This window comes from Pseudomonas gozinkensis (assembly GCF_014863585.1).
Lineage (GTDB): Bacteria > Pseudomonadota > Gammaproteobacteria > Pseudomonadales > Pseudomonadaceae > Aquipseudomonas > Aquipseudomonas gozinkensis.
Map to the genome: position 1 here is coordinate 5,652,394 of NZ_CP062253.1, position 55,332 is coordinate 5,707,725.

At 62.1% G+C, this 55,332-nt stretch carries 56 protein-coding genes (2 of these 56 cut by a window edge); 24 read left to right on the forward strand and 32 right to left on the reverse strand.

Translation table 11 applies throughout. The features are described from left to right. Positions 1-502: the 3' portion of a methyltransferase gene (locus IHQ43_RS25175; protein ID WP_192562472.1), read on the forward strand. 623 nt of this gene lie to the left of the window's left edge; only the last 502 of its 1,125 coding nucleotides appear in the window; its start codon lies off the left edge, out of view; the stop codon is at positions 500-502. Positions 503-571: 69 nt separating this feature from the next. Here the strand turns inward: IHQ43_RS25175 and IHQ43_RS25180 are convergent, their stop codons facing one another. From IHQ43_RS25180 to IHQ43_RS25190, 3 genes are all read right to left on the reverse strand, one after another. Then, positions 572-739: a DUF2474 domain-containing protein gene (locus IHQ43_RS25180; RefSeq protein WP_007950992.1), complete on the reverse strand. Its 168-nt coding sequence runs from the start codon at positions 737-739 to the stop codon at positions 572-574. A 77-nt stretch (positions 740-816) separates the two neighbouring features. After that, a complete protein-coding gene (cydB, locus tag IHQ43_RS25185; RefSeq protein WP_192562473.1) occupies positions 817-1,824 on the reverse strand; it encodes a cytochrome d ubiquinol oxidase subunit II in 1,008 nt (335 codons plus the stop codon). A 3-nt stretch (positions 1,825-1,827) separates the two neighbouring features. Next, positions 1,828-3,264: a cytochrome ubiquinol oxidase subunit I gene (locus tag IHQ43_RS25190; protein WP_192562474.1), complete on the reverse strand. Its 1,437-nt coding sequence runs from the start codon at positions 3,262-3,264 to the stop codon at positions 1,828-1,830. A 400-nt stretch (positions 3,265-3,664) separates the two neighbouring features. Between IHQ43_RS25190 and IHQ43_RS25195 the strand changes: the two genes are divergently transcribed. From IHQ43_RS25195 to IHQ43_RS25205, 3 genes are all read left to right on the forward strand, one after another. Then, positions 3,665-4,903 (forward strand): MFS transporter, encoded by a 1,239-nt coding sequence (locus IHQ43_RS25195; protein ID WP_192562475.1) that lies wholly within the window; start codon positions 3,665-3,667, stop codon positions 4,901-4,903. 106 nt (positions 4,904-5,009) lie between these two features. After that, entirely contained in the window at positions 5,010-5,288 is a 279-nt protein-coding gene (locus IHQ43_RS25200) for a type II toxin-antitoxin system RelE/ParE family toxin (RefSeq protein ID WP_192562476.1), read from the forward strand. A gap of 14 nt (positions 5,289-5,302) precedes the next feature. Then, on the forward strand, positions 5,303-5,590 hold the full coding sequence (locus IHQ43_RS25205; RefSeq protein ID WP_045121630.1) for a HigA family addiction module antitoxin: 288 nt from the start codon (positions 5,303-5,305) through the stop codon (positions 5,588-5,590). Positions 5,591-5,595: 5 nt separating this feature from the next. Here IHQ43_RS25205 and IHQ43_RS25210 read toward each other — a convergent pair whose 3' ends face one another. Both IHQ43_RS25210 and IHQ43_RS25215 read right to left on the reverse strand, forming a co-directional pair. Next, a complete protein-coding gene (locus IHQ43_RS25210) occupies positions 5,596-6,147 on the reverse strand; it encodes a DJ-1 family glyoxalase III (RefSeq protein ID WP_192562477.1) in 552 nt (183 codons plus the stop codon). Positions 6,148-6,214: 67 nt separating this feature from the next. After that, positions 6,215-6,664: a DUF4879 domain-containing protein gene (locus IHQ43_RS25215; protein WP_192562478.1), complete on the reverse strand. Its 450-nt coding sequence runs from the start codon at positions 6,662-6,664 to the stop codon at positions 6,215-6,217. Between the two features lie 220 nt (positions 6,665-6,884). Between IHQ43_RS25215 and IHQ43_RS25220 the strand changes: the two genes are divergently transcribed. Continuing rightward, a complete protein-coding gene (locus IHQ43_RS25220; RefSeq protein WP_064599583.1) occupies positions 6,885-8,180 on the forward strand; it encodes an NCS2 family permease in 1,296 nt (431 codons plus the stop codon). Continuing rightward, entirely contained in the window at positions 8,177-9,256 is a 1,080-nt protein-coding gene (gene trmA, locus IHQ43_RS25225; protein ID WP_192562479.1) for a tRNA (uridine(54)-C5)-methyltransferase TrmA, read from the forward strand. The genes IHQ43_RS25220 and trmA overlap by 4 nt, the downstream gene beginning before the upstream one ends. A 55-nt stretch (positions 9,257-9,311) precedes the next feature. Here the strand turns inward: trmA and IHQ43_RS25230 are convergent, their stop codons facing one another. Then, entirely contained in the window at positions 9,312-9,758 is a 447-nt protein-coding gene (locus tag IHQ43_RS25230) for a hypothetical protein (RefSeq protein WP_192562480.1), read from the reverse strand. Then, a complete protein-coding gene (locus tag IHQ43_RS25235) occupies positions 9,755-10,183 on the reverse strand; it encodes a DUF4160 domain-containing protein (protein ID WP_192565060.1) in 429 nt (142 codons plus the stop codon). The genes IHQ43_RS25230 and IHQ43_RS25235 overlap by 4 nt, the downstream gene beginning before the upstream one ends. 203 nt (positions 10,184-10,386) lie before the next feature. Between IHQ43_RS25235 and IHQ43_RS25240 the strand changes: the two genes are divergently transcribed. From IHQ43_RS25240 to IHQ43_RS25250, 3 genes are all read left to right on the forward strand, one after another. Further along, positions 10,387-11,298, forward strand: coding sequence for a LysR family transcriptional regulator (locus IHQ43_RS25240; RefSeq protein WP_192562481.1), 912 nt, complete (start codon positions 10,387-10,389; stop codon positions 11,296-11,298). 140 nt (positions 11,299-11,438) lie between these two features. Continuing rightward, positions 11,439-11,879: a type II 3-dehydroquinate dehydratase gene (gene aroQ / locus IHQ43_RS25245; RefSeq protein WP_011336043.1), complete on the forward strand. Its 441-nt coding sequence runs from the start codon at positions 11,439-11,441 to the stop codon at positions 11,877-11,879. A 5-nt stretch (positions 11,880-11,884) separates the two neighbouring features. Next, positions 11,885-12,739, forward strand: coding sequence for a shikimate dehydrogenase (locus tag IHQ43_RS25250; protein WP_192562482.1), 855 nt, complete (start codon positions 11,885-11,887; stop codon positions 12,737-12,739). A gap of 117 nt (positions 12,740-12,856) precedes the next feature. Here IHQ43_RS25250 and IHQ43_RS25255 read toward each other — a convergent pair whose 3' ends face one another. Both IHQ43_RS25255 and quiC read right to left on the reverse strand, forming a co-directional pair. Further along, positions 12,857-13,534: a TetR/AcrR family transcriptional regulator gene (locus IHQ43_RS25255; protein ID WP_192562483.1), complete on the reverse strand. Its 678-nt coding sequence runs from the start codon at positions 13,532-13,534 to the stop codon at positions 12,857-12,859. A gap of 102 nt (positions 13,535-13,636) precedes the next feature. Next, the gene (quiC, locus tag IHQ43_RS25260; protein ID WP_192562484.1) at positions 13,637-15,538 is read right to left on the reverse strand and encodes a 3-dehydroshikimate dehydratase QuiC; all 1,902 of its coding nucleotides are present in this window, start codon (positions 15,536-15,538) and stop codon (positions 13,637-13,639) included. Positions 15,539-15,811: 273 nt separating this feature from the next. Here quiC and IHQ43_RS25265 point away from each other — a divergent pair, with 273 nt between their 5' ends. Further along, positions 15,812-17,149, forward strand: coding sequence for an MFS transporter (locus IHQ43_RS25265; protein ID WP_192562485.1), 1,338 nt, complete (start codon positions 15,812-15,814; stop codon positions 17,147-17,149). Positions 17,150-17,258: 109 nt separating this feature from the next. Here the strand turns inward: IHQ43_RS25265 and IHQ43_RS25270 are convergent, their stop codons facing one another. From IHQ43_RS25270 to IHQ43_RS25285, 4 genes are all read right to left on the reverse strand, one after another. Beyond that, positions 17,259-18,137 (reverse strand): DMT family transporter, encoded by an 879-nt coding sequence (locus IHQ43_RS25270; protein ID WP_007958785.1) that lies wholly within the window; start codon positions 18,135-18,137, stop codon positions 17,259-17,261. A 66-nt stretch (positions 18,138-18,203) separates the two neighbouring features. Continuing rightward, positions 18,204-19,019 carry a sugar phosphate isomerase/epimerase family protein gene (locus IHQ43_RS25275; RefSeq protein ID WP_192562486.1) on the reverse strand — a complete coding sequence of 272 codons (816 nt, stop codon included), beginning with the start codon at positions 19,017-19,019 and terminating at the stop codon, positions 18,204-18,206. A gap of 2 nt (positions 19,020-19,021) precedes the next feature. Continuing rightward, the gene (locus IHQ43_RS25280) at positions 19,022-20,083 is read right to left on the reverse strand and encodes a Gfo/Idh/MocA family protein (RefSeq protein ID WP_192562487.1); all 1,062 of its coding nucleotides are present in this window, start codon (positions 20,081-20,083) and stop codon (positions 19,022-19,024) included. Positions 20,084-20,199: 116 nt separating this feature from the next. Beyond that, on the reverse strand, positions 20,200-20,976 hold the full coding sequence (locus tag IHQ43_RS25285; protein ID WP_192562488.1) for an IclR family transcriptional regulator: 777 nt from the start codon (positions 20,974-20,976) through the stop codon (positions 20,200-20,202). 177 nt (positions 20,977-21,153) lie between these two features. Here IHQ43_RS25285 and IHQ43_RS25290 point away from each other — a divergent pair, with 177 nt between their 5' ends. The 4 genes from IHQ43_RS25290 to IHQ43_RS25305 all read left to right on the forward strand — a co-directional run bounded on the left by IHQ43_RS25290 (position 21,154) and on the right by IHQ43_RS25305 (position 25,753). Continuing rightward, positions 21,154-22,890 carry an FAD-dependent oxidoreductase gene (locus IHQ43_RS25290; protein WP_192562489.1) on the forward strand — a complete coding sequence of 579 codons (1,737 nt, stop codon included), beginning with the start codon at positions 21,154-21,156 and terminating at the stop codon, positions 22,888-22,890. Then, positions 22,874-23,707, forward strand: a complete 834-nt coding sequence (locus IHQ43_RS25295) for an aldo/keto reductase (RefSeq protein WP_192562490.1) — start codon at positions 22,874-22,876, stop codon at positions 23,705-23,707. The genes IHQ43_RS25290 and IHQ43_RS25295 overlap by 17 nt, the downstream gene beginning before the upstream one ends. 204 nt (positions 23,708-23,911) lie before the next feature. Beyond that, positions 23,912-24,799, forward strand: coding sequence for a KPN_02809 family neutral zinc metallopeptidase (gene ypfJ / locus IHQ43_RS25300; protein ID WP_039771788.1), 888 nt, complete (start codon positions 23,912-23,914; stop codon positions 24,797-24,799). Beyond that, on the forward strand, positions 24,800-25,753 hold the full coding sequence (locus IHQ43_RS25305) for an alpha/beta fold hydrolase (RefSeq protein WP_192562491.1): 954 nt from the start codon (positions 24,800-24,802) through the stop codon (positions 25,751-25,753). A gap of 136 nt (positions 25,754-25,889) precedes the next feature. Here IHQ43_RS25305 and IHQ43_RS25310 read toward each other — a convergent pair whose 3' ends face one another. The 3 genes from IHQ43_RS25310 to IHQ43_RS25320 all read right to left on the reverse strand — a co-directional run bounded on the left by IHQ43_RS25310 (position 25,890) and on the right by IHQ43_RS25320 (position 28,028). After that, positions 25,890-26,483, reverse strand: coding sequence for an HAD family hydrolase (locus IHQ43_RS25310; protein ID WP_192562492.1), 594 nt, complete (start codon positions 26,481-26,483; stop codon positions 25,890-25,892). Then, entirely contained in the window at positions 26,480-27,349 is an 870-nt protein-coding gene (gene tesB / locus IHQ43_RS25315) for an acyl-CoA thioesterase II (protein ID WP_085712241.1), read from the reverse strand. The genes IHQ43_RS25310 and tesB overlap by 4 nt, the downstream gene beginning before the upstream one ends. 109 nt (positions 27,350-27,458) lie before the next feature. After that, a complete protein-coding gene (locus IHQ43_RS25320; protein ID WP_192562493.1) occupies positions 27,459-28,028 on the reverse strand; it encodes a GNAT family N-acetyltransferase in 570 nt (189 codons plus the stop codon). A gap of 82 nt (positions 28,029-28,110) precedes the next feature. On the opposite strand from IHQ43_RS25320, the gene IHQ43_RS25325 reads away from it, so the two are divergent. Then, complete coding sequence (locus IHQ43_RS25325) at positions 28,111-29,031, forward strand: histone deacetylase family protein (RefSeq protein WP_011336057.1); 921 nt, start codon at positions 28,111-28,113, stop codon at positions 29,029-29,031. Between the two features lie 280 nt (positions 29,032-29,311). Next, positions 29,312-30,553 carry a TIGR03862 family flavoprotein gene (locus IHQ43_RS25330; RefSeq protein ID WP_192565061.1) on the forward strand — a complete coding sequence of 414 codons (1,242 nt, stop codon included), beginning with the start codon at positions 29,312-29,314 and terminating at the stop codon, positions 30,551-30,553. A 116-nt stretch (positions 30,554-30,669) separates the two neighbouring features. Here the strand turns inward: IHQ43_RS25330 and rhlE1 are convergent, their stop codons facing one another. Together rhlE1 and yedA are read right to left on the reverse strand one after the other, a co-directional pair. Beyond that, a complete protein-coding gene (rhlE1, locus tag IHQ43_RS25335; RefSeq protein WP_179693649.1) occupies positions 30,670-32,010 on the reverse strand; it encodes an RNA helicase RhlE1 in 1,341 nt (446 codons plus the stop codon). A gap of 52 nt (positions 32,011-32,062) precedes the next feature. After that, positions 32,063-33,001, reverse strand: coding sequence for a drug/metabolite exporter YedA (gene yedA / locus IHQ43_RS25340; protein WP_192562494.1), 939 nt, complete (start codon positions 32,999-33,001; stop codon positions 32,063-32,065). A gap of 163 nt (positions 33,002-33,164) precedes the next feature. On the opposite strand from yedA, the gene IHQ43_RS25345 reads away from it, so the two are divergent. After that, positions 33,165-33,620, forward strand: coding sequence for an Lrp/AsnC family transcriptional regulator (locus tag IHQ43_RS25345; RefSeq protein WP_192562495.1), 456 nt, complete (start codon positions 33,165-33,167; stop codon positions 33,618-33,620). A 127-nt stretch (positions 33,621-33,747) separates the two neighbouring features. Here IHQ43_RS25345 and IHQ43_RS25350 read toward each other — a convergent pair whose 3' ends face one another. The 3 genes from IHQ43_RS25350 to IHQ43_RS25360 form a co-directional block, all read right to left on the reverse strand. Beyond that, positions 33,748-34,353 carry a 3'-5' exonuclease gene (locus tag IHQ43_RS25350; protein WP_179693646.1) on the reverse strand — a complete coding sequence of 202 codons (606 nt, stop codon included), beginning with the start codon at positions 34,351-34,353 and terminating at the stop codon, positions 33,748-33,750. Positions 34,354-34,393: 40 nt separating this feature from the next. Beyond that, positions 34,394-34,873, reverse strand: coding sequence for an NYN domain-containing protein (locus IHQ43_RS25355; protein ID WP_007958730.1), 480 nt, complete (start codon positions 34,871-34,873; stop codon positions 34,394-34,396). A gap of 137 nt (positions 34,874-35,010) precedes the next feature. Continuing rightward, complete coding sequence (locus IHQ43_RS25360) at positions 35,011-35,769, reverse strand: DUF2076 domain-containing protein (protein ID WP_192562496.1); 759 nt, start codon at positions 35,767-35,769, stop codon at positions 35,011-35,013. A 178-nt stretch (positions 35,770-35,947) separates the two neighbouring features. Between IHQ43_RS25360 and IHQ43_RS25365 the strand changes: the two genes are divergently transcribed. Continuing rightward, positions 35,948-36,622: a YciC family protein gene (locus tag IHQ43_RS25365; protein WP_085688088.1), complete on the forward strand. Its 675-nt coding sequence runs from the start codon at positions 35,948-35,950 to the stop codon at positions 36,620-36,622. A 74-nt stretch (positions 36,623-36,696) separates the two neighbouring features. Further along, a complete protein-coding gene (locus IHQ43_RS25370) occupies positions 36,697-37,773 on the forward strand; it encodes an endonuclease/exonuclease/phosphatase family protein (protein ID WP_192562498.1) in 1,077 nt (358 codons plus the stop codon). A gap of 2 nt (positions 37,774-37,775) precedes the next feature. On the opposite strand, the gene IHQ43_RS25375 is transcribed toward IHQ43_RS25370, so the two are convergent. The 5 genes from IHQ43_RS25375 to IHQ43_RS25395 form a co-directional block, all read right to left on the reverse strand. Continuing rightward, positions 37,776-38,612, reverse strand: a complete 837-nt coding sequence (locus IHQ43_RS25375) for an ABC transporter ATP-binding protein (RefSeq protein WP_192562499.1) — start codon at positions 38,610-38,612, stop codon at positions 37,776-37,778. Further along, positions 38,600-39,403, reverse strand: coding sequence for an ABC transporter permease (locus IHQ43_RS25380; RefSeq protein ID WP_007958721.1), 804 nt, complete (start codon positions 39,401-39,403; stop codon positions 38,600-38,602). The genes IHQ43_RS25375 and IHQ43_RS25380 overlap by 13 nt, the downstream gene beginning before the upstream one ends. 10 nt (positions 39,404-39,413) lie before the next feature. Next, positions 39,414-40,391, reverse strand: a complete 978-nt coding sequence (locus IHQ43_RS25385; protein ID WP_192562500.1) for an ABC transporter substrate-binding protein — start codon at positions 40,389-40,391, stop codon at positions 39,414-39,416. A 388-nt stretch (positions 40,392-40,779) separates the two neighbouring features. Continuing rightward, on the reverse strand, positions 40,780-42,150 hold the full coding sequence (locus IHQ43_RS25390) for an aspartate aminotransferase family protein (RefSeq protein WP_192562501.1): 1,371 nt from the start codon (positions 42,148-42,150) through the stop codon (positions 40,780-40,782). Between the two features lie 32 nt (positions 42,151-42,182). Continuing rightward, the gene (locus IHQ43_RS25395; protein WP_192562502.1) at positions 42,183-43,676 is read right to left on the reverse strand and encodes an aldehyde dehydrogenase; all 1,494 of its coding nucleotides are present in this window, start codon (positions 43,674-43,676) and stop codon (positions 42,183-42,185) included. 239 nt (positions 43,677-43,915) lie between these two features. Here IHQ43_RS25395 and IHQ43_RS25400 point away from each other — a divergent pair, with 239 nt between their 5' ends. Then, positions 43,916-44,830: a LysR family transcriptional regulator gene (locus tag IHQ43_RS25400; protein ID WP_007958716.1), complete on the forward strand. Its 915-nt coding sequence runs from the start codon at positions 43,916-43,918 to the stop codon at positions 44,828-44,830. Positions 44,831-44,833: 3 nt separating this feature from the next. On the opposite strand, the gene hrpB is transcribed toward IHQ43_RS25400, so the two are convergent. After that, positions 44,834-47,353: an ATP-dependent helicase HrpB gene (gene hrpB / locus IHQ43_RS25405; RefSeq protein WP_192562503.1), complete on the reverse strand. Its 2,520-nt coding sequence runs from the start codon at positions 47,351-47,353 to the stop codon at positions 44,834-44,836. 108 nt (positions 47,354-47,461) lie between these two features. On the opposite strand from hrpB, the gene IHQ43_RS25410 reads away from it, so the two are divergent. Then, positions 47,462-47,881, forward strand: coding sequence for a hypothetical protein (locus IHQ43_RS25410; RefSeq protein ID WP_039771823.1), 420 nt, complete (start codon positions 47,462-47,464; stop codon positions 47,879-47,881). A gap of 15 nt (positions 47,882-47,896) precedes the next feature. Continuing rightward, entirely contained in the window at positions 47,897-48,793 is an 897-nt protein-coding gene (locus IHQ43_RS25415; protein ID WP_192562504.1) for a cation diffusion facilitator family transporter, read from the forward strand. Here IHQ43_RS25415 and IHQ43_RS25420 read toward each other — a convergent pair. Further along, positions 48,787-49,836, reverse strand: coding sequence for a DUF6515 family protein (locus IHQ43_RS25420; RefSeq protein ID WP_192562505.1), 1,050 nt, complete (start codon positions 49,834-49,836; stop codon positions 48,787-48,789). The two genes, IHQ43_RS25415 and IHQ43_RS25420, sit on opposite strands and share 7 nt — an antisense overlap. 455 nt (positions 49,837-50,291) lie before the next feature. Here IHQ43_RS25420 and IHQ43_RS25425 point away from each other — a divergent pair, with 455 nt between their 5' ends. Together IHQ43_RS25425 and IHQ43_RS25430 are read left to right on the forward strand one after the other, a co-directional pair. Beyond that, positions 50,292-50,771 (forward strand): Lrp/AsnC family transcriptional regulator, encoded by a 480-nt coding sequence (locus tag IHQ43_RS25425; protein WP_007909658.1) that lies wholly within the window; start codon positions 50,292-50,294, stop codon positions 50,769-50,771. Positions 50,772-50,960: 189 nt separating this feature from the next. Beyond that, positions 50,961-51,170, forward strand: coding sequence for a DUF2788 domain-containing protein (locus IHQ43_RS25430; protein ID WP_003228500.1), 210 nt, complete (start codon positions 50,961-50,963; stop codon positions 51,168-51,170). On the opposite strand, the gene IHQ43_RS25435 is transcribed toward IHQ43_RS25430, so the two are convergent. The 4 genes from IHQ43_RS25435 to IHQ43_RS25450 form a co-directional block, all read right to left on the reverse strand. After that, a complete protein-coding gene (locus IHQ43_RS25435) occupies positions 51,165-51,800 on the reverse strand; it encodes a pseudouridine synthase (protein ID WP_244142227.1) in 636 nt (211 codons plus the stop codon). The genes IHQ43_RS25430 and IHQ43_RS25435 overlap by 6 nt on opposite strands. 71 nt (positions 51,801-51,871) lie before the next feature. Next, the gene (amn, locus tag IHQ43_RS25440; protein ID WP_192562506.1) at positions 51,872-53,371 is read right to left on the reverse strand and encodes an AMP nucleosidase; all 1,500 of its coding nucleotides are present in this window, start codon (positions 53,369-53,371) and stop codon (positions 51,872-51,874) included. Positions 53,372-53,563: 192 nt separating this feature from the next. Then, on the reverse strand, positions 53,564-55,213 hold the full coding sequence (locus tag IHQ43_RS25445; protein WP_192562507.1) for an acyl-CoA dehydrogenase family protein: 1,650 nt from the start codon (positions 55,211-55,213) through the stop codon (positions 53,564-53,566). A gap of 71 nt (positions 55,214-55,284) precedes the next feature. Continuing rightward, positions 55,285-55,332 carry the 3' portion of a hybrid sensor histidine kinase/response regulator gene (locus IHQ43_RS25450; RefSeq protein ID WP_192562508.1) on the reverse strand. 2,325 nt of this gene lie beyond the right edge of the window, so the window shows 48 of its 2,373 coding nt (coding positions 2,326-2,373); its start codon lies beyond the right edge, outside the window — the gene reads right to left on this strand; it ends in the stop codon at positions 55,285-55,287.

Below are 55,332 nucleotides of genomic sequence, written 5' to 3' on the forward strand. Positions count from 1 at the left end.
CGTGTTCTGCCGTGAGGGACTGGACATCGGCACCCGCGCCTTTCTTCCGCACTTGCCGAAAAATCTCGGCGCAGCACGGGTCGCGGATCTTGGCTGCGGCAACGGCGTACTGGCCATCGCCAGCGCCCTGCAAAACCCCGATGCGCATTACACGCTGGTGGACGAATCGTTCATGGCCGTGCAATCGGCAGCCGAGAACTGGCGCGCGGCGCTGGGTGAACGTGAAGTGACCGTGCGCGCCGGCGACGGCCTGGCCGGGCAGGAAGCGCAGTCGCTGGACGTGGTGCTGTGCAACCCGCCGTTCCACCAGCAACAGGTGGTCGGCGACTTCCTCGCCTGGCGCATGTTCCAGCAGGCTCGCGAAGCGCTGGTCGTCGGTGGTGCGCTGTACATCGTCGGCAACCGTCACCTGGGTTATCACAGCAAACTGGCGCGGTTGTTCCGGGGTGTCGAGCAAGTCGCGGCCACGCCGAAATTCGTGATTCTCAAGGCGCGCAAATAATCCGGGCAAAAAAAACCCTCCGGTCGGAGGGTCAAAAATCCGTGCCGCAAGGCAGCGGGATGGGAAGTCTCAATGCGTGGTCAGACCTGCGGCGTTCATGAACATGCGCATCAGGCTGGCGACGATAAACAGTGCTCCGACGCTGCCGACCCAGATCATGGCCAACCAGCCGAGCCGCTGCCACAGCGGCTTTTTTTCGGCTTCTTCAATGTCGTGCAGGGAATGTTTGCCGGTCATTTTCTTTAAACCTCTTCAAGATTGATGGCGCCGCTACCGACGCCATCGCGAGCAAGCTCGCTCCCACAGGGTTTTGCTTAGTGATAACCGTCTTCATGGGTGACCTTGCCGCGGAACACGTAGTAGCTCCAGAAGGTGTAACCCAGGATGAACGGGATGATGAACAGCGTGCCCACCAGCATGAAGCCCTGGCTTTGCGGTGGTGCGGCGGCGTCCCAGATCGAGATCGACGGCGGCACGATGTTCGGCCACAGGCTGATGCCCAGACCGCTGTAGCCGAGGAAGATCAGCACCAGGGTCAACAGGAATGGCATGTAGTTGGCATTGCGTGCCACTGCGCGAATCAGACCGTACATCGTCACCAGCACCAGAATCGGCACCGGCATGAACCAGAACAGATTCGGCATACTGAACCAGCGCGTCGCGATTTCCGGGTGAGCCAACGGCGTCCACAGACTGACGACACCGATCACCGCCAGCAGCACGAAGGCCAGCGGACGCGCCAGATTGTGCATCTGCTCCTGAAGCTTGCCTTCGGTCTTCATGATCAGCCAGGTGCAGCCGAGCAACGCATACGCCACCACCAGCGCGGCGCCGCAGAACAGCGTGAACGGCGTCAGCCAGTCCAGTGACCCGCCGGCATATTGCCGATTGACCACGGGCAGACCATCAATGAACGCGCCAAGCGCCACGCCCTGGAAGAACGTCGCGGCAATCGAGCCGCCAATGAACGCCTTGTCCCACAGGTGACGCTTGTCGTCCTTGGCCTTGAAGCGGAACTCGAACGCCACGCCGCGGAAAATCAGCCCGATCAGCATGAAGATCAGCGGCAGGTACAGCGCCGACAACACCACCGAATAGGCCAGCGGGAACGCACCGAATAACGCCGCGCCCCCCAGTACCAGCCAGGTTTCATTGCCGTCCCACACCGGGGCGACGGTGTTCATCATTACGTCGCGGTCGGTCTTGCCGGGGATGAACGGGAAGAGAATCCCGATCCCCAGGTCGAAACCGTCCATGACCACGTACATCATGATGCCGAAGATGATGATCACGGCCCAGATCAGCGGAAGATCAATACCCATGACTCAAATCTCCTTGGTCAGGCTGCGGTCGTGTTCGGCGCCATCGTCGTCGGCAGCGGACAACGGACGGGCCGGCGTGCGTTTCTGGCCAGGACCACCGTCGTTGGTTTCCTTGCCCTCGTCGGTCTTCGGCCCTTTGCGCACCAGACGCATCATGTAGCCCAGACCCGCACCGAACAGCGCGAAATACACCACCACGAACATGATCAGCGTGATGCTCATCTGCATGAAGCTGTGGTTGGAAGACGCATCCGCCGTACGCATCAGCCCGTAGACCACCCACGGCTGACGACCGATTTCAGTGGTGAACCAGCCCGCCAGGATCGCGATCAGACCGGACGGCCCCATCCAAAGCGCCAGGTACAGGAACGGCCGCGACGTGTAGAGCGTGTCGCGCTTGCGCAGCCACAGGCTCCAGAGGCCAGTGAAGATCATCAGGAAACCGAGGCCGACCATGATCCGGAACGACCAGAACACGATGGTCGAGTTCGGCCGGTCTTCCGGCGGGAATTCCTTGAGTGCCGGGACTTGCTTGTCCAGCGAGTGCGTCAGGATCAGGCTGCCGAGGTACGGGATCTCGAGCGCATATTTGGTTTTCTCCTCCTTCATGTCCGGCCAGCCGAACAGGATCAGCGGCGTCGCTTCGTCGCCGTGATTTTCCCAGTGACCTTCGATCGCGGCGATTTTCGCCGGTTGGTGCTTGAGGGTGTTGAGGCCGTGGAAGTCGCCGATGACCGCCTGGATCGGCGCGACGATCAATGCCATCCACATCGCCATCGACAGCATGGTGCGGATCGCCGGGTTGTCCTTGCCGCGCAGCAGGTGCCAGGCCGCCGATGAACCGACGAAGAAGGCCGTTGCCACGAACGCGGCAGTCGCCATGTGCATCAGTCGATACGGGAACGACGGGTTGAAGATGATTGCCAGCCAGTCGGTCGGGATCACTTGGCCATTGACGATTTCGAAGCCCTGCGGGGTCTGCATCCAACTGTTGGAGGCGAGAATCCAGAAGGTCGAAATCAGCGTGCCGATGGCCACCATCACCGTGGAGAAAAAGTGCAGCTTGCGCCCGACCTTGTTCCAGCCAAATAGCATGACGCCCAGGAAGCCGGCCTCGAGGAAGAACGCCGTGAGCACTTCATACGTCAGCAACGGGCCGGTAACGGAACCGGCGAAGTCCGAGAAGCGGCTCCAGTTGGTGCCGAACTGGTAGGCCATGACCAGCCCCGAGACCACGCCCATGCCGAAGTTGACGGCAAAGATCTTCGACCAGAAATGGTAGAGGTCACGGTAGGTGTCGTTGCCGGTTTTCAGCCACAGGCCTTCAAGAACCGCGAGGTAGCTCGCAAGACCGATGGTGATCGCCGGGAACAGGATGTGGAACGAGATGGTGAACGCGAACTGAATTCGGGCGAGATCTAGTGCCTCTAAACCGAACATAAGCTTTCCTCTATCAGATAACGGTTCCAAGACTGGCGGCCTTGGACCACTGCCCCCACGGGTATGGAGTGCGGCGAACTCGGATTCGTTCTTCTTTTTACAGGCATCGCGACGCAGGGAGTCTGCCGACGGGTCCCTGATCAGTTCCGCGAAGGGTCTTGATCTGGATCAATCAACGTTGAAAGAGTAGTCCCATTTCCGACGGGGAACCGCGTGGTCTTTTGCCGCGTGACAAGTTGCCTCACAGCCTTGGCAACGCCCTGAAATACATCGGTGGCCAGGTTCGGTGTCCGGGTACGGAAAAATCGATGTCTGGCTAACTAAATTTTTTGTCATAGCAACTTCCTGTTACAGACTGGTGATAATCTCGCGGTTCCCCTCGATCAAGACCGGCCCGCAAATGCCCAGCCAAGAGCCCTTGCTGTTACGTCACCACCGTCCCTTTCTTGCGTTCTGGTTTGCCCGGATCTTCACCGCCAGCGGTTTCCAGATGCTCACCGTGGCGATCGGCTGGAATCTCTATCAACTGACCGGCAACGTGCTCGACCTGGGTCTGGTCGGACTGGTGGAATTCGCCCCACGCGTGCTGTTCATGCTGCACACCGGCCACGTTGCCGACCGCTACGACCGGCGCAAGGTCGCGGCGATCTGCCAGTCGTTGCAGGCCCTGATCGCTCTGGCACTGGCCATCGGCAGCGCCACCGACCATGTCACCCGGGAAATGATCTTTATCCTGGCGTTCCTGCTCGGCGCCGCGCGCTCGTTCGAAATGCCGACCACCCAGGCGCTGCTGCCGAGCATCGTGCCCAGCGCGCTGTTCCCGCGTGCCGTCGCCGCCGCGCAGTCGGCGCAGCAGTCGGCCACCATCGTCGCCCCGGCGCTCGGCGGTCTTCTTTATGCCTTCGGCAGCGTGTGGGTCTATGGCCCGACGGTCATTCTGTATGTCATCGCCTGCACCTTGATGCTCAACTTGCCTGCCCGGCAAACACCGCTGAACAAAGGCAAGGCGACTCTGGATTCGTTGCTGGCAGGGATTCGCTTCATTCGCAGCCGTCCGGACATTCTCGGAGCTATTTCGCTGGATCTGTTCGCGGTGCTGCTCGGCGGTGCCACGGCGCTGTTGCCGGTGTTCGCCAAGGACATCCTGCTGACCGGGCCATGGGGGCTGGGACTGCTGCGTTCGGCGCCGGCGGTCGGCGCATTGATGATGTCGTTGTTCCTGGCGCGGTTTGCCGTTGAGCGAAACGTCGGTCGGGTGATGTTCACTGCCGTCGGCGTATTCGGCGTGGCCACCATCGCCTTCGGTCTGTCGACCTCGTTCTGGTTCTCGCTGGCGGTGCTGGTGGTGCTGGGCGCGGCGGACATGATCAGCATGGTGATCCGCGCGTCTTTCGTGCAACTGGAAACCCCGGACGAAATGCGCGGTCGGGTCAGCGCGGTGAACGGCCTGTTCATCGGCGCCTCGAACCAGTTGGGCGAATTCGAATCCGGCCTCACCGCCCACGTGTTCGGCACCGTGCCGGCGGTGGTGATGGGCGGCATCGGAACGCTGGTGGTGACCGGGACCTGGATCAAACTCTTCCCGACCCTGGCCAATCGCGACCGGATGCATGTGCCGGTGGAAGAGGTGAAGGCCTAGCTACACGGGTTCCACCAGCGGGGCCATCCCCCAAGCACAAATAGCTCGAAAAGATGCGGTACATAGATACCGCATTGAGTGTAATGTATCGCCTTACACTCGCCGCATGATCAAATCCTTTCAGCACAAAGGCCTTCGCGGCTTCTATGAAACCGGTTCGACTCGCGGGATTCGTGCCGATCACGCTAAACGGCTGTCGCGCATGCTGCAGTTCATGGATCGGGCCGCCGTTCCGGGGGATCTGGATCTTCCCGGTTGGCGTATGCATCCACTGAAAGGGGAGCTTTGCGAGTACTGGTCACTCAGTGTGTCCGGGAACTGGCGGGTTATCTTTCGATTTGCAGGTTCGGATATCGAACTGATCGACTATCTGGATTACCACTGACAGGAGGCAGGCTCATGCCCATGCACAACCCGCCACACCCCGGTGAAACACTGTTGATGGATGTATTGCCGGAACTTGGCATCAGCGTTACCGAATTGGCTCGGCATCTGGGATTCGCTCGTCCTCATCTATCTCGCGTCTTGCACGGACATGCGCCGATCAGCCCGGATCTGGCCGTACGACTGGAACGCGCGGGGATTGGCAAGGCTCGCATGTGGCTAGGGGTTCAAACAGATTACGACCTCTGGCAAGCCGAGCATCGTGAGCAACCAGCCATTCAGCCAATCGCTGCTCACGCCTGACGCTCTCAGGCCAGCAACTCCCCCGCCACCTTCGCTCTGACGGCCTTGCCCGCCAGTTGCTCGACCAGTGTCAACGCAAATGCCAGCGCGGCGCCGGAGCCCTGGGCGGTGATGCAATTGCCGTCGACCACCACCGGTTGATCGACAAACGTGCAACCAGACAGGTTATGGCTGCTAGCGGGCAGGCAGGTCATCCGGCGTTGTCGTAATACGCCAAAGCTTTGCAGAGCGACCGCTGGGGATTCGGCGATGGCGGCGAACAGGCGCCCGGCGCTGGCCTGATTCTTGAGCAGTTGTTGCAAGGGCTGATGCGCGGCAAGGTGCTGCGCGCCGACGGCGCCACCGGGCAGGACGATCAGGTCGAAAGTCTGGGCCAGCACATCAATGAGCATGCCGTCGGCAGTCAGGCGCGTGCCTCGGGCGCAGGTCAGCATGCGCCGGCCTTCGATGCTGGCCGCCACCACTTCGACGCCGGCCCGGCGCAGCACGTCGATCAGGGTCACGCATTGCAGATCATCGATGCCCTCGGCGAGGGTAATCAGGGCTCTAAAGGTCATGGGCGCCATCCGCTGGGTGATCTTCAAAGCGTAGTCAGCTTTGCCCTGAACTGTTCGGCGACAGCCGTTACTTGATGTAAAGCTGGGTGGACATCGTGTTGCGCGGGGCGTTGATCGACGTATTGCTGAAGGTAAAGGTGCCTTCCTGACGAGTCGCCAGATCGAAGGTGTACAGCGAGCCGACGGTTTTGCTGCCAGGCGTGCACTCGGTCAGATTGCCGTTATCGAAAGCACAGACGGGGCTTCGGGTGCCATTCACTTCAAAACCGTCCAGCGCGGCCTGAGGCTGGCTCTGACCGTAACCGATTTCCAGCACATAGACCTTGATGCCCGGCGCGCTGTGGTCGCAGCGAGTCTGCACCTGGCCATCGGTGATGTCTTCGAGCCCGCAGGACGAGGACTGAACCTTGATGACTTTCACCTCGCTCAATGGCGGTGCCGACGCCGCGAGTGCCGCCGGTACACCGGCCAGCAGCAAGGCCATCAGTCCAGCGGTCTTCATCCAACCCTTGTTCATGCGATCCATCCCCGAAAAAACAGCGCGCAGTATGGCGTACTTGGCCGTGGTGCAAAACTTCGCCGACGATCGACACCAACATCCGCCATCTTCCTCACGCTGCTGGTATGATGCGCGGCTTTTTCCGGCCCACCACAATTTTCCAGGCGCTTGCGACGGTCTGTGCTTTGCTGTTGAGGTCGATACATTCACGGCGCCACGCGCGCCACGGGGAGCAGACATGCTGGAAAGGCTGTTTCAACTCAAGGCACACAACACCAACGTGCGGACCGAGATTCTCGCGGGCGTCACGACCTTCCTGGCCATGGCCTACATTCTGTTCGTCAACCCGAGCATCCTCGGCGAGACCGGCATGGACAAAGGCGCGGTGTTCGTCGCCACCTGTCTGGCAGCCGCCATCGGCTCCACGGTCATGGGCCTGATCGCCAACTACCCGATCGCCCTTGCACCGGGCATGGGTCTGAACGCCTTCTTTACCTACACCGTCGTGCTGCACATGGGCCACACCTGGCAAGTGGCGCTGGGCGCGGTGTTCATTTCGGCCGTGTGCTTCTTCCTGCTGTCGATCTTCCGCATCCGTGAGTGGATCATCAACAGCATCCCGCTGCCACTGCGCTCGGCAATTGCTGCCGGTATCGGCCTGTTCCTGGCGCTGATCGCCCTGCACAACGCCGGCATCGTGGTCAGCAACCCGGCGACCATGGTCGGCCTCGGCGACCTGAAACAACCGGCTCCGATCCTCGCCACCCTCGGTTTCGCCCTGATCGTTGCCCTTGAAGCCCTGAAAGTGCGCGGCGCAGTGCTGATCGGCATTCTCGCGGTGACCATCGTCTCGATCGTGATGGGCTTCACCCCGTTCGGCGGCGTGACCTCGATGCCACCCTCGCTGGCCCCGACCTTCCTGCAACTGGACATCAAGGGCGCGCTGGACATCGGTCTGGTCAGCGTGATCTTCGCCTTCCTGTTCGTCGACCTGTTCGACAACTCCGGCACCCTGATCGGCGTCGCCAAGCGCGCCGGCCTGATGGGCAAGGACGGCCACATGCCGAAAATGGGCCGTGCGCTGATCGCCGACAGTACGGCGGCAATGGCCGGTTCGCTGCTGGGCACCTCGACCACCACCAGCTACATCGAATCCGCTGCGGGCGTGAGCGCCGGCGGCCGCACCGGCCTGACCGCCATCGTCGTCGCGATCCTGTTCCTGCTGGCACTGTTCTTCTCGCCACTGGCCGCCAGCGTGCCGGCCTTCGCTACCGCGCCGGCGCTGCTGTTCGTCGCCGTGCTGATGACTTCGGGCCTGGCGGAAATAGACTGGGAAGACATCACCGTCGCCGCGCCGGTCGTGGTCACCGCGCTGGCGATGCCTTTCACCTATTCCATCGCCAACGGCATCGCCTTCGGCTTCATCGCCTGGACTGCGATCAAACTGCTGTCCGGCCGCGCCCGTGAGCTGAACCCGGCGCTGGTGATCCTGTCGATTCTGTTCGTGATCAAGCTGGGTTGGTTCAACGCATGACTTTTGATTCCCAGGCCTACGCCGCACAACTCGAAGACAAGGTCACGCGCCTGCGTGACCTGCTGGCCCCGTTCGATGCACCGGAGCCAGCGGTGTTCGACTCGCCGCTGCAGAACTTTCGTCTGCGCGCCGAATTTCGCCTGTGGCGCGAGGCCGGCGAGCGGCATTACGCGATGTTTTCCCAGGACGACAAACGCACGCCTATCCTGATCGAAGCGTTCCCGATCGCCAGCCTGCGCATCAACCAGTTGATGCCGCAATTGAAGGCGGCATGGCAGGCCAGCGCAGCGCTGAGCCACAAGCTGTTTCAGGTGGAGTTTCTGACCACCCTGGCCGGCGACGCGATGATCACCCTGTGCTATCACCGTCCGCTGGACGAACACTGGCACGCGGCGGCGACCAAACTGGCAGCGGACCTGGGCGTCAGCATCATCGGTCGCTCCAAGGGCAAGCGCGAAGTGCTCGGCCTCGATTACGTGGTCGAGAAACTCGACGTCGGCGGCCGCACCTTCAGCTATCGCCAGCCGGAAGGCGCATTCACCCAGCCCAACGGCACCGTGAACCAGAAGATGCTCAACTGGGCATACGAAGCACTGGGCGATCGCAGCGACGATCTGCTGGAGCTGTACTGCGGCAACGGCAACTTCACCTTGCCGCTGGCAACTCGCGTGCGCAAAGTGCTGGCCACCGAAATCAGCAAGACCTCGGTCAACGCCGCACTGAGCAACCTGGCCGAAAACGCTGTGGATAACGTCACCCTGGTGCGACTGTCCGCCGAAGAGCTGACCGAAGCCCTGAACGAAGTTCGCCCGTTCCGTCGCCTGCACGGTATCGACCTGAAGAGCTACGAGTTCGGCAGCGTGTTCGTCGACCCGCCACGGGCCGGCATGGACCCGGACACCTGTGAGCTGACCCGGCGCTTCGACAACATCCTGTACATCTCCTGCAATCCGGAGACGCTGGCAGCCAACATCGCCCAACTGAACGATACCCACCGCATCACCCGCTGTGCGTTGTTTGACCAGTTCCCGTGGACCCACCACATGGAATCCGGCGTGCTGTTGACCCGCCGTTGATCGCAGGTGCCAGAAACAAGAAAGCCGTCCTGACCGACGGCTTTTTTGTACTTGCTCACAACACAGGATCGACTTTGCGCGGGCGCCCGCCCTTCCTGCCATTGGCCCGTGCCGCCTCAGCTTTCGCAGTGCTGCTCTGGCGGCCGTTGCGGGAAGCGATCACCGAGGCCGCCATGGCCATCAATGGCTGACTGGCGGAGATCATGCCAGCGATGGAAACCTGCAGGTCCTTGTCGTCGTGGCAAAGGGCGGTGCCGGCAAAGCCGACCTTCAATCCGGTGAAGTCTTCCTGTTCGAAATCATCGAATTCGCGGTAGAGATTCACTGGTAGCAGCACGCCGCTGTCGTCTTCAAAGTGGATAACAAGACATGGTTTCTGGAAGGCCACCGACACGGCTTGCAGGCTGCTGCGTCGGCGCACGCCGCCACGGTCGACGGCCTCGTCCAGACGTTTTTGCGTGACAGGGCGATCCGCGTGCAACGCGGTTTTGACTGTTTTCATAATTCTATTTCCACTCCTTCATGAGCGCCGACCAGGTCCAACAGGGTTTTGTTGACCTCAGGCTCGTAATACGCCGACCCGATCCTGAAACTGGTGCTGGTGACCTCCCGCAGCACCGCCACCTGATTCGACTGCCCGTCCCACCACTGATTGTCGAGACAGGCTGTGCGCAATCGAGTCCACCAGATCCAGCGCGCCCGCCGCAGATGATCGGTTTCACGCAGCGACTGGCGCAGCCCCTCAAGCAGGCTGACCGGAGGTCGATGTGACAACGGCACCACATCCCACAGTTCAACGCCGTTGTGCCAGAAACTGAATTTGAAGCGGGCGCTCCAGGCCCCTGCATCCACATGCGCGTGAGGCGGGCAATGTTCGTCACGCAGCATGATCACCACTGACAGTCCTTTGTAACTGCATACCTTCATGCTAACCCATCCGTTAGGTTTAAAAGTTTCAACAATTGCCATTCCCTGGCAAATCCGACCACCGGCGCCATCGCCTGCTGTGGCCGTTACCCTCCGAGCCTAGTGCGGGAGCCGCAAAAGCCTCGCGCAAAATGGTAAGCAGTTCTTTCGCAGCGACCGCGCATTTGCTACATACGAAGACTCATTCCCCGGTGTAATCAATCATGCAGCGACACTTCGACGATCTTCAGCTGGGCAGCATCGAACTGTTTTGCCTGGCCGCCGAGTGCGGCAGTTTTACCGCTGCGGCGCAGGCGGCTTCGGTGACGCCGGCAGCGGTGAGCCGCTCGGTGTCACGCATGGAGGAACGCCTGGGCGTGCGACTGTTTGCGCGCACCACCCGCAGCGTGAAATTGACCGACAGCGGCCGGCGCTATTACGAAGAATGCCGCCAGGCGCTGGCGCAACTGGTCGAGGCGCAGCGGGAAGTCATGGGCCAGCAGCAGGAACCGTCCGGCACTCTGCGCATCAGTATTCCTACGACATACGCCCATCATCGAATCCTGCCGCTGCTGCCGGCCTTTCGCGCGCGATTCCCGCAGGTGAAGGTCGACATGCACATCAGCAACCGCAACATCGACTTCGTCGGCGAGGGCTACGACATGGCGATCCGCGTGCGGGCGATTCCCGATTCGGGCCTGATCGCCCGACACCTGGAAGATGCGGCACTGGTGATGGTCGCCAGCCCCGATTACCTCAAGCGCGCCGGCACGCCGCAGACCCTCGAAGACCTCGAACAGCACGAGTGCATCCAGTACGAGTTGCCCAGCAGTGGGCGGCGGATCACCTGGCTGTTTTACGACGAGGACGCGCCACGGGAAATCCTCACCGAGGGCAATTTCTGCTGCTCCGATGACGTGCTCGGCGGCGTGACCCTGGCCAGACATGGCGCCGGATTGTTCCAGACCTATCGCTTCATCGTCGAAAAAGAACTGGCCGACGGCTCGCTGATAGAAGTGCTCAAACCCTACAGCGGACGCTCGCGGCCATTCACCTTGTTGTACCCGCAGAATCGCCACATGCCGCTGCGCGTCAGGGCTTTCATCGATTTTCTGGTGGAGCAGTTACCGCAATGAATACCGCCTGTGTGCGATCACCGCACACAAAACAGAGCTGTCGATGCAGAGCAATTGATTAAAGTAACCAGCTAGTACAATTTAACTCCACAGGTCGAACCCTCGGCCCAAGCCAAAAACAATAAGTGGAGTTTGCCCCCATGCCCCCTATCGTTCTGGTGCTCAACGGCCCGAACCTGAACCTGCTCGGTACCCGTGAACCGGCGACGTACGGTCACGAAACCCTGGCCGACATCTCTGCCCTGTGCGGGCGCGCCGCCGAAGAATTCGGCCTGGCCGTGGAGTTTCGCCAGACCAATCACGAAGGCGAACTGCTCGACTGGATTCACGGCGCCCGCCAGCGCTGCGCCGGCATCGTGATCAACCCGGCCGCCTGGACACACACCTCGGTAGCGATCCGCGACGCCCTCGTTGCCAGCGAATTGCCGGTGATCGAAGTGCACCTGTCCAACGTCCATGCCCGCGAGCCGTTCCGTCACCACTCGTTCGTCTCGGCCATCGCCACCGCCGTGATGTGCGGCTTCGGCAGCCACGGTTATCGCCTGGCCCTGGAACATTTCAGCCAGCGGCTGAAGGGGTGAACCACATGAACCGCAACAACGTGATACTCGCCGGGCTGATCGGCGCCGGCATTCAGGCCTCCCGCACTCCGGCGCTGCATGAACACGAAGGTGACGAACAGGGTCTGCGTTACTTGTACCGCTTGATCGATCTCGATCAACTGCAACTGGACAGCAACGCCCTGCCCGACCTGTTGTTGGCCGCCGAACGAATGAATTACACCGGCCTGAACATCACCTTCCCGTGCAAGCAGGCAATCATCCCGCTGCTCGATGAGCTGTCCGCGGAAGCCCGAGGCATCGGCGCCGTGAACACGGTGGTGCTCAAGGACGGCAAACGCGTCGGACACAACACCGATTGCCTGGGTTTCGCAGAGGGTTTTCGTCGCGGCCTGCCAGACGTCGCCCGCGAGCGTGTGGTCCAGATGGGCGCCGGTGGCGCCGGTGCGGCGGTGGCCCACGCCTTGTTGAGCGAAGGCGTACAGCAACTGAGCATTTTTGATGTGGACGTGGAGCGCGCCGAAAGCCTGGCGAACAACCTCAACCAGCATTTCGGCGCTGGCCGGGCGGTTGCCGGGCATGATCTGGCGAGCACGCTGAATCAGGCCGATGGCCTGGTGAACACCACGCCGATGGGTATGGCCAAACTGCCGGGTATGCCCGTGCCGGCGGCATTGCTGCGGCCTGAGTTGTGGATAGCGGAGATCGTATATTTCCCACTGGAAACCGAACTGCTGCGCAACGCCCGCGCCCTGGGTTGCCGAACCCTGGATGGCGGCAACATGGCGGTGTTTCAGGCGGTGAAGGCGTTTGAGCTGTTCAGCGGCAGAGTGCCGGATGCGCAGCGAATGCTCGCGCATTTCCAAAGCATGAATGGTTGAATCACACCTCTGTTCCCTGTGGGAGCGAGCTTGCTCGCGAAGGCTTAACGTCAGCCAATACATGTGTTGGCTGACGCACCGCTTTCGCGAGCAAGCTCGCTCCCACAAAGGACGCCGTCACGCCTGCAAGTAGCGCAGCACCGACTCGCAAATCATCTCGCGATGACGCTGTTTGATGGCTTCGTCCGGCAGGTCGATCTGAAAGATCTCACCGAACGTGTGGCGGTTCGATACGCGATAGAAGCAGAACGAACTGATCAACAGATGCACGTCCAGCGCGTCGAGCCCGGCGCGGAACACCCCTTCTTCAGCACCACGACGCAGAATCTCGCCCAGTGAATCGAGGATGGTGTTGTTCATCGCCTTGATCGCGTCGGAACGCTTCACGTACTCGGCGTTATGGATGTTTTCGATGCTGACGATCCGCACGAAATCGACGTTGCGGTCGTGGTGATCGAAGGTGAATTCCACCAGGCGCCGGATCGCTTCCACCGGCGGCAATTCAGCCAGGTGCAGGCGGTTCTCGGTGCTGCGGATATCGCCGTAGAGTTTCTCCAGCACCTCGACGTACAACTGCTCCTTGCTGCCGAAGTAGTAATAGATCATGCGCTTGGAGGTATGGATGCGCTCGGCGATCGCGTCCACACGAGCACCGGACAGACCCTGCTGGACGAACTCGACGATCGCCTCCTGCAGGATATTCTCGCGGGTCTTTTCCGGGTTGTTCTTGCGACTTTTGCGCGGCTCTACCGTGGGTAGAACGGGGGCGGCGGAAAGTTCTGAAGTCATTGTCATTGCGGGCTCACGGCCATCACTGCACAGGCTGGCGATTATGGGCCGCGCGCCCCAGTGAAGGAAGTCGCGCGACCCGTGTTTAATCCCGCGTTTACGAATTTCCTACAACTTCGCCTGGCGAACAGCGCCACTGCGTGATTTGGCCATCGCTGCCAGTCGCACCGCGACGTTGGCCGCGCCGTATCCGGCGTAACCGTTCTTGCGCTGGATGATCTCGAAGAAGAAGCGCCCTTCGAACGGCTCGGTGTAGACGTGGAACAACTCGCCACCTTGCGCATCGCGGTCATACAGAACGTTGTAGTACGCCAGCTCGCTGAGGAATTCGTCATCGAAATCGAAACGCGCCGCCAGATCGTCGTAATAGTTCAGCGGGATGTCCAGCAGCGGCACGCCCGCCTCTTTCGCCCGGCTGACTTCGGCGAAGATATCGTCGCAATCGAAGGCGATGTGATGCACCCCGGAGCCGCGATAACTCGACAGCGCGTGTGAGATCGCGGTGTTGCGGTTCTCGGAAATGTTCAGCGGCAGACGGATCGAGCTGTCGCGGCTACGCAGCGCGCGGCTCTTCACCAGGCCATACGGATCCGGCAGCACCACTTCATCGTCGGCCTCGAAATCCAGCAGGCTCTTGTAGAACAGCACCCAACTGTCGAGGCTGTCTGCCGGCAGCGCCATGGCCATGTGATCGATGCGTTTGAGACCGCCGTGCGCCACAGCATCCGGCAGCAGATTGAAGTCGGTGCCGTAGACATCCGCCTCCTGATCCACCAGATAAATCAGACTGCCATCCGGCGCACGCACCGCTGCCAGTTCCAGCTCGTTGGGACCGACCAGTCCGCGATACGGCTGACCTTTATAAGCGACGGCGCGGGCCAGCGCGCTGGCGCTGTCCTTGACCCGCACGGCGGTGGCGCACAGCGACGGGCCGTGGGCCTCGAAAAAACTGTGGCCGAACGAATAGGGTTCGGAGTTGAGGATCAGGTTGATATCGCCCTGCCGCAACAGGCTGACGCTCTTGGAACGATGCTGGCCGGCCTTGACGAAACCCAGGCGCTCCAGCCAGTTCGACAGCTTGGCGCCGAGGCTTTCATCCACGGCGAACTCAAGAAACTCGATGCCGTTGTATTCGCTGGCCTTCGGCGTTTCAAAGAGGATTTCGCGGTTATCCACAGGGCGGATTTCCTGCTCCAGACGCTGGCGGGTTTTCTCCTCCAGGTACAGCAACGAACGCAGACCGTCGGCCGCATTGGCCCGAGGCGGCGCGGCGCGGAAGCCGTCGTTGAAGATTTCCAGCGACAGCGGTCCGGTGTAGCCGCTCTGAATGATCGGTGCGAGGAAGCCCGGCAGATCGAATTCGCCCTGCCCCGGGAAGCAGCGGAAATGCCGGCTCCACTCCAGCACGTCCATCGCCAGGATCGGCGCGTCGGCCATCTGCACGAAGAAAATCTTGTCGCCTGGAATTTCGGCAATCGCCCGTGGATCGCCCTTCAGCGACAAGGTGTGGAAGCTGTCGAGCAACACGCCGAGGGCCGGGTGATCGGCCTGACGCACGATGTCCCAGACCTGTTGATAAGTATTGACGTGACGGCCCCAGGCCAGCGCTTCATAACCGATGCGCAAGCCACGGGCACCGGCGTGTTCGGCCAGCAGGCGCAGGTCGTCGATGAGAATCTGTTGCTCGCCGATACTGTCGGGGGAAGCGTTGCTGCAGACCAGCACCAGGTCGGTGCCCAGTTCCTGCATCAGGTCGAACTTGCGCTCGGCCCGCTCCAGGTTGCGGTCCAGGCGATCGCGGCGGCAGCCTTCGAAATCGCGGAACGGCTGGAACAGGGTGATGGCAATTCCGAGGTCAGCGCACATCTGCCTGATTTCCCGGGGGCTGCCGTCGTAATACAGAAGATCGTTCTCGAAAATCTCCACCCCGTCGAACCCGGCGGCGGCAATGGCTTCGAGTTTTTCCGGCAGGGTTCCGCTCAAGGAGACGGTGGCAATGGATCGCTGCATGTTTCAACTCCCGGTGGAGACGTCGGCTATGAAAATTGCGCCGCTTTTATAGGGTGAGCGAATTATTGGTCCCGGTTTTTCATTGGGCAATTTAAACTGTACTACCCGGTTAGTTTTGCGTGCGATTATCGAACACAATGCCGGTTTGGCGAATTGACGATTTTTCGTCCACTGCCCAACATCCCTTTCACCTTGAGTCCGGAACTGAACCACCGGTCGCAGCGTGCACAAAAAAAGCACACCAAATAACAAATCCAAAAACGGGTGGAACACATGATTCCTTCACAGACTTCCCGCATGGCTCCGGCCATGAGCACTGCCACGGGTGGCATCGGCGACAAGATCCGCGGCGCCATGGCCGTCGGCAAGACCCGTTGGGGCATGCTGGCGCTGGTGTTTTTCGCCACCACCCTGAACTACATCGACCGCGCCGCCCTCGGCGTCATGCAGCCGATCCTCGCCAAGGAAATGAGCTGGACGGCGATGGACTACGCCAACATCAACTTCTGGTTTCAGGTTGGCTACGCGATCGGCTTCGTGCTGCAAGGACGGCTGATCGACCGGGTCGGCGTCAAACGCGTGTTCTTCTGCGCGGTGCTGCTCTGGAGCCTGGCCACCGGCGCCCACGGTCTGGCGACCTCGGCAGTGGGCTTCATGGTCTGCCGGTTCATCCTCGGCCTCACCGAAGCGGCCAACTATCCGGCCTGCGTGAAAACCACACGCCTGTGGTTCCCGGCCGGCGAGCGCGCCGTGGCTACCGGCATCTTCAACGCCGGCACCAACGTCGGCGCGATGTTCACCCCGATGCTGCTGCCGCTGATCCTTCACGTGTGGGGCTGGCAGGCTGCGTTCCTGTGCATGTCGGCACTGGGCGGGATCTGGCTGCTGTTCTGGGGCCTGAAGTACTTCAACCCGGAAGATCACCCGAGCGTCAAACAGTCGGAACTGGAGTACATCCAGAAAGAAGTCGAACCGGACCAGGCCCGTGTGCCGTTCTCGAAAATCCTGCGCATGCGCGGCACCTGGGCCTTCGCCCTCGCCTATTCGCTGACCGCGCCGGTGTTCTGGTTCTACCTGTACTGGCTGCCGCCGTTTCTCAATCAGCAATACAACCTGGGCATCAACGTCACCCAGATGGGCATTCCGCTGATCATCATCTACGTCACCGCCGACTTCGGCAGCGTGGGCGGCGGGATTCTGTCTTCGTTCCTGATCGGTCGCGGCATGAACTCGATCAAGGCGCGGCTGCTGTCGATGTTCCTGTTTGCCTGCTGCATCATCGGCGTGGTCATGGCCGCCGGTTCCGCCAACCTGTGGGTCGCCGTCGCCGCCATCTCCCTGGCCATCGGCGCGCATCAGGCCTGGACGGCCAACATCTGGAGCCTGGTGATGGACTACACGCCCAAGCACATGATGAGTACGGTGTTCGGTTTCGGCGGCATGTGCGCGGCGATCGGCGGGATGTTCATGACCCAGATCGTCGGCCACATCCTGACGGTCACCAACAACAACTACACCGTGCTGTTCACCCTGATCCCGGCGATGTACTTCATTGCCCTGACCTGGATGTACTTCATGGCACCGCGCAAGATTCCTACCGTCACTGAGTAACCTGCCCTTCCTTGTGGGAGCGAGCTTGCTCGCGAATGCGGACTGACATTCAGCACTGACATTGAATGACACACCGCCTTCGTGAGCAAGCTCACTCCCACAGTGCCTTTCAGCGCCGGCTCTGCTGCCACGCTGCCGCCAGTCCGCTGCAACAGATCACCGCGATCCCGATCACCGTCATCAGGGTCGGCGTGTGAGCAAACAGCAACCAGCCCAACAACCCTGCGAACACGATCTGGCAATAACCGAACGGCGCCAGTAACGCCGGCGCGGCATGCCGGAATGCCTGGGTCAGAAACAGGTGCGCCGTCATCCCGCAACTGCCCAGCGCCAGCATCAGCAACGCATGCCCCAGGCTCGGCACCTGCCAGAAGAACGGCACCAGCGCACTCATCACCAGCGTGTTGCACAACCCGGCGAAAAAGTTGCTGGTGGTCGGACTGTCGATTTCCGCGAGCTTGCGGGTGAGCAACTGATAGAAGCAGAAAAACAGCGCCGAACAGAACGGCAACAGAATCGCCGGAGTAAACAGGTCACCGCCCGGATGGACGATGATCAGCACACCGATGAACCCGCACACCACCGCAATCCACTGACCGCGCGTCACCCGTTCCTTGAGCAACGGCACCGACAGCGCCGTCACCAGCACCGGCGCAAGAAAGTTGACCGCCGTGGCCTCGGCCAGCGGGATGTACAGCAACGCCGTGGTGAAAAACAGGCTGGTGCCCAACAGGCACAACGCCCGCGCCAACTGCCATAACGGGCGTTTGGTGCGCAGCACGCGCAGCCCGGACTGCGGCAGGAAAATTCCCGCCATCAGCAGCGTGTGCACCAGATACCGCGCCCACACCACCATGACGATCGGATAAAAACCCGAAAGGTATTTCGACAGCGCGTCGTGGCTGGAGAACAGGAAGGTTGCCACGACAATCAGCAAGATCCCCTTGAAGGGTTGGTTGACGCCGGAAAGCGGAGTGCTGACGGTCATTGGCTCTCTCTGAATGAAAAATAAACGGTGACGAGGACGCAGGCGCCCTCGCCCCTTGAAGCAGACTTAAAGCCGGGCCAACAATTCCCGTGTGCGGTCGATCGCCATTTGCGCCCGCTGCAAACCACTCACGCCTTGCTCCAGCAATTTGACCGTGGGAATTTCCAGACTCAGGGCAAGGTTAGCCGGAAGACTGTGCAACAAACCGATCAGGTCACAATCGCCCTCGCCGGGAAACCGTCGTTCATTGCGGGCCTGACGCAAAATCTCGGCCATGTCCGTCGGCCTCGGCCCGGCAACATCGCACAACTGTGCATAGCGCAGCCGTGAGGGCGGCACACCGGTCAGATCTTCCAGCCGCGATCCGGAACGGTCGAAGTGAAAGGCATCCACCAGCACGGCCCCGTTTTCGCGCCCGGCATTGTCGACGATGCGCAACGCCTGCTCGAGATTGCGCGCATCGGTCCACGGCATGAACTCCAGATGCGGATGCAAACCGTAGGGCACCGCAAGATCGCAGAGTGCCGCAAAATTATCGGTGAGCCGCTGCTCGTCAGGGTCATTACCGGCGACCAGCAATTCACTGGCACCGAACTCAGCGCCAACGCTCAGCAGCTGCTCGAAATCCGCGACCAACGTCTGCGGTTTCAAACGCAGGATTTCCACGTCGAGCACGCCGATTCCGGTGTCACGCAAACGCGCCAGTGTCTGACGCCGCAAATCGCCATCGGCTACCAGTGGAAAGTGATATTCCTCGGGCGTCGCCGGCTCCAGACGCAGGCCGACATGGCTGTAACCGGCACGGGCCGCGACCTCGACCATGTAGGGTGGCGACAACTCCAGCACGGTCAGGCTGGCCAGGGACAGGATTCGTTCGCTCATGTTCAGGCCTCGATCTGCGCAGGTTCGGTGGCGCGACCGCTGGCCGCTGCTTCACGGACGGCCTCGACCAGCGCCAGCGTGCGTGCGGCATCGGCGGCACTCACCAGCGGTTCGACTTCCCGGCGCGCCACGCGGACGAAATGCTGCAACTGCAATCGCAAGGCTTCGTCAGGCGTGAACGGTTCATCGACCGCCAGCAACGGCTCATGCCAACCGGCGTCCACCTGATCGGCGCAGTAATGCCAGCGCTTGAGCTGTGGAATGCTCAAGGCCCCGGCTGTTCCCGCCAGCAAGTAACAGGGCTGATCGGCCTGACGCGGATAGACCGGGTTCTCCCCGGAGTTCAACTCCCAGCTCCACGGCGCCGCCACCGCATCGGAACCGGTCAGACTGCCCAGCGCTCCGCCGTCGAATTGCAGCAGGATCGCTGCGCTGTCTTCATTGGCGAAACCGCGCAGCGAACGATCAGTGATCGCCTGCACCGAACACACTTCGCCGCACAAGTGGCGCAGCAGATCGAGGTCGTGGATCAGATTGGTCAGCAGCATGCCGGCACCGGCTTCGCGCCGCCACGCGGTTTCGAAATACTGGTCAGGCTTACGCAGCTGGAACAACGCAGTCACCAGCGTCAGCCGTCCCAATGCTCCGTCCTTGACCAGTTCATGGGCACGCACGATCAACGGATTGTGCCGCCGATGATGGCCGACCAGCACCGGCACGCCGCTACGTTTCACCGCTGCTACCAGTTGTCGCGCCTCATCCAGATGCACACCCACCGGTTTTTCCAGCAACACCGGAACACCAGCGGCCAGGCAATCCAGCGCAGTGCTGACGTGTTGATTATTCGGATTGGCGACGATCACTGCGTCTGGCCGGTTCTGCTCCAGCATCTGACGGTGATCGACGAAATGCGCCACACCCCACTCCGCCGCCAGGGCCGGTGCCTGAGGGCCGGGATCTGCCACGGCGCATAACGTGGCCTCGGTGAGATGTTTCAGGTGCCGATAATGTTGCTGGCCCATGTTACCGGCGCCGATAAGGGCGATTCGAAGGGGCGGGTTCAAGGTGCGATCCTCTTGTGATTGTTGTGGGAAAACTCACTCCTCCAACAATTTAGAACCCGGTTCCAGATTCTCACACCCGCCCGACTGAAAAGTGGGCGAACAGCGCACAGCTTTGCTTAAACGAACAACTCCGAAGCCAGGCTGGCCGCCGACAACTCCTCGGTGAACGTCAGCAACAGCGGTGCCAGTTCATGCAATCGAGCCCCCGGCATCCGTGCGCTCGGCCCGGCGATGCTGAGCACGCCAATCACCCGGCCATCGGCGGGATGTTTCACCACGGCGGCAATTGCCGAAGTGCCCACGGCCGAGCTTTCTTCCACACAGGCATAGCCCTGCTCCCGGGCCACGCGCAGGCGTTCGAGCAGTTCAATATTGGAGCGCGGCGCGTTGGGCCCGATATCCGCCGGCACTTCCGCCCCTTGGCGTTCAACCAGCGACAACGCCTCGGCGTCGCTCATGCACGCCAGCCAAGCATGGCCCGACGCGGTGTAGAACAGCGGCGCATCGCGGCCCATGTCCGGGTCGTAACGCAGACCGGTGCGGGCGCCCTGGGCCTTGGCGATCCAGGTCTGGCGCTCGCCTTCGATCACCCCCAGACGCACCAGCTCACCGGTTTCCTGGGCCAGGCGATCAAGCACCGGCTGTACGATGTCGGCCCCGCTGCTCGACAGGTACTGAAAGCCCATCGCAACCAGTTTGGTCGACAGGTGATAGCGCAACGTCTCCGGATTCTGCCGCACGTAACCCAGGCGGATCAGCTCGGCGAGCAGCCGGTGCGTCGCGCTTTTCGGAATGTCCAGTTGCTCGGCCAGGGTCTGCATCGGCAGCCCGCGCGGATCACTGGTGAGGCTTTCCAGCACGCTGAAAACCCGTTCGATTTGACTGCCGGCCATGGTGCGCTCTCGGTGAAATTTCGCCGATTCTAGAAGACATCCCGAGGAATGCGAAATCTGGAACCAGGCGTCCGATAACCGCCCACTTTGCGCGTCAGTCGGTTGATCTGCTTCGCCCGCACTGGTTATTTTCTGGAACATGATTCTAAAAACAATTGATTGCTGGAGCCCTTGCTGATGTCTGCCCTTCCCGATATCGACTGCGACGTTCTGGTGGTCGGCTCCGGCGCCGCCGGTTTGTCGGCCGCCGTCACCGCCGCCTGGCATGGCTTGAAGGTCATCGTGGTGGAGAAGGATCCGGTGTTCGGCGGCGCCACCGCGTGGTCCGGCGGCTGGGCGTGGGTGCCGTGCAATCCGCTGGCCCGGCGCGCCGGGATCGTGGAAGACGTGGAATTGCCGCGCACCTATCTGCGCCACGAACTCGGCGGGCACTACGACCCGGCCATGATCGACGCCTTCCTTGAAGCCGGCCCGCGCATGGTGGCGTTCTTCGAACAGCACACCGCCCTGCAATTTGCCGACGGCAACGCCATCGCCGACATCCACGGCGAATCACCGGGCGCCGGCACCGGCGGACGCTCGGTGATTGCCGCGCCCTATGACGGACGAAAGGTCGGGCGCCTGCTCAAGCGTCTTCGCACAACCATGCGAGAAACTTCGTTCATGGGCATGCCGATCATGGCCGGCGCGGACCTGTCGGCGTTTCTCAATCTGACTCGCTCGTTGTCGGCGGCCTGGCACGTGACCCGGCGTTTCACCCGCCACCTGCTGGACCTGGCGCTGCACGGCCGGGCGATGCAACTGGTCAACGGCGTGGCGCTGGTGGCCCGGCTGGCGAAGTCCGCCGAAGACCTCGGCGTACTGCTGTGGGAGTCGGCGCCGGTGACTGAACTGCTGCGCGACGAATCACGCATCACCGGCGCTCGCGTGAACACCACAAAAGGCCCGGTCAATGTCCATGCGCGCAAAGCCGTGGTGCTCGCGGCCGGCGGGTTCGCCAATGACATCGAGCGGCGCAAAGACTTGTTCCCTCGCACGCCCACCGGTCATGAACATTGGGCGCTGCCTCCGCTGGCAGTCAATGGCGACGGACTGCGACTGGGCGAAACCGCCGGGGGCCGGGTCAATACCGATGTGGCTTCGACCGTGGCCTGGGCACCGGTTTCGCAGGTGCCACATTCCGACGGCAGCATCGGCCATTTCCCGCACATCATCGAACGTGGCAAACCGGGCGTCATCGGCGTGCTGCGCAACGGCCAGCGCTTCGTCAACGAAGCCAACGGCTATTACGACTATGTCAGCGCCATGGTCGCCGCCGCCCCCGAAGGCGAAGAGGTCGCGTCCTGGCTGATCTGCACCCGCGCGTTCCAGCGGCGTTACGGGCTCGGCATGTCTCGGCCGTTTCCGGTTCCGGTGTCAGGTTTTATCCGCAGCGGCTATCTGAAAACCGGCAATACCCTTGAGGAATTGGCCACCGCATGCGGCATCGACCCGAAGGGTTTACGCGCCACTGTTGACGACTACAACCACCCTGCCCGGCACGGCGAAGACCCGCTGTTCGGTCGCGGCTCGACCCCGTACAACCGCAAACAGGGCGATCCGGCGCAACAACCCAATCCGTGCGTGGCGCCTATCGAACAAGGCCCGTTCTACGCGGTGAAGGTGCAGCCGGGCTGCTTCGGCACCTTCGCCGGGCTCAAGGTCAACCCTCACGCGCAAGTGCTCGACGCCGAAGACCGGCCCATCGCCGGGCTCTACGCCGCCGGAGGCGACATGGCCAGCATCATGGGCGGGCATTATCCGGCGGGCGGGATCAACCTCGGCCCGGCGCTGACTTTCGGTTACATTGCAGCCCGACACATGGCGGGCGTCACGGCTTTCGAACAGGAGATCGACCATGCAGCACATCGTTAACAGACAAGGACTGAACCTGCCAAAACTCGGCCTCGGCACCTGGCCGATGCTCGGCGACGAATGCACCCGCGCCGTGGAGCAAGCGCTGGAACTCGGTTACCGCCACATCGACACGGCAGCGGCCTACAACAACGAAGACGCCGTCGGACAGGCCCTGGCGAATACGCCGACACCCCGCGAGCAGATTCACGTCACCACCAAGGTCTGGTGGGACCAGTTGCAACCGGACGCCATGCGTCACTCGCTGGAGCGCAGCCTCAAGGCGTTGCGCAGCGAGTACGTCGACCTGTTCATGATTCATTGGCCGACCACCGACTGGGATCTGCCGCACACTCTTGAAACCCTCGCGTCGTTCAAGGAACAGGGGCTGGCTCGCAACATCGGCGTAGCGAATTTTCCGCTGCCGCTGCTGCGCAAAGTCGTCGAGGAATACGGCATTCCTCTGTCAGCCATTCAGGTCGAGTACCACGTCCTGCTCGGACAAAACGCCCTGCTCGACTACGCCCGTCAACACGATCTGGCGCTGACGGCCTACACGCCTCTGGCGCGCAACAAGGTCTCGGAGGTTCCTCAGATTCAGCAGATCGCCGAAAAACACGGCGTGTTGCCAACTCAGGTCGCGCTGAAGTGGCTGCTGGATCAGGACAACGTCGCGGCGATTCCCAAGGCCAGCAGCAAGACCAATCAACTGGCCAACCTGGCCTCACTGCAGGTCGAACTGGACGATGACGACCGGGCGCTGATCGCCGCGTTGTCCAAGCGCGAACGTCAGGTCAGCCCGGACTTCGCGCCGGTCTGGGATGCCTTCGACCGCTGACACCCGACCCGGCGAAAGAAATCCGCCGGCGGATTGAATTCCCGGCGCTCGCGCTCGTCAATAACAGGCCCGACCTCGTCACCCCGAGGCCGGGCCTTTGTGCGTGTGTGCGAATAGACGGACGACCGGACTGGCGCCACACTCACACACCAGCAACACTCATCACCACACACACTCTCCACCTGCACAGACGAGGATTCCCACATGCTATGGAAAAAAGGCCGACGCAGTGACAACGTCGTCGATGCCCGTGGCGATGACATGGGCGGTGGTGGCGGCATGCGTTTCGGCGGTGGCAAGGGCCTGAGCCTCGGGGCGATCCTGCTGATCGTCGGCATCGGCTGGATCACCGGGCAGGACCCGCTGCAGATCCTCGGCCAGCTCACCGGGCAGATGACCGAACAATCGGCCCCCACTTCGCAAACCCGTCAGGCGCCGCCGGCCAACGATGAACAGGCCGAATTCGTGCGCTCGATCCTCGGCGACACCGAAGACACCTGGGGCGCGATCTTCCAGCAGGCTGGCCGGCAATATAAGGATCCGACCCTGGTGCTGTTCAGCAATCGGGTCAATTCCGCCTGCGGTCTGGCAACCTCGGCCACTGGCCCGTTCTATTGCCCGGCGGACCAGAAGGTCTATCTGGACATGGCGTTCTTCCAGGAAATGGCCCAGCGCTTCAAGGCCGCCGGCGACTTCGCCCAGGCCTACGTGATCGCTCACGAAGTCGGACACCATGTGCAGACGCTTCTGGGCGTCTCGGCGAAAATTCAGACAGCCCGCCAGCAAGGCCGGCAGATGGAAGGTGACGGCGGTCTGCTGGTGCGTCAGGAACTGCAAGCCGACTGCCTGGCCGGGGTCTGGGCCTATAACGCGCAAAAGCGTCTGAACTGGCTGGAACCGGGCGACATCGAAGAAGCCTTGAACGCGGCGAACGCCATCGGTGATGATCGCCTGCAACAACAGGGTCAGGGCCGCGTGGTGCCGGACTCGTTCACTCACGGAACGTCGGCGCAAAGGGTGCGCTGGTTCAAAACCGGATTCGCCCAGGGCCAGGTCGGCCAGTGCGATACCTTTGCGGCGAAAAACCTGTAAATGCATAAATGGCTGTTGGCTTTTCTGTTCATCGGCGGCACTGCCCAAGCGGCTGGCGTCGACGCAATCAGTCCCGGGCGCCTGCAATTGCAGGCCGGCGAAATGGCGGTGGGTATCGGCCCGGCGCCGGCAAAAATCGAGCGCGTGCTGATCGTCATTCATGGCAAGCTGCGCAACGCCGAGACCTATCGCAAAAGCGGTGAAGTCGCGGCGGAACTGGCCGGGCAAACCGCCAACACCCTGGTGATCGCCCCGCAGTTTCTCAACGAAAGCGATGTGGCGCTCTATTCGTTACCCGCCAGCGTGCTGCGCTGGCAAGGCAACGACTGGATGGGCGGCGGGTTATCCACAGGGCCGAACCCGCTGAGTTCCTACGCCGCACTGGACGAAATCGTCGGGCGCCTGAGCGATCGCAAGCAGTTTCCGGACGTGAAGCAGATCGTGATCTTCGGCCACTCCGGCGGCGCTCAGGTGGTGCAGCGTTATGCGCTGCTGGCCCAGGAACAACCGGCGCTCAAGACCGAAGGCATTCGCTTGCGTTACGTGGTCGCCAACCCGTCGTCGTACGCCTACTTCAATGAGCAACGCCCGGTGGCCTTCGATCATGCGAAGTGTTCGGGATTCAACCGCTGGAAGTACGGTCTGGTGGACCCACCGATTTACTCGGGTGGGCAAACGCCCGCGCAGCTTGAAGGCCGTTACGTCAAACGCGAGGTGATTTATCTGCTGGGCCAGCAGGACACCGACCCGCAACACCCGGCGCTGGACAAGAGCTGCGCCGCCAAAGCCCAGGGGGCTTATCGACTGGAACGCGGGAAGCTGTTTTTCGGTTATTTGCTGCGCCGTCACCCTGAAGGGGTGAATCAACGGCTGATCGAAGTGCCCGGCGTCGGGCATAACGGCGACGGCATGCTGACCTCGCCGGAAGGCCAGAAAGCACTGTTCGACCAATAAGTCTGGTGTTGTTTGATCCGGCCCCATCGCTGGCAAGCCAGCTCCCACAGGGATTTGTAGCGGATACAGAATTTGCATTCACGCAAGTCATTGTGGGAGCTGGCTTGCCAGCGATGGGGCCCTCTCAGACAACCAATCAGGCGAACAACATCCGCCGCAACTCCACACAATCCTTCGCATGCCAATCGGTCAGCTCCGGCCACGGATTATCCGGCAGGTTAACCAGCACCGTGTGAGTGCCCGCCGCGCGGCCGCAATCAAGATCAAACCGGTAATCACCGACCATCACCATCTCGCTCGCCGGCACTTGCCAGGCTTCAGACAGTTTCAGCAGGCCACCCGGATGCGGTTTTGGCTGTGCTTCATCGCGGCCCAGCACATCCTCCACCGCGAAGCAGTCCGCAAGGCCGATGGCCTCCAGCGTCACGTGGGCCAGCTCCCGCGCATTGCGGGTCAGGATGCCGAGACGATAACCGCGCGCATGCAGGTCGCGCACCAGCGCCACCGCGCCAACTGCCGGTGTCGAACCGAGCGCCAGATCCCGCTCATGTTCCAGCAGCCACGCATGTTTCGCCGCTGCTTCCTCGGCGGGCAATGCCGCGAGATGGGTGAGGATGTCATCCTCCGGCGGGATCGCCAGCGCCACGCGGATCGCCGCGAAGTCGTGCACGGCGACGGTCAGGGTGCCGTCCATGTCGAACACCCAGTTCCGCAAAACCGCCAGACTCATGCCCAGTCCTTGCGATGACGGATCAGGCCTTCCTGAGTCACCGAAGCGACCAGTTGCCCGGCGCGGTTGAACACGCTGCCACGGGAGAAACCGCGCGAGTTGCCGGCCCACGGACTGTCCATGGCGTAGAGCAACCAGTCATCGGCCCGCAGGTCATTGTGGAACCACAACGCGTGGTCGAGGCTGGCGACCTGCATGTCTTTCTGCCAGACCGATTTGCCGTGCGGCAGCATCGAGGTGGTCAGCAGACCGAAGTCCGAGGCGTAGGCCAGCAGGTATTTGTGCAGTGCCGGGATGTCGGCCAACGCGCCGTCGGCACGGAACCACACGTACTTGATCGGGTCCGCCGGCTGCGGGTTGTACGGATCCTTTTCAGTGACCGGGCGCACTTCGATCGGCTTCGGGCACAGCAGTTTTTCGCGCATGTGTTCCGGGATCAGGTGCGCGCGTTGCTGGGTCAGTTCCAGCTCCGACGGCAGGTTCTCCGGGCCGACCACTTGCGGCATCTGGCTCTGGTGTTCGAAGCCTTCTTCGTCGTACTGGAACGAAGCGCTGCAGGTGAAAATCGGGTGGCCCTTCTGGATCGCGGTCACGCGGCGGGTGCTGAAACTGCCGCCGTCGCGCACGCGGTCAACCGAGTAGACCACCGGCAACTTGGCATCGCCCGGACGCAGGAAATAACCGTGCATCGAATGCACATGACGGGTTTCTTCAACGGTCTGACTGGCCGCCGACAGCGACTGGCCGAGCACCTGGCCGCCGAACAACTGGCGAAAGCCCAGATCCTGGCTGCGACCACGGAACAGGTTTTCCTCGATCGGTTCGAGGGTCAGCAGATCCACCAGATCTTCCAACACTTGGCTCATTCAGACTCTCCTCACACAAAGCAATGCCGCGCAGTCTTGGCTGCGGCGGGGGATTCAGGTTCTGGCCGGCGCCCCCAGGGTGCCGGCCATTGTAAACGTCCGCGCCTGCTTATCCATGCAAGGTTTCCAGCCACTGCTCCCTCGTGATGCGGTACAGCACATGTCGACGTAACGGGTGACCGTCCGCGAGACGCGGGTGGTCGAAATCATCCTGCGGGGCGTGGTGCATGCCGATCGCCTGCATGACTTTCTGCGACGGCAGATTGGTCTCGCTGGTGAACGACACCACTTCATTCAGCGCCACCCGGTCAAAGCCGCAACGCAGCGCGGTCCACGCCGCTTCGCTGGCATAACCCAGGCCCCAGTGTTCCTTGGCCAGACGCCAGCCGATTTCCACCGCCGGCGTGAACGGCGCATCGAAGCCGACCACGCCGAGCCCGGTAAAACCGATGAACTCGCCAGTGTCCTTGCGCTCCAGCGCCCACAGGCCGTAACCGTGCTCGGCAAAATGCCCGCGCACCCGGCCGATCAGCGCGGCGCTTTCCAGCCGGCTCAAGGGCGCGGGGAAGTAGCGCATCACCTGCGGGTCGGCGCACATGGCCGCGAACGCCGGCAAATCCTCGTCCTGCCATTGGCGCATCAGCAGCCTTGCGCTTTCCAGCTCCAGTATCGGTTCCATCCCGCCCCTCCGCTTGATGCCGTCAGTCTACATCGCTGTTAGGCTTTGCACTCTTTCCTGCAGCCTTTATGAATAGTCCACCATGCCATTGCCGTTGATCTACCACGAAGACTACAGCCCCGAGTTTCCGGCGGATCACCGCTTTCCCATGGACAAGTTCCGGCTGCTGCGCGATCACCTGGTGGACAGCGGCCTGACCCGCGACGAAGACCTGCTGCGCCCTGAACTGTGCCCTGCCGACATTCTCGCCCTGGCCCATGACCGCAGTTATATCGAGCGCTACATGAGTGGCGAGTTGTCCCGCGAAGACCAGCGGCGCCTCGGCCTGCCGTGGAACGAAGCTCTGGCCCGACGCACGGTGCGGGCGGTCGGCGGTTCGATTCTGGCAGCGGAAAAAGCCCTGGAGCATGGCCTGGCCTGTCATCTCGCCGGCGGTACTCATCACGCCCACTACGACTACCCCGCCGGGTTCTGCATCTTCAATGACCTGGCGATCATCAGCCACTACCTGCTGCAAAGCGGCCGGGTGAACCGGGTGCTGATCTTCGACTGCGACGTGCATCAGGGCGACGGCACTGCACGAATTCTGCACAACACCCCGGAAGCGATCACCGTTTCCCTGCACTGCGAAAAGAACTTTCCTGCACGCAAGGCCGAAAGCGACTGGGACATTCCGCTGCCCAACGGCATGGGCGACGCCGATTACCTGAAAGTGGTCGACGATGCGCTCAACTATCTGCTGCCGCTGTATCAGCCGGATCTGGTGCTGTACGACGCCGGCGTCGATGTGCACAAGGACGACGCCCTCGGTTATCTGCAACTGACCGATGAAGGCGTCGCCGCCCGCGATGAAAGCGTGATGCGCCACTGCCTGGGCCGCGACATCCCGGTGGTCGGGGTGATCGGCGGCGGTTACAGCAAGGATCGCCACGCCCTCGCCCGCCGCCACGGCATCCTGCATCACAGTGCGCAGCGTGTCTGGCAGTCATCGGGTTGTCATTGAGTTGTGCTGCGTTACCCACAATGGCTGTGGAACGGCCTGTGGATAACCTGAGCGAAAGGGACTACAGGCCACGCTGAACATGGCTTGCAGCGCGCTGGTTGTTTTTTGATCAGCTATTTGAATCACCACAAGTCTCCGTGGGAGCGAGCCTGCTCGCGATGAGGCCCTCTCATCCCGAATCGATGGCGACTGATCCACCGCATCGCGAGCAAGCTCGCTCCCACAAGGGATCTGCGCTGTTAGAATGCGCGCCATATTTCGCCAGACCGCAGCGCACGCCATGACCCAGATTCACGCCACCTCCTCCGCTCACGTCGCCATCATCGGCGGTGGCCCCGCCGGCCTGATGGCCGCCGAAGTGCTGAGCCAGGCCGGAGTCCGCGTCGATCTGTACGACGGCATGCCCTCGGTGGGCCGCAAGTTCCTGCTGGCCGGGGTCGGCGGCATGAATATCACCCATTCCGAAGCCTACCCGGCCTTCCTCTCGCGCTACGCTGAACGCGCCCCGAACATCGCCCCGTTGCTGCGCGCGTTCGACGCCGATGCGCTGTGCCGCTGGATTCACGAGCTGGGGATCGAAACCTTCATCGGCAGCTCCGGCCGGGTGTTCCCCACCGACATGAAAGCCGCGCCATTGTTGCGCGCCTGGCTCAAGCGCCTGCGCGACAGCGGCGTGGTTATCCACACCCGCCACCGCTGGCTCGGCTGGGATGAAAACGGCGCGCTGCGCATCGACAGCCCGGAAGGCGAGAAAACCCTCAACCCCGACGCCACCCTGCTCGCCCTCGGCGGCGGCAGTTGGTCGCGACTGGGTTCCGACGGCGCGTGGATGCTGCCGCTGGAGCAACGCGGTGTAGGACTGGCGCCCTTGCAGCCAAGCAATTGCGGCTTCGAGGTGCAGGCCTGGAGCGAAGTGATGGTCAGCAAATTCGCCGGCGCGCCGCTGAAAAATATCGCCATCGGTTTGAACGACGACGTTCCGCGTTTGGGTGAATGTGTGATTACCGCGACCGGCATCGAGGGCAGTCTGATTTATGCCCTGTCGGCGCCGATTCGTGAGGCGATCAATGTGCACGGTGCCGCGACCATTCACATCGACCTGCTGCCCGGCCGACCTGTGGATAAATTGCAGGCGGCATTGAGCAAACCACGGGGATCACGCTCGATGGCCAAGCATCTGCACAGTCAGGTCGGGATTGATGGGGTGAAAGCGGCGCTGTTACGTGAACTCACCGATGCTGCGACGTTTGCCGATCCGGCGTTGTTGGCCCGGGCGATCAAGGCTTTGCCGCTGACGCTGGTGAAAACCCGTCCGCTGGACGAAGCGATCAGCAGCGCGGGCGGAGTGACGTTCGAGGCGATGGATGAGCGGATGATGCTCAAGGCGTTGCCGGGGGTGTTTTGTGCGGGGGAGATGGTCGACTGGGAAGCGCCGACTGGGGGGTATTTGCTGACGGCGTGTTTTGCCAGTGGCCGGGCGGCGGGGTTTGGGATGGCGCAGTGGTTGCAGCGCAAAGGTTAAAACCGAGGCGCTGCCTTCGCGAGCAAGCTCGCTCCCACAAGTGATCTCCATACCACTGAAGCTCAATGTGGGAGCGAGCTTGCTCGCGAAGGCGGCCTTACAACCGCCGACTCAATTCAAGGCTTACGCTTGCGCGGCCCGGTATTGAATACCGGCACCTTGCGCACAGGCTTGATCGAAGGCTCCGGCGCCTGGGTCTCGCCGCTGTCCACCCACTTGCCCAGATTGCGCTTGCCACCGCCACCACCGGAAGCCTTGGGCTTTTTCGGTTTCTTCGGCTTCTTGATCACCTGTCCACTGGCATCGGTGTCCGGCACGCGGTGCTCCGGCACAAAATCCGGCTCAACCTCACGCTTCAACGTGCTGCGAGTCAGCATTTCAATCGCCGACAACATGTTCACTTCATCGGCACACACCAGCGAAATCGCCTCACCGGTCGAACCCGCGCGGCCAGTCCGGCCGATACGGTGAATGTAATCCTCAGCGACGATCGGCAGGTCAAAGTTGACCACCAATGGCAGGTCTTCGATATCCAGACCACGGGCAGCAACATCAGTGGCCACCAGAATCTGCACTTCGCTGGCCTTGAAGCGATCCAGCGCCCGCTGCCGGGTCGCTTGCGGCTTGTCGCCGTGGATGCCGTCGGCGTTCACGCCCAGGCCCTGAAGTTTCTCGACCAGCGCGTCCACACCATTACGGGTCTTGGCGAACACCAGCACCTGCTTCCACTTGTTCTTGCGCATCAGGTGCACGAACAGTTCCGGCTTGCGCTTCTTGTCCACCGTCACCACCCATTGCTTGACGGTGTTGGCGGCAACGTTGCGCGGGCTGACTTCGATGCTCTGCGGATCGTTGAGCATCTGCCCGGCCAGCAGGCGGATGTCATCGGAGAAGGTCGCGGAGAACAGCAGCGTCTGACGTTTCTTCGGCAGCGCGCGGTAAATGTTCGCCAGCTCTTCGGAAAAGCCCAGGTCGAGCATGCGGTCGGCTTCGTCCAGCACCAGGGTTTGCAGCTGATTGAACTTCAGCGCGTTCTGGCGGAACAGGTCGAGCAGACGGCCCGGCGTCGCGACCAGCAGATCGACACCGCCGCGCAGCTTCATCATCTGCGGGTTGATGCTGACGCCGCCGTACACCGCATAAGTGCGCAATGGCAGGTTTTCGGCGTACTGGCGCACGGCTTCGTGGACTTGTTCGGCCAGCTCGCGGGTCGGCACCAGAATCAGCGCACGCACCGAGTTGGCGGTGACTTTCGGCCCTTCCATCGCCAGCAGTTGCAGCAGCGGCAAGGCAAAACCGGCGGTCTTGCCGGTGCCGGTCTGGGCCGCGGCCATCAGGTCGCGACCGGCCAGCACGGCCGGAATGGCCTGCGCCTGCACCGGCGTCGGGGTCTGGTAGCCGAGCTTCTCGAGGGAGCGCAGCAAGGGTTCGATCAGGCCAAGGGTGGCGAAAGTCATGGGAGTACCGTAGGAAAAATCAGAGCAAGTGTGCGATGGCGCGCAGTTTACCCTAATTCACACGCTGCTCTGTCGGAATGGCGGTCGGTGCAGCGACTACTGGCGGCCGCGCAGGACGCCGCCACTGCGGCAGACCGATCAGCACCACCGCGCCGATGATCACCAGCATCGCCAGCGCCTCTTCGATGCCGATGGTCTCGCCGACAAACACGATCCCCAGCAACACCGCCACCGCCGGGTTCACATAGGCATAACTGGTGGCCGCCGCCGGACGAACGTTTTTCAACAGATACATGTAAGCGTTGAAAGCGATGATCGAGCCGAAGAAGATCAGGTACGCCAGCGCCAGCCAGCCTTCCAGCGGCGGCATGGCTTGCAGGTGTTCACCGCTCGCCGCACTGCCGATCAACAGCACCACGCCGCCGACCAGCATTTCCACAGCACTGGCCATCGCGCCCTTGGGCAGCGGCAGATGTTTGCTCCACACCGAACCGAACGCCCAGCTCGCCGCCGCGAAAATCAGCAGCGCCGCGCCCAGCGGGCTCGATTGCAGGTTGGAGCCCATGTTGAGCATCGCGATGCCGATAATCCCCATCGCCACCCCGGCCCATTCCAGACGGGTGTTGCGCGCGCCCCAGAAATAGCCGCAGAGCAAAGTGAACAGCGGCACCGTCGCCACCGCCAGCGCGGCAACACCCGACGCCACGCCGCTGTGCTCGGCCAGCGTCACCGCGCCGTTGCCGAAACTGAGCAACAGAATCCCGATGATCCCCGCCGCTTTCCACTGCGCCCAGGTCGGCGCCGGGGCCCCGCGCCAGCGCAGGAAGGCGTACATCAGAGTGCCGGCAATCACGAAGCGCACGCCGCCGAGCATCAGCGGCGGCCAGTATTCGACGCCGATGCGGATCACCAGATAGGTCGATCCCCAAATCACGTACAACGCAAAAAACGCGGCGATCAACGGCAAGGAAAAACGGCGCACGGCAGACATGAGACGACTCGACATCAAGGCAGGGAGACTGGTTATTCTAGAAAGGCCAACCGCTAAAAATAAGTTACAAAACCTGTTTATCGTGCCGGTACACTTTTGAATTCACGGAGATCGACGGGATAAACCTTGATTTCGAAAGTCTGGCATTTTCAGGAGTCCGACCTTGGACAAATACGACCGCATGCTGCTCAGCGCCCTGCTCGAAAACGGTCGCGCGTCCTACGCCGACCTCGCCCGCAAAGTGAACCTCTCCGCCCCCGCCGTCGCCGAGCGCGTGGCCAAGCTTGAGGCATCCGGGGTGATCACCGGGTATCAGGCGAACATCGACCTGTCGAAAATCGGCCTGCCGATCCAGTGCATGATCGAACTGCGCCTGCACCAGAACGGCAGTCAGAAGGTCTACGACGAACTGACGAAAATCCCGCAACTGACCGAATGTTTTCGGGTGACGGGTGATCCTTGCGTAATGATGAAGGCTGCAGTGGGGTCGATGACCGAGCTGGAAGAGCTGATCAACCGGGTGGCGAAATTCGGCTTCAGCAAGACGTCGATCGTGTTGTCGAGTGCGATAGAGAAGCGGGTGCCGTTGGGGCATATCGAGGGCAACGGCAAACCCTGAGGCAAGAGTGATCCCTGTGGGAGCGGGCTTGCCCGCGATGAGGCCATCACATCCAACAATTTGGGTGACTGACAATACGCCATCGCGGGCAAGCCCGCTCCCACAGGGAAATGTGTTTGCCTGAAAATCAGCGATAGCGCTGCAGGTGCTCGCCCACTTTAGCAGCCGGGACTTTCTGCAATTTGCACAGCAGGTCGTGCGATAGCTCCCGCACCCCATGCTTGCGCCGCAACTCATCCGCCAGATGCGCCATCAGGTTCGCCGCCATCTCCGCATCCGCCATCGCCCTGTGCGCCTGGCCGGTATGCGGCAGTTGAGCAAACGTGGTGAGCGTGCCGAGCTTGTGGTTTGGCGCCGCCGGCATCAATCGGCGGGCCAGCAGCAGCGAGCAGGCAAAATTCTGCAAACGGGTACGTTTGATCCGGCCCAGTTCGAAGTCCCAGAACTTCTGGTCGAACGCGGCGTTGTGCGCCAGCAGGGGCGTGCAGCCGACGAATTCGTTGACTTCGTTCATCACCTGTTCGGCCGACGGCGCGGTACGCAACATGGCGTTGCTGATGCCGGTGAGTTGTTCGATGAAGGCCGGGACGCGTACGCCGGCGTTCATCAGGCTCTGGTAACGCTCGACGATGCGGCCGTTTTCCAGCATGACCACGGCGATTTCCGTGGCCCGGCAGCTGCTGCTCGGCGAGATGCCGGTGGTTTCAAAGTCGATGACTGCAATGCGTTCCAAACCGGGTGGTACTCCGTCCAAATCAATGCTTGAGCAGGGCTCAATTTTTCAACAGCAGCGCGCCTTCGATCGGCACGTAACGGCTGGCGGCGCGGATCAGCGAGTTGGCGGTCAGGCCGGGAACGCCGTAGGCCACCGCTTGCACGCCGTGTTTGTTGATGATGCGTTCGAGCAGCATGTCGAAGTCGCCGTCACCGGAGGCCAGGACGATTTCGTCGACGTGGTCGGCGGCGTCCATGATGTCGAGGGTGATGCCCACGTCCCAGTCGCCCTTGGCCGAGCCGTCGCTGCGCTGGATGTAGGGTTTGAGTTTCACGGTGAAACCGAGGTTGCGCAGGATCTGCTGGAACTGCTGCTGTTTGCTGTCGCCTCGGTCGATCGCGTAGGCATAGGCCTCGACGATCTGCCCGTGCTGGCTGACATCCGCCCACAGCGCCGCGTAGTTGAAGTGGCAACCATAGGCCTGGCGCACGGTGTAGTAGAGGTTCTGCACATCGGCGAACACTGCGATTTTTTTCACCGGAGTTCCTGTGAGCGCTGACGCGCATGAGCCGGATCAGGCACCAGGCCCGAAAAAGGCGCTCAGTATGCCAGCCCGAAGGAAGGTTCCGCGAATAATCGGCCCGGGGCGATCAGGCGCCCCGGACGAATGGTGAATCAGACGAAAGAATCGTCGTCATCGAAGAACGATGAGTTGTCATCGCTGTAGTCGGTGTCGGTGAAGCCGCCCTGATCATTACCGTAGGAGTCGTTGTTGGCCATGCGCTGGTCATCGCCCCAGCCGTTGTTGCTCTGGTCGTTGACCTGGGCCGGCTCTTCCTTGATGACTTCGACGATTTCTTCCGGCTGCTGGTTGTGATGGAACAGGCTGCTGATGCCTTGTGCCAGCATCACGCCACCGGCCACACCGGCGGCGGTTTTCAGGGCGCCGCCGAGGAAGCTGCTGCCGGCTGCCGGGGCCGCTTGTTGCTGGCCATAACCCGGTGGTGGCGCGCCGAAGTTCTGTTGCGGCGCGGGCGCACCGAAGTTCTGCTGCGGTGCAGGTTCACGCCAGCCGCCAGTGGAGGTCGGGGCACTCTGGGTCGGTGCGGGGCGGGAGCTGCTGCCACCGAAGATGCTCGACAGGAAGCCACCACCGCTGGAGGCCGGCGGCGCGCTCTGGGCCTTGGCCGATTGCAGTTCGGCCTGCAATTGCTTGACCTGTTGAGTCAGTTGCTTGTTCTGTTCGTCGAGGCTCTTGAGGGCAGCCTCCTGCACCAGAATCGCCTGGGTCATGAAATAACCTGCGGCCGGCTGGCGCGTCAGGTGTTCCTTGATCCGCGCTTCAGCCAGTGCGTCGCGCGGGGCTGCCTCCGTTTCGGCCTGTTGCAGCCGGGAAAACAGTCCATCGATCAGGGTTTGTTCTTCGCTGTTCATGGCGACCTCGTAGATTGCCGGGGATAACGTTGCCCTCGTCCACGTCGGAGGAGGCGCCCCTCTGTAATGGAGGCAGCAACAGAATGTTTCAATGACCTTTACCGAACGTTTACGTTTGCGCAGCAAAACGGATCATCGGTTAAAGTGGGCCACTGTTTTTGACCTGCGATACCGACTGATGAATGCCTTCGATGTGCTGCGTGACTCGCTGTATTTCTTTAAACGCAATCTGGCCCGGATCGTCCAGTTGTGCCTGCCGCTGGTGATTTTCGAAGCCGCGCTGCAACAGGTGGTCGACCATGCCAGCGACCCGGACGGTTACTCGGCGATCAGCGTGATCGTCGGCCTGCTGGTGTATCCGCTGTACACCGCCGCGCTGATTCTGTTTCTCGATGCCCGTACCCGCGGCGAATCCCCGCAAACCCGCGATCTGCTGGCAATGGCCGCTCGTCTGTGGCCACGTTTCGCCCTGCTGACGGCACTGAACACGCTGCTGATTCTGCTCGGTCTGTCCCTGTATTTCCTGCCAGGCCTGTGGCTGATGGTCACCCTGGCCTTCGGTGAGTACCTGCTGGTGCTGCGCGGCTACGGTCCGTTGCAGGCGATGAAGGAAAGCCTGCGCCTGAGCCGTGGGCATTTTCTGCGGATTCTGGTGTGCATCCTCTGTGTGATGGGACCGTTGTGGCTGCTCAAGGGCCTGACCCTGCAGGTCTATCCCGATCCGCAGAATCCGTTGATCGCCGTGCTGATCGACAGTGGCCACAGCTTCCTGCAACTGTTCACCAGCGTGGTGTTGTTCCGCCTGTTCATGTTGATCAGCGAATTGCCCGACAAACGTGACGGAATAGTCTGACTGCGCCGCGCTTGGGCTGATCGATGGGTCTCGGGTATGCTCGGGACCACTTCCGTATCGCTATAAGCCGAGCCATGACCCGTCTACTGCGCTACATCCTGTTGCCCGTACTGCTCGCACTCGCCCTGATCGGCACGCTGATCTACAGCCTGACCTGGCGCCCCGACGCCCGGGAAACCCTGCCGGTCAGTTGCACCGGGCAACCGCCGACGCTGGTGCCCGGCCAGGCCCTGAAAGTCATGACCTGGAACGTGCAATACCTGGCCGGCAAGCGCTACGTGTTCTGGAATGACCTGGCCCAAGGCGACGACGAAGCCCCGACCCCGGAAGACATGGCGTTCAGCCTCGATGAAGTGGCGCGAGTGATCCGCGACGAACAGCCTGACGTGGTGCTGTTGCAGGAACTCGATGACGGCGCCAAGGCCAGCGACTATCAGAACCAGCTCAAGCTGTTGCAGGAACGTCTCACCGACCTCTACCCGTGCGGCGCCCACGCCTTTGACTGGAAGGCCGATTTCGTCCCGGATCCGCATATCTTCGGCAGCGTCGGCCGGCAACTCGCCACCCTCAGCCGCTACCGCATCGAACACGCCGAGCGCCTGCAATTGCCGGTGCAGCCGTCGAACATCATCAGCCGTCAGTTCCAGCCGAAAAACGCCCTGCTCGCCACCACCCTGCCGCTCAGTGATGGCGGGCAACTGGTGGTGTTCAACACCCATCTGGATCGTGCCATACAGCCGGACGACACCTTGCAGGCGCAGGTGACAGCGGTGGCCAAGGTTCTCGACAAACACGAAAGCCACGGCACGCCGTGGCTGATCGGTGGCGACTTCAACCTGTTGCCGCTCGGCCAGTACCGGCGCCTGCCCACCGAGCAGCGCACGCCGTACTCCGCCGACAGTGCGCTGCATGTGCTTTGGGACAAGTACCCGATGATCCCGACCAACAACGAAGCCAGCGGCATCGACCGCGCCAAGTGGCTGACCCACTACCCCAACGACCCCGGCCTGAATGGCCCGGACCGCACGGTCGATTATCTGTTCTACAGCCCGAAGATCAAACGGGTCGAAGCCACGGTACGGCAGGACGATACGTTGCGCATTTCCGATCATTTACCGGTGATTGCGCGTTTCCTGCTGCCGCCCAACTGAATTCAGTGAGCTTCTTCGAGATCGTCGTGCAACAGCCCGAAGATCTGCCGCTTCATGTCGATGAACGAGCGCTCCATCACCATGTCCAGCGTGCGCGGGCGCTCGATCGGCACATCGAGAATCTGCTTGATTCGCCCCGGGCGCGCGCCCATTACGTACACCCGATCGCCGAGCAGGATCGCTTCGTCGATGTCGTGGGTGACGAACAGCACGGTCTTCTTGCTGTTGCCCCACACCCGCAATAACAGCTGCTGCATTTGCAGACGGGTCTGGCTGTCCAGGGCGCCAAAGGGTTCGTCCATCAGCAGGATCTGCGGATCGTTGGCCAGCGCCCGGGCAATCGCCACCCGCTGCATCATGCCGCCGGACAACTGCTTGGCGTAGTTGTCGGCGAACCCGGACAAGCCGACTTCGTGCACATAGTGATCGACGATTTCCTTGCGCCGCGCCGCCGGCATACCCCGGCGCTTGAGGCCGAACTCGACGTTCTGCCGCACCGTCAGCCACGGAAACAGCGTGTAGCTCTGGAACACCATCCCGCGATCCGCGCCGGGGCCCTGCACCTGCTGGCCACCGACGTAGATTTCGCCAGAGGTCGGCTCGGCCAGGCCGGCGGTGAGGTACAGCAGGCTCGACTTGCCGCAGCCCGACGGCCCGACCAGCACCGCGAATTGCTGATCCGGCACTTCGAACGACACTTCTTCAAGCGCAGTGAATGTTCCGCCGCCGGGCTTGGTGTAACGCAGGCTGACCTTGTCCACCTGCAACCTTGGCTCGGCGTGTGCCGGTGCGGCGACCGGTTCGATGAAACGACGGTTGGCAGCGGTTACTGAGCCCATGCGGCAATCCTCAAACGCAAGAAGCGGAACAGTTGATCGGTGACCAGGCCGAGCAGGCCGATGATCGCGATGGCGAGAAAAATCACGTCGACCTGAAAGCCGCGCATGGCCTTGAGGCTCAAGTAACCGAGGCCACTCGAGGCGGCGACCAGTTCGGCGACCACCAGATAGGTCCAGGCCCAGCCCATGGTCACCCGCAAGGTATCGAGCACGCCGGGCAACGACGCCGGGGCGATCACATGCAGCACCGCGTCACGCCGGTTGGAGCCGAGGGTATAGGAGGCGTTGATCAAGTCCTTGGAAATGCCTTTGGACACGTCGGCGATCATCACCAGTTGCTGAAAGAACACGCCGAAAATGATCACCGACACCCGCTGTTCCAGACCGATACCGATCCACAGGATGAACAGCGGCACGAACGAGGTCACTGGCAGGTAGCGGATGAAATTCACCAGCGGTTCGAGGAACGCCTGGACGATGCGAAAGCTGCCCATCAGCAAACCCAGCGGCACCGCCACCAGCGACGACACAATGAAACCGACCATCACCACTTCGACGCTGGCCCAGACATGCTGGCCGAGGGTGCCGTCGCGGCTCAGGCGCACGGCGGCTTCGACCACCGCGCCGGGTGTCGGCAGGAACATCCCCGGCACGATGCCGCCGTAGGACAACCCGGCCCACAGGCCGACCAGCAACACCCAGGCCAGACCGCTGGCGCTCCACACCACCGGCACCGGCAACCCGGTCTTCGGCGTGATGCAGCGGCTCAGCCATGAATTGCGCTTGAACATGACCAGTCTCCTAGAGCGGGCTGACGAAACGGTTATCCACCAGATCGTCGTTGCTGACGTTGTAGGGCTTGCCCTGCAGTTCGCTGGCGGTTTCGTTGGCCAGTTTGATCAGGGGGGCGCTGTCACCCGGCTTGCCCGGCGAGCCGAGCAGTTTTTCGCTCATGGCCTGATCGTAGAAGCGCACGCCTTGCGCGGCGGCGGCCAGCTCCTTCGGATCGGACAAGTAACCGCCGACGCCCTTGGCCATGATTTCGTAGGCTTTCTGTGGATGGTCCTTGGTGAACTGCACCGCTTTGTAGAGACCGGCGACGAGCGCCTTGACGTCTTCCGGCTGCTTCTCGATCACCGTGCAGTTGAGCGCCACCACATCGACGATCACCCCCGGCGTACTGCTGCTGTCGATCAGCACCTTGCCCTGCTGCTTGTCGCGCACCATCGACAGATGCGGTTCCCAGGTCACGGCGGCCGGCACGCGACCGGCGATGAACGCGGTGGCGGCATCGTCGGCGGTCATGTTCTGCACGGTGATGTCGCTCATGCTCATGCCGTTCTTTTTCAGCAGGTACGAGAGCCAGAACTGCGAGGTCGACCCCTCGTTGACGGCCACAGCCTGGCCCTTGAGTTCCTGCAGGCTCTTCACATTTTTACCGACCAGAACGCCGTCGCCGCCATGGCTGTCATCCAGCGCGGCCACGGCCTTGAAGCAGAATTGCGGGCGGTACTTCAGCACTTCGTCGATGGTCGAAGCCGAGCCGGACAATTGCCCGGACGCCTGGGCGGCCATGTACATCGAGGCTTCTTCGACCACCGGCAATTCGACGGTCAGGCCGTTTTCCTTGAAGTAGCCCAGATCCTGGGCCAGATACAGGGTGCCGTAACCGACCCACGTGGTGTGGCCGATCGACAAGGTGCCGGCCTGGGCGCCGGTGACGGAAAGGGCGGAAATCGCCAGAGGACATGCAAGACGGGTAAACAAGGACTTGTTCATGGAGCACTCCCAACGCTGTTGATTTAGTTGTCATGGGCAGTACGGCCAGCCGTGGTGTCGCGATTGCACGCTGCGGTCTCTGCTGGACTCTGGCGGGCAATGCCTTGGCTGGCGAAATCGATGTTGACCCAGGCTTGGCGTCAGGAAAACGAGGAAATAGTTAGACGCGAACGATGAAAAAACTGGGTAGTGCGCACCGCGAAAGGGCGCGTCGGGCGGGGGTGCACGGAGGGGGTGCAAGACAGCAAAAACAGTGGTGAATCGACCGACGCAATCGCGAGCAAGCCCGCTCCCACAGGTTTATCGGTCGTTCACAACTGTGTGATCCACCCCGATAACTGTGGGAGCGAGCTTGCTCGCGAAGAGGCCCTTGAGCTTTACGAATACCTCAGAGCCGACCGTATTCCTGCGCCGTACGATCCAGCGCTTTCAACGTCTTGCCCACCAGCTCGTCAATCTCTTCACGACTGGCAATCAACGCCGGCGCCATGATCATCCGCCCCAGTGTCGAGCGAATGATCACCCCCTCTTCAAACCCGATCGTGCGGCAGCGCCAGGCAATATCGTTTTCATTGGCAAAGCGCTTGCGCGTGGCCTTTTCTTCGGCCAGTTGCAACGCCGCGACCATGCCGGTGCCCTGGATATCGCCCACCAACGGGTGATTGCCGAACACCTCGCGCAGGCACTGTTGCAGGTACGGGCCGATGTCATCCTTGACCCGCGTCACCACGCCTTCATCGCGCAGGGCCTTGAGGTTGGCAATCGCCACCGCCGCTGCCACCGGGTGCCCGGAATAGGTCAGGCCGTGGGCGAACACACCGCCCTGCTCCACCAGCACGTCGGCCATTTTCTTCGACAGGATCAGGCCACCCATCGGGATATAACCGGAGGTCAAACCCTTGGCGATGGACAGGGTGTCCGGCTCGAAACCGAAGTATTCGTGAGCGAACCATTCGCCGGTGCGACCGAAGCCGCCGATCACTTCATCGGCGCACAACAGCACGTCGTATTTGCGGCAGATGCGCTGGATTTCCGGCCAGTAGCTTTCCGGCGGGAAGATCATTCCGCCCGCGCCCTGGAACGGCTCGGCGATGAAACCTGCGACCTTGTCGGCGCCCAGTTCGAGGATCTTCGCTTCCAGTTGCTGCGCCACCCGCAGGCCGAACTCCGTCGGGGTCAGGTTGCCTTCGTGGGCGAAAAAGTACGGCTCGTCGATGTGCGCGATGTCGGGAATCATCCCGCCCATTTCGTGCATGAACTTCATGCCACCGAGGGCCGTCGCCGCGAGGGTCGAACCGTGATAACCGTTCCAGCGGCCGATCATGATTTTCTTCTCGGGCTTGCCCAGCACCTGCCAGTAACGGCGCACGGTACGGATCAGCACCTCGTTGGCCTCGGAGCCGGAGTTGGTGTAGATCGCGTGGCTGTAGTGCCCCGGCAGCAGGCTGAACAGCAGCTCGGAGAGCTCGATCACCTGCGGGTGGGTGGTGTGGAAAAACATGTTGTAGTACGGCAACTGCTCCAGCTGCCGGCTCGCCGCCGCGTTCAAGTCCTTGCGCCCGTAGCCGAGGTTGGTGCACCACAGCCCGGACATGCCGTCGAGGTAGCGCCGACCGTCGTTGTCCCACAGGTGCAGGCGGTCACCGCGCACCATCACCCGTGGGCCTTCGTCGTTGAGGGCCTTCTGGTCGACGAACGCATGAATGTGGTGCGCTGCATCGGCGGCCTGGTAGTCGCGGGTTTCACGTGAGGTGGTCATCGCCGGATCTCCTTTCTTGTTGTGAGCGGCTGTCATGAGCGCAGCTGAAACCAGGTGGTTTTCAACTGGGTGTATTTGTCGAACGAGTGCAGCGAGAGGTCGCGGCCGAAACCGGACTGCTTGCCGCCGCCGAACGGCACGGTCACGTCCAGCGCATCGACGCTGTTGACCGACACCGTACCGGCTCGCAATTGCCGCGCCACCCGATGTGCGCGGTGCAGATTATCGGTCCACAGCGACGCCGCCAGACCGTAGACGCTGTCGTTGGCCAGTTGCAAGGCGTGGGCCTCGTCATCGAACGGCATCACCGCCAGCACCGGGCCGAACACTTCTTCGCGAAACAGAGTCATGTGCGGCTGCACGTCGGTGAAAATCGTCGGCTGAACGAAGTTGTCCGAATCGTTGAAACTCAATCGACGGCCGCCGCAGACGCGGGTCGCGCCTTCGCGTTCGGCCTGGTTGATGAAGCGCAGAATGCTTTCGGTCTGACGGGTGTCCACAATGGCCCCGGCCGCACTCGCCGGGTCCAGCGGATCGCCCGGCTGCCAGCGCTCGGCCTGAGCCTTCAGTCGCTCGACGAACTCGTCATGAATCGAGCGTTCCACCAGCAATCGCGAGTTGGCCGAGCAGACTTCGCCCTGATTGAAGAAGATCCCGAACGCGGCTTTCTGCGCCGCCAGATCCAGATCCTTGCAATCGGCGAACACCAGATTGGCGCTCTTGCCGCCGCATTCCAGCCACACCTGTTTGAGGTTCGATTGCGCGGAGTACTGCATGAAATATTTGCCGACCTGGGTCGAGCCGGTGAACACCAGACAATCGACATCCGAGTGCAGGCCCAACGCTTTGCCGGTCTGCTCGCCGAGACCCGGCAGCACATTCAGCACACCGGCCGGCAAACCGGCTTCAAGCGCCAGCTCGGCCAGACGCAACGCGGAGAACGGCGATTGTTCGGCGGGTTTGAGAATGACCGAGTTGCCCGCCGCCAGCGCCGGGGCGAGTTTCCACGCGGCCATGTCCAGCGGGAAGTTCCAAGGCACCACGGCGGCAACCACGCCCAGCGCTTCGCGGGTGATGGTCGCCAGCACGTTCGACGCACTTGGCGCGACCTGATCGTAGAGTTTGTCGAGGCTTTCGGCGTACCAGCGGAACACCCCGGCGGCGCCCGGCACGTCGATGTTGTAAGCGTCCATCACCGGTTTGCCCATGTTCAGCGAATCGAGCAGTGCCAGTTCTTCGCGATTGGCCAGAATCAGATCCGCCAGCCGCAACAACACTTGCTTGCGCTCGGTCGGTGAACACCCGGCCCAGGTGCCGGCCTCGAACACCTGCCGCGCATTTTTCACCGCCGCATCGACGTCTTCTTCACCGCACGCGGCGACGTTTGCCAGCAACTGGCCGGTGGCCGGGTTGATCGCGGCAAAGGTCTGCCCCGACTGCGCCGCACGCAGTGTGCCGTCGATCACGGCCTGGTACGGATAGCTCAATTCAGCGGCCTTGCGCTGCCAGTCTGCAAGCTCGAACACGGTGGTTGCTCCTTGGACTTTTATTCTTTTGAGAACAGTGCGGGGTCGATAGTCGCTCAGGCCCGTGCGCGCTAAAACCAGTAAAAATGTCTTCGCAGACAATAAAAAAGGTAACCAGCCGATGGCCCCTTCGCGCGCGTATGAGGCTATTGTTCAGGGACAAAAAAACCGCCGACAGAACGGAGGCCGGCGGCGTACAAATTGCTTGGATGTGGAATCCGTTCGCTTTGAGGTTCACCGTGGCCGCTTACAACCTGCGTCAGTTGAAATACTTCATCACCACCGTCGAATGCGGCAGCGTCGCCGAAGCGTCGCGCAAGCTGTACATCGCGCAACCGGCGATCTCCACGGCAATCAAGGGGCTGGAAGACAGCTTCGGCGTGCAGCTGCTGATCCGTCATCACGCCCAGGGCGTGTCCCTGACACCGAGTGGTGCGCGGTTCTTCCGCAAGGCTCAGGAACTGCTGCGCATGGCCAAGGAGTTCGAACAGAACGCCCTCGCCGACAACGACGTGGTGGCCGGGCAGATCGATATCGGCTGTTTTGAAACGGTCGCGCCGCTGTACCTGCCGCAACTGATTGCCGGCTTCTCGGCGCTGTATCCGGGAGTGAAGATCCGCATCCGCGACGGCGAACAACAGGAACTGGTGCAAGGCCTGACTTCGGGCACCTTCGACCTGGCAATCCTCTACAAACACGACCTCGACGCCACCATCGAAACCGAACCCCTGATGCCGGCCCAACGGCCTTACGCCTTGCTGCCGGCTGATCACCGCTTCGCCCAGCTCAAGCAGGTTTCGCTGCGGGACTTGTGCCTGGAACCGATGATCCTGCTCGACGTACAACCGAGCCGCACCTACTTCGTCAGCCTGTTCGAAGAACTCGGGCTTTCGCCACGCATCGAGTTCAGCTCGCCATCGATCGAAATGGTGCGCGGCATGGTCGGTCAGGGTTTCGGCTTCTCGATCCTGGTCACCCGCCCGCATTCGGAATGCACCTACGACGGCAAGAAAGTCGTGTGCGTGGACATCGTCGAAGACGTCACCGGCTCAGGCCTGGTGGCCGCGTGGCTCAAACGCGGACAGCTGACCAAACCGGCGCAGTTGTTTGCCGATTATTGTCGGGAGCAGCTGACCGCGAAGGCCAGTCGCTGACTCTTACGTACCCCGCGGTTTGGCCCGGGCGGTAGCTTCGGCCACCAGCGGATCATCCGGCCAATAGTGCTTCGGATACCTCCCCTTCAGATCCTTCTTCACTTCGGCATAGGTGCTGCGCCAGAAGTTGGCCAGATCCTGGGTCACCTGCACCGGACGCCTTGCTGGCGACAGCAGGTGCAGTTTGACCACTTGCCGGCCGCCGGCGATGCGCGGTGTGTCGGCGAGGCCGAACAACTCCTGCAAACGCACGGCGAGAATCGGTGGTTGTTCGCTGTAGTCGAGGCGAATCGACGAGCCCGACGGCACGCTCAGGTGATGAGGCGCCTGTTCGTCGAGCTGTTGCGGCAGCGGCCAAGGCAGCAGATTACGCACGATGCTCGACAGGTCGAGGTTGGCGAAATGGCTGAGTCGCGAGACTTTGCCCAGATAAGGCATCAACCAGTCTTCGAGGGTTTTCAGCAGCGTGGCGTCGCTGACATCCGGCCATTGGCTGTCGCCTTTGGCGTTCAGGTCGAGCTGACGCAGCAACGCGACTCGCGCCTGCCACTGGCGCAGTTCCGGGGTCCATGGCAGTAGTTCCAGACCTTTGCGCCGCACCAGATTGACCAGCGCCTGACTGCGAGCATTTTCATCGAGCCCGGTCAGCGGTTCGCGGCTGAGGATCAGTTCGCCGACCTTGCGCTGACGCTCGGCGCGCAGCACGCCTTCGCGTTCGTCCCAGTCCAGTTGATCGACGGTGTGCACTTGTTCGGCCAGCACCGAATCGAACAGCGCCGGATCGAAATCTGCCGCCAGATAAATCCGCTCTTCGCGCTGACCCTGACGGCTGCCGAGGTCGGCGATGACGATCCACGGTTCCTTCATCAGGCTGTCGGCTTCGGCGAACAGCGCCGCGCGACCGTTGGCCAGACGATATTCAGCACCACCGGCACGCCGCTGCTGGGCGACGCGATCCGGATAGGCCAGCGCCAGCAGAGCGCCGAGCCAGCGCGGGTGATCCGGGTCGGCGACCGGTTCGCTGGCCTTACCGCGCAGGTAGCCGCGATATTGCCGCGCCAGTTGCCGGGCGCGCTGCACGCCGCCCTGGGCTCCGCGCGCCGCACGCTCTTCGCCGGACAGCAGCACCAGGCGACTGTGCAGATCCGCCCCGGCACCGCGCAGAATGTCGCGTTCGCCGAGCAACGCGGCGACATCGCACGCCATGTTCGCCAGCCCCAGCGCCTGACCGCGCAACAGCAAATGAGCGATGCGCGGGTGCGCCGGCAATTCAGCCATTGCCTGACCGTGACGATTCAGGCTTTCGCCGTCCAGCGCACCGAGACGCTGCAACAAATCCTGAGCCTGTGCATAAGCGGCCGCTGGCGGCACGTCCAGCCAGATCAGATCACTCGGCGCCACGCCCCAGCGCCCGAGCTGCAAGGCCAGACCGGCAAGATCCGCCGAGAGGATTTCCGCACTGCCATAAGCCGCGAGTTGTTCGTGCTGATCCTGCGACCACAGGCGATAACACACGCCCGGTTCCAGACGCCCGGCCCGGCCCGCGCGCTGGGTGGCGCTGGCTTTGGAGATCCGTTGAGTGTCGAGGCGGGTCATGCCGCTGCCCGGATCGAAACGCGGCACCCGCGCCAGCCCGGCGTCGATCACCACCCGCACGCCGTTGATGGTCAGGCTGGTCTCGGCGATGTTGGTGGCCAGCACCACTTTGCGCTGGCCTGCCGGGGCCGGGTCGATGGCGGCGCGCTGGGCATTCAGGTCGAGTTCGCCGTGCAATGGGCAGAGCAACACGTCGCTGCGCTCACCGATAGCGTCCGCCAGTTGTTGATGCACACGGCGGATTTCTGCCTGCCCCGGCAGGAACACCAAGAGGCTGCCGGTTTCATCGTGCAGCGCTTCGAGCACCGTTTGCGTGACGCGCTGATCGATGTATTCGCCGGGCTGGAACGGCCGGCCCCAGCGCATCGTCACCGGGAACATCCGGCCTTCGCTGCGCAGGATCGGCGCGTCGTCGAGCAACCCGGCCAGACGTTCGCCTTCAAGGGTGGCGGACATCAACAGAATCTTCAGCGGTTGTTCAGCTCGAAACAGCTCGCGACCGTTCAGACTGAGGGCCAGCGCCAGATCGGCGTCGAGGCTGCGTTCGTGGAATTCATCGAAGATCAGCAGGCCCACGCCTTCCAGCGCCGGGTCGTCCTGCAAGCGCCGGGTGAGGATGCCTTCGGTGACCACTTCGATGCGGGTGTTGGCGCCGACCTTGCTGTCGAGGCGGATGCGATAACCGACGGTTTCACCGACCTTCTCGCCCAGCTCGCTGGCCAGCCGCTCCGCCGCTGCTCGGGCAGCCAGCCGACGCGGTTCGAGCATGAGAATGGTCTGCCCGTTCAGCCACGCTTCATCGAGCAGGGCCAAGGGCACGCGGGTGGTTTTACCGGCGCCGGGCGGTGCTTCGAGCACGGCTTCGTGGCGTGTCGCCAACGCTTCACGCAGGGCGGGTAAAACTTCATCGATTGGCAAAGAAATCATGCTGGCTCCCAAACAGAGCCGCGAGTATAACGGCGAACTGCCAGGCGTTCGTCAGGGTCTTAACTTCACACGATGACGCTTCGTTAACAGATGACTCAGGAGATTCCCATGCGCTTACCTTTTCGCCTGATCGGCGGTGTACTGGTTGCCACCCTGCTCACTCAGATCACCGCGTGCGGTTCGATTTTCTATCCCGACCGGCGCGGCCAGATCGACGGCAAGATCGACCCGGCGATTGCCGTGCTCGATGCCGTGGGCCTGCTGTTCTATATCCTTCCGGGCGTGATCGCATTTGCCGTGGACTTCGCCACCGGCGCGATCTACTTCGAACCGGGCCACACGGCGCAGGTCGATCCGGCCAAGCTCAAGCAAGCCATCGGCCCGGACGGTCAGGTCGATAACTTGAAGTTGCAGGCTATTCTCGAAACCGAGCTGGGCCGCAATCTGCCGCTGGACGATCCGCGCCTGATCCAGCACAAGGGCAGCACCCAGCAACTGGCGATGTTCGGCCTGCAACCTGCCGCATAAGGAATTGACGCACCCATGACCACAAGCACCGAACACGCCCGTCTGCTGCGGCTGGCGACCCGCGCCTCGGTGGCGGTGGCCTGTACGCTGATCATCGCCAAAGCCATCGCCTGGTGGCTGAGCGGTTCGGTGAGCATGCTCGCCGGCCTCACCGACTCGGCCCTCGATGGTGTCACTTCGTTGCTCAATCTGCTGGCGGTGCATTACGCACTGCGTCCGGCGGATGACGATCACCGTTATGGCCATGGCAAGGCCGAGTCCCTGGCGGGCATGGCGCAGGCGCTGTTCATTGGCGGCAGTGCGGTGCTGATCGCGTTTCAGGCTTATGAGCGTTTGAACAATCCCGAACCGCTCGGCGCGCCGTGGCTGAGCATCGGGGTGATCGTGTTTTCCCTGTTGCTGACGGCGGCGCTGTTGATGCTGCAGCATCGGGTGATCAAGCAGACCGGTTCCAACGCGGTGCGGGCGGATTCGCTGCATTACCGATCGGACCTGTTGCTCAACGGTAGCATTCTGATTGCGCTGGTGTTGGCCGGATTGGGTTTCGATCAACTGGATGCGTGGTTTGGTCTGGGAATTGCGGCGTACATTCTGTGGAGCGCGATCCAGATCGCCCGGGAAAGTTTTTCGGTGCTGATGGATGAAGAGCTGCCGACGGATGTCAGTCAGCACATGCTCGAACTGGCGTGCGGCGTGCCGGGGGTGTTGGGCGCGCATGACTTGCGAACACGGATTTCCGGCAATCACTGGTTCGTGCAGTTGCACCTGGAGTTGCCGGGGGAGCTGACGCTGTCAGTGGCTCACGGCATCAGCGATCAGGCGGCGGATGCGATTCACAAGGCTTACCCACGGGCCGAAGTGCTGGTGCACGCCGACCCGCAGGAAGTGGTCAAAGCCGCCCGGGCTCAGTAGTTGACCTGATAACCGCGACTGCTCAGGCAATTGCCCTGTGCCTGACGGTAGGCCTGCACCACTTCTGGCGCCGGCTGGTAGGTTGCGGTACGCGGATTGAAGCCGCTCTGTTGCACCGCGTACTGATAGCACTCATAGCCGTCGCGCTGAACCTGTTCCGGTGACTGACCGTTGGCCGGATAGGCTTCCACGTCATAACCATTGCCGGTCGGCTGCGGTGGCTGCTGCGACGGCGGCTCGACCACCACGTAATCCTGGGTCGCCTCCTGATAGGAGTAGTACGAGCCGGCGGCGAGGAACAGCAGCGAACCGCCGATCCACACTTCCCGCGCGTAATCAGGCAGATATTGGATGCGGATCCCGCGCGGCGGCTGGACCACGATGTAGCGCGGCCCCTGCGGGCGATACCAGTAGCCGCCGGAGTAGAAATAGTCCTGGCCGCGATATGGAACGCGGTAATCACGATCCGGGAAACGGTCGATCACATGGCCCGGCCGGTATTGCGGGCCAGGGCCCCAGCCGTTGCCATGACCGTCGGGGCGACCCGGCCAGCGGTTGTCGTTGGGGCGGTTGCCGGTCTGCCAGTTCTGGTGATAGCCATTTTGCGGGCGCTCGTCGCGGTAGTAGCCCTGACGCGGTTCCTGAGTCTGGCGCACGGTGTCGGGGCGCGGCTGGATCGGCAGGTCATTGGCCGGCAGTTGCGGCGGCGGTGGCGGCTGGCGCACCGGGTTGGGGTTGTACGCCGGACGTGGCTGGTTCTGGTTCTGCCACTGGCCATTGTTCGGTTGGCCGTGGTTCTGCTGACCGTTGTGCTCGAATTGGCGGCTGTTGTCGCCACGAATGATGTCGTTGTTCTGCCGCTGCGGATTGTTCTGGCCGTGGGGCTGATTGCCGCCGCCATGCCCCTGATTGTTGCCCTGATGCTCCGGCCCGCGTCCGCCGCCGTCGGGGCCTCGATTCTGCGGCTCATCCGCCAGCGCTTGCGCACCGACACTCACACACAGCAAACCAACACTGGCCAGACGCCAGATGCGCGACTTCATGAAATTCCTCACTGCGGACTAGAGCCTGAAATTAAGAGGGCGTGTAGCTAAGACCGGGGATGGGCACACCGGGTTCTGCTACAGGTTATCAGTCACGTCATTTATTTATTGAGCGAGAGGGGCCAAATCGCGGGCAAGAAAAAAGGGAGACCCGTCGGCCTCCCTTCTAGAGAACTTCGTCCTGGCTCGACGCTTTTGACGTCGGCTCACCTCACGCCGTCTTCTGGACAGTGTGCAGCTCGGGGGCCGGCACAACCCCGGTGGGGGTGGCGGCCGCGGCAGGCCGGATTGGGCGGGCCGCAGTGGACTGTGTTACCGAGCAGTGATTCTGGTGATAAGAATAGGCCTGAGGCCGCGACAGATGATTGCGAAGATTGCTCAAATAAACATCACTTGCGCAATTTTTAACCCTGGATAGATAATCCGCCGCAATAGTTAAGACAAAGGACCGTTTGATGAGCAAACTCGACCGTTACGACCTGAGTATTTTGGCGGAATTGCAGCGCGACGCCCGCATCTCCAACCAGGAACTGGCCGAGCGCATCGGTCTGTCGCCCTCCCCGTGCTCGCGCCGGGTCAAGCAGCTGGAGGACGACGGCTACATTTCCCGCCAGGTCGCCCTGCTCGATCGCAAGATGCTCGGCCTGAGCCTGACCGCCTACGTGCTGATCGGCATGGACCGGCACACGCCGGAGCGTTTCGAGAACTTCGAAGCGGCGATCCGTACCCTGCCGCAAGTGCTGGAATGCAGTCTGGTCACCGGGGTGGATGCCGACTATCAGCTGAAAGTGGTGGTGCCGGACATGGATCACTATCAGAAGCTGCTGCTGGGGCACCTGACCCGGATCGAAGGCGTGACCAGCGTGCGCTCGAGCTTTGTGCTGAATCAGGTGCTCAACAGCACTGAATTGCCGCTGACTCATCTGCGCAGTTGAAACCGCCTTCGCGAGCAAGCTCGCTCCCACATTTGAAATGCATTTCCCTGTGGGAGCGAGCTTGCTCGCGCAGAAGCCGGTGCAGGCGACGAATGACTGCGGCACACCGACGCAGGTCAATGCTGCGTCGTTGGCCGCTGGCGTATACTCCCGGCCGCCCTTTCAGCCGCGCAGCGCCGGAGATGCCCGATGGATCCAGCAGTATTTGAAGAGTGGATGATGACCGGTCTGGTCAGCATCCTGATCATTTTCATGGGTTTCATCGTCTGGGATCTGGCGAAGAAGTCCAAGGCCGGGCGTTTCGGCTCGTTCATTCTGTTCTTCGTGCTGGGCCTGGGCGTGGCGGCGTTCATCATCAAAAGTGTGGTGATCGGCCTGATCGAATCCGGCGCCTTATAAGCGCGCCGGCACTTCTTTCCACTGGCCCTGATCGAGCCCTTCGATCGTCCAGTCACCAATCCTGACCCGCACCAGCCGCAGCGTCGGCAGCCCGACCGCCGCCGTCATCCGCCGCACCTGGCGGTTGCGCCCTTCGCGAATCACCAGTTCCAGCCAGGTGGTCGGGATGGTTGCGCGAAAGCGTACCGGCGGATTGCGCGGCCACAGTTCAGGCTCCTCCAGTTGCCGCGCTTGCGCGGGCAAGGTCATGCCGTCATTCAACTCGACGCCGTCACGCAGGCGCTGCAACTGCTCGGCTGTCGGCACACCTTCGACCTGCACCCAATAGGTTTTCGCAAGCTTGTGCTTCGGGTCGGCGATCCGCGCCTGCAACTGGCCGTCGTTGGTCAGCAGCAGCAAACCTTCGCTGTCGCGGTCCAGCCGTCCGGCCGGGTAGATGCCCGGAACGTCGATGTAATCCTTGAGCGTCGCCCGCCCTTCGCCGTCGCTGAATTGCGTCAGCACATCGAACGGTTTGTTGAACAGGATCAGCTTCGGCTCGGCCGGTGGCGCCTTGGCGACACGACGCGGGGTTGAAGAGGATGGCTTCGCGCCGGGACGGCGGGAAGGTGGACGCTGGGGACGGGACATGGACAAAAACAACATCTAACGGTCAGGGCTGCCAATGCTAGTAGCCCGACCGTTAAATGACCATCGACAAATCAGCGGAACGGCGGCTCGTCGAAGCTGCGCAGTTTGCGCGAGTGCAGCGAGTTGAGTTCGGTGCGCAGCAGATCCACCGCTTCGATGCCGATCTTCAAGTGCTGGCTGACCGCACGCTCGTAGAACGCGTTGGCCGAACCCGGCAGCTTGATTTCGCTGTGCAGCGGTTTGTCCGAGACGCAGAGCAACGTGCCGTACGGCACCCGCAGGCGGTAACCCTGGGCGGCGATGGTACCGCTTTCCATGTCCACGGCAACGGCGCGGGACAGGTTGATCAACGGTCGCTCCTGGGCCCAGCGCAATTCCCAGTTACGGTCGTCGTAGGTCAACACAGTGCCGGTGCGCAGGCGTTTCTTCAGTTCTTCGCCTTTTTCCCCGGTGATGTTGGCCGCCGCTTGCTGCAACGCCAGCTGCACCTCGGCCAGCGCCGGGATCGGAATGTTCGGCGGCACCACCCGGTCGAGAATCCCGTCGCGACGCATGTAGGCGTGAGCCAAAACGTAGTCGCCGATGGTCTGCGACTGACGCAGGCCACCGCAGTGACCGATCATCAGCCAGCAATGCGGACGCAGCACTGCCAGGTGGTCGGTGATGTTCTTGGCGTTGGACGGGCCGACACCGATGTTGACCAGGGTCACGCCGTGGCCATCGCTGGCGATCAGGTGATAGGCCGGCATCTGGTAGCGGTGCCAGACCACGCCGGCCGCAATGGCCGACGCTTCGCCATGATCCATGCCTTTTTCGATGATCACGTTGCCCGGCAACACCATGCGCACGAAGCGCGGGTCGCGGCGCAGTTGCTCCAGGCCATGGACGATGAACTGGTCGACATAACGGTGGTAGTTGGTCAGCAGAATCCAAGGCTGCACATGGCGCCAGTCGCTACCGGTGTAGTGCACCAGACGGCGCAGCGAGAAGTCGACGCGCGCGGCATCGAACAGCGCCAATGGCAATGGATCGGTGTTTTCCCAATCGTAGAGACCGTCGGCGATGCCATCGGTGGCCGCAGACAGGTCGGTACTCGGGAACACCCGTGCCAGCACCGCAGCGGTGACGCCGGAGCCGGCCAGTTCATCGCCCTGCTCGACCACGTACGGGTACGGAATGTTCTGCTCGCTGACCCCGACTTCCACGGTTACCGTGAAGTCGTGCATCAGTGGCACCAGCTGTTCCAGCAGGTATTTGCGAAACGCCGCCGGGTGGGTGACGGTCACGCTGTAGGTGCCCGGCAACTGCACCTTGGCGTAGGCGCGGGTGGTCTGCGGGACTTCGCCCTGGCAGTGGTAGGTCAGACGCAGTTCGGGATAACGGAACAGGGCACGTTGCTGGGCGTCGGGCTCGACGCGATCCTTGAGATAACGCTTGAGCGCCGAGTTCAGCGCCGTGGTGGCCCGCTCATGCAGCTCGGCGAGACGGTCCACGGCCTGTTCGGCGGTTTGAACGACAATAAACGCTTCGGTCACGATCAGCTTCCTGTGTTCTGACTTGCAGAGCTTCATCTTGCCTGCATCGTGGCGTCACGGAAACAGTGGCGTTGTGGGTTCACCCTAATCATTCAAACAATGAAGATCCCCTGTGGGAGCGAGCTTGCTCGCGATAGCGGTATGTCAGTCACCCTCTACTCAACTGAACTACCGCTTTCGCGAGCAAGCTCGCTCCCACAAGGTTTCGTATTGTTCAAAAAAACAGAGTCAGAAACCTTGCGGCGTAGAGCGGGCGACGATGGCTTCGACATCCAGCCCGCGCGGCAACGCGCCGTAGACCCGCCCGCCTCCGCTCAGACGACTGGCGATGAACGCATCGCTGACCGCCGAATTCCCGGCCTCCAGCAGCAGCTTCGCTTGCAGTCCCAAAGCGATGTCTTCGGTCAGTTGCCGAGCGCGGTATTGAATGTCGCCGGTGTCCTTGAACTGCGCCTGCAATTGCTGAATGTGCGCGGCCAGTCGCCTGTCGCCATGACCATCGCCCAACTCACTGAACAACACATCAAGCACGCCCGGCTCTTTCGACAACGCCCGCAGCACGTCGAGGCATTGCACGTTGCCGGAGCCTTCCCACGTCGAGTTCACCGGCGCTTCGCGGTACAGCCGCGGCAGGATGCTCTCCTCGACATACCCGGCGCCGCCCATGCACTCGGCGGCTTCGTTGATCATTGCCGGCGCGCGTTTGCAGATCCAGTACTTGCCCACCGCCGTCACCAGTCGGGCGAACTGCGCTTCATGGCGATCGTCCAGATGATCCAGCGCCTTGCCCATGCGCAGGCTCAACGCCAGCGCGGCTTCGCTTTCAAGTGCCAGATCGGCCAGCACGTTTTGCATCAGTGGTTGTTCGCTAAGCAGTTTGCCGCTGACCTTGCGATGGGCGCAGTGATGGCTGGCCTGAGTCAGCGCCTGACGCATCAGCGAGCTGGAGCCGACCATGCAATCGAAACGGGTCATGGCCACCATCTCGATGATGGTCGGCACACCGCGCCCTTCTTCGCCGACCATCCACGCCAGCGCGCCTCGGAACTCCACTTCGCTGGAGGCGTTGGACTGGTTGCCGAGCTTGTTTTTCAGGCGCTGGATATAGAACTGATTGCGCGCGTCGTCCGGGCGATGGCGCGGCAGCAGGAAACAGCTCAAACCCTTGTCGGTCTGCGCCAGCGTCAGGAACGCATCGCACATCGGCGCCGAACAGAACCATTTGTGCCCCACCAATTCATAGGCCTGACCCGGGCCACTGGCGCCGACCGGATATGCCTTGGTGGTGTTGGCGCGCACGTCGGTGCCGCCCTGTTTCTCGGTCATCGCCATGCCGATCGTGACACCAGCCTTATGCGCCATGCCGACATTGCGCGGGTCGTATTCGGTGGCGAGGATTTTCGGCAGCCATTGTTCGGCCAGATTCGGCTGCAAACGCAGCGCGGGCACACTGGCGAAGGTCATGGTCAACGGACAACCACTGCCGGCCTCGGCCTGACTGTGCAGATAGCTCATGGAGGCACGGGCGACATGGGCGCCATCCTGTGGATGAGCCCAGGGCAGAGAGGTCAGGCCATGTTCGATGGCGGTGCGCATCAGCTCGTGATACGCCGGATGAAACTCCACCAGATCGATGCGATGGCCATAGCGGTCATGGCTGGCGAACACCGGTTTGTTCTGGTTGGCGAGGAACCCGGCTTCCATCAGCGGCCCGCCGGCCAACGCACCGTAGGCGTCGATCCGCGACTCGGCCCAGCCAGCGCCAAACCGCCGCGACCACTCCTGTAACGGCAGGTCGATGCGGTACAGGTTGGTGCCGTCCAGCGACGGTGGCTGGTTGGTGACTTCGTGGGTTTCGGCGAACTGATGCAGGTTCATGACGGGGCTCCTTGATCGGCCAGAGCTTCAGTTAAGCACCGCCCCCGAACCGTTCAAAGTGTCATATCGGCCTAAATACCGGCGCTTTCACCCTGCCAGCAACTCAACACCCGCCGCTG

Excerpts from the sequence above, each read along its gene's own strand:
- IHQ43_RS25285 (WP_192562488.1), bottom strand. The coding sequence starts at position 20,976 with ATGGCCGGCAGTCAAATCGAACGGGTTTTCAGCGTGCTGGAAAGCCTC.
- IHQ43_RS25210 (WP_192562477.1), bottom strand. The coding sequence starts at position 6,147 with ATGACCTTTAGAGCCCTGATTACCCTCGCCGAGGGCATCGATGATCTG.
- IHQ43_RS25195 (WP_192562475.1), top strand. The coding sequence starts at position 3,665 with ATGCCCAGCCAAGAGCCCTTGCTGTTACGTCACCACCGTCCCTTTCTT.
- tesB (WP_085712241.1), bottom strand. The coding sequence starts at position 27,349 with ATGAGCCAAGTGTTGGAAGATCTGGTGGATCTGCTGACCCTCGAACCG.
- yedA (WP_192562494.1), bottom strand. The coding sequence starts at position 33,001 with ATGTCTGCCGTGCGCCGTTTTTCCTTGCCGTTGATCGCCGCGTTTTTT.
- IHQ43_RS25240 (WP_192562481.1), top strand. The coding sequence starts at position 10,387 with ATGCAGCGACACTTCGACGATCTTCAGCTGGGCAGCATCGAACTGTTT.
- IHQ43_RS25435 (WP_244142227.1), bottom strand. The coding sequence starts at position 51,800 with ATGTCCCGTCCCCAGCGTCCACCTTCCCGCCGTCCCGGCGCGAAGCCA.
- IHQ43_RS25305 (WP_192562491.1), top strand. The coding sequence starts at position 24,800 with ATGCATAAATGGCTGTTGGCTTTTCTGTTCATCGGCGGCACTGCCCAA.
- amn (WP_192562506.1), bottom strand. The coding sequence starts at position 53,371 with ATGAAGCTCTGCAAGTCAGAACACAGGAAGCTGATCGTGACCGAAGCG.
- IHQ43_RS25310 (WP_192562492.1), bottom strand. The coding sequence starts at position 26,483 with ATGAGTCTGGCGGTTTTGCGGAACTGGGTGTTCGACATGGACGGCACC.
- IHQ43_RS25365 (WP_085688088.1), top strand. The coding sequence starts at position 35,948 with ATGAATGCCTTCGATGTGCTGCGTGACTCGCTGTATTTCTTTAAACGC.
- IHQ43_RS25190 (WP_192562474.1), bottom strand. The coding sequence starts at position 3,264 with ATGTTCGGTTTAGAGGCACTAGATCTCGCCCGAATTCAGTTCGCGTTC.
- IHQ43_RS25410 (WP_039771823.1), top strand. The coding sequence starts at position 47,462 with ATGCGCTTACCTTTTCGCCTGATCGGCGGTGTACTGGTTGCCACCCTG.
- quiC (WP_192562484.1), bottom strand. The coding sequence starts at position 15,538 with ATGCAGCGATCCATTGCCACCGTCTCCTTGAGCGGAACCCTGCCGGAA.
- rhlE1 (WP_179693649.1), bottom strand. The coding sequence starts at position 32,010 with ATGACTTTCGCCACCCTTGGCCTGATCGAACCCTTGCTGCGCTCCCTC.
- ypfJ (WP_039771788.1), top strand. The coding sequence starts at position 23,912 with ATGCTATGGAAAAAAGGCCGACGCAGTGACAACGTCGTCGATGCCCGT.
- IHQ43_RS25230 (WP_192562480.1), bottom strand. The coding sequence starts at position 9,758 with ATGAAAACAGTCAAAACCGCGTTGCACGCGGATCGCCCTGTCACGCAA.
- IHQ43_RS25425 (WP_007909658.1), top strand. The coding sequence starts at position 50,292 with ATGAGCAAACTCGACCGTTACGACCTGAGTATTTTGGCGGAATTGCAG.
- IHQ43_RS25235 (WP_192565060.1), bottom strand. The coding sequence starts at position 10,183 with ATGAAGGTATGCAGTTACAAAGGACTGTCAGTGGTGATCATGCTGCGT.
- hrpB (WP_192562503.1), bottom strand. The coding sequence starts at position 47,353 with ATGATTTCTTTGCCAATCGATGAAGTTTTACCCGCCCTGCGTGAAGCG.
- IHQ43_RS25320 (WP_192562493.1), bottom strand. The coding sequence starts at position 28,028 with ATGGAACCGATACTGGAGCTGGAAAGCGCAAGGCTGCTGATGCGCCAA.
- IHQ43_RS25205 (WP_045121630.1), top strand. The coding sequence starts at position 5,303 with ATGCCCATGCACAACCCGCCACACCCCGGTGAAACACTGTTGATGGAT.
- IHQ43_RS25215 (WP_192562478.1), bottom strand. The coding sequence starts at position 6,664 with ATGAACAAGGGTTGGATGAAGACCGCTGGACTGATGGCCTTGCTGCTG.
- IHQ43_RS25360 (WP_192562496.1), bottom strand. The coding sequence starts at position 35,769 with ATGAACAGCGAAGAACAAACCCTGATCGATGGACTGTTTTCCCGGCTG.
- IHQ43_RS25370 (WP_192562498.1), top strand. The coding sequence starts at position 36,697 with ATGACCCGTCTACTGCGCTACATCCTGTTGCCCGTACTGCTCGCACTC.
- trmA (WP_192562479.1), top strand. The coding sequence starts at position 8,177 with ATGACTTTTGATTCCCAGGCCTACGCCGCACAACTCGAAGACAAGGTC.
- IHQ43_RS25415 (WP_192562504.1), top strand. The coding sequence starts at position 47,897 with ATGACCACAAGCACCGAACACGCCCGTCTGCTGCGGCTGGCGACCCGC.
- IHQ43_RS25295 (WP_192562490.1), top strand. The coding sequence starts at position 22,874 with ATGCAGCACATCGTTAACAGACAAGGACTGAACCTGCCAAAACTCGGC.
- IHQ43_RS25290 (WP_192562489.1), top strand. The coding sequence starts at position 21,154 with ATGTCTGCCCTTCCCGATATCGACTGCGACGTTCTGGTGGTCGGCTCC.
- IHQ43_RS25430 (WP_003228500.1), top strand. The coding sequence starts at position 50,961 with ATGGATCCAGCAGTATTTGAAGAGTGGATGATGACCGGTCTGGTCAGC.
- IHQ43_RS25390 (WP_192562501.1), bottom strand. The coding sequence starts at position 42,150 with ATGACCACCTCACGTGAAACCCGCGACTACCAGGCCGCCGATGCAGCG.
- IHQ43_RS25445 (WP_192562507.1), bottom strand. The coding sequence starts at position 55,213 with ATGAACCTGCATCAGTTCGCCGAAACCCACGAAGTCACCAACCAGCCA.
- IHQ43_RS25250 (WP_192562482.1), top strand. The coding sequence starts at position 11,885 with ATGAACCGCAACAACGTGATACTCGCCGGGCTGATCGGCGCCGGCATT.
- IHQ43_RS25380 (WP_007958721.1), bottom strand. The coding sequence starts at position 39,403 with ATGTTCAAGCGCAATTCATGGCTGAGCCGCTGCATCACGCCGAAGACC.
- IHQ43_RS25265 (WP_192562485.1), top strand. The coding sequence starts at position 15,812 with ATGATTCCTTCACAGACTTCCCGCATGGCTCCGGCCATGAGCACTGCC.
- cydB (WP_192562473.1), bottom strand. The coding sequence starts at position 1,824 with ATGGGTATTGATCTTCCGCTGATCTGGGCCGTGATCATCATCTTCGGC.
- IHQ43_RS25255 (WP_192562483.1), bottom strand. The coding sequence starts at position 13,534 with ATGACAATGACTTCAGAACTTTCCGCCGCCCCCGTTCTACCCACGGTA.
- IHQ43_RS25330 (WP_192565061.1), top strand. The coding sequence starts at position 29,312 with ATGACCCAGATTCACGCCACCTCCTCCGCTCACGTCGCCATCATCGGC.
- IHQ43_RS25220 (WP_064599583.1), top strand. The coding sequence starts at position 6,885 with ATGCTGGAAAGGCTGTTTCAACTCAAGGCACACAACACCAACGTGCGG.
- IHQ43_RS25270 (WP_007958785.1), bottom strand. The coding sequence starts at position 18,137 with ATGACCGTCAGCACTCCGCTTTCCGGCGTCAACCAACCCTTCAAGGGG.
- IHQ43_RS25420 (WP_192562505.1), bottom strand. The coding sequence starts at position 49,836 with ATGAAGTCGCGCATCTGGCGTCTGGCCAGTGTTGGTTTGCTGTGTGTG.
- IHQ43_RS25385 (WP_192562500.1), bottom strand. The coding sequence starts at position 40,391 with ATGAACAAGTCCTTGTTTACCCGTCTTGCATGTCCTCTGGCGATTTCC.
- IHQ43_RS25275 (WP_192562486.1), bottom strand. The coding sequence starts at position 19,019 with ATGAGCGAACGAATCCTGTCCCTGGCCAGCCTGACCGTGCTGGAGTTG.
- IHQ43_RS25200 (WP_192562476.1), top strand. The coding sequence starts at position 5,010 with ATGATCAAATCCTTTCAGCACAAAGGCCTTCGCGGCTTCTATGAAACC.
- IHQ43_RS25180 (WP_007950992.1), bottom strand. The coding sequence starts at position 739 with ATGACCGGCAAACATTCCCTGCACGACATTGAAGAAGCCGAAAAAAAG.
- IHQ43_RS25375 (WP_192562499.1), bottom strand. The coding sequence starts at position 38,612 with ATGGGCTCAGTAACCGCTGCCAACCGTCGTTTCATCGAACCGGTCGCC.
- aroQ (WP_011336043.1), top strand. The coding sequence starts at position 11,439 with ATGCCCCCTATCGTTCTGGTGCTCAACGGCCCGAACCTGAACCTGCTC.
- IHQ43_RS25325 (WP_011336057.1), top strand. The coding sequence starts at position 28,111 with ATGCCATTGCCGTTGATCTACCACGAAGACTACAGCCCCGAGTTTCCG.